This window comes from Micromonospora sp. NPDC049301, assembly GCF_040678715.1.
Classification (GTDB): Bacteria; Actinomycetota; Actinomycetes; order Mycobacteriales; family Micromonosporaceae; genus Micromonospora.
On sequence record NZ_JBFAQO010000002.1, the window covers coordinates 226764 to 283584 of the forward strand.

Sequence of the window (56821 nt, forward strand, 5' to 3'; positions counted from 1 at the left end):
GCAACGCCGGAATAGCCCACTTCGCCGTCCTCAACGACGACAGCCGGGGCTGGCCGGCCACCTCGGTCGGCAGCTCGCTGACCTTCACCTGGACCAACACCGCCCGGCACGCGACCAGCAACTGGGAGTACTGGATCGGCAACACCCGGGTCGCCTCGGTCAACGGCAACGGCCAGCAGCCGGGCGCCACCGTCTCGCACAACGTCAACCTCGGCGGCTTCTCCGGGCGGCAGAAGATCCTCGCGGTGTGGAACATCGCCGACACCGCGAACGCCTTCTACTCCTGCATCGACGTGCAGATCGGCGGCGGAGGCGGCGGGCCGGCACCCACCCCGACGCCCACGCCGACGCCGCGCCCCACCCCGACGGCCACGCCGACCCCACCGCCCGCGCCGGGCGGCACCTGGACGGCCGGCCGGGCGTACCAGGTCGGTGACCAGGTCACCTACGGCGGCAAGACGTACCGCTGCCGGCAGGCGCACACCGCCATCGCCGGGTGGGAGCCGCCGAACGTGCCGGCGCTCTGGAGCCAGGTCTGACCGCACGGGTGCGACCCCGGTCGCACCCGTGTCGCCGTCTTCGCGTGATCGGAGCACCCGGCATGACCCGCCGAACCCTGCTGGCGCCCCTGCTCGCCGTGCTGCTGCTCACCGCCGCCTGTGCCGGACCGCCCGCGACGACCCCGTCGACCGTGCCGCAACCGGCTCCCGCGTCCCCGGCCGGGTCGGCGGCGGCCGAGGACGCGCTGAGCGGCATCGACGTGGTCTTCCTGAGCACGATGGTCGGGCACAGCGAACGCACCCTTCAGATCGTCCGTCTGGCCCGGGACCGGGTGCGCGACGGCTCGCTGCGCACCCTGGCCGCCGCCATCGAGGTGACCGAGGCGGACGAGCTGTCCGCCATGCGGGGCTGGCTGCCCACGGCGGGGCCGGGTGCCAGCGCGGGCGGGCACCACCATGCCGGGCACGGGGACGACGCCGCGCTCGACCGGCTGCGCGCCGCGTCGGACGCCGACGTGGACCGGGTGCTGCGCGACGTGCTCGCCGACCACCAGCGGGCGGCGGCCGACCTGGCCCGGGCCCAGGTCGACGTCGGCGGCAGCGAACGGGTCCGTGATCTGGCCCGCCGGATCGAGCAGTCCCGGACCGCCGAGGTCGAGCTGCTGACCGGGCCGCCGGCCGCGCGACGGTGACCGGGGTACGCCGCCGCCGCGCGGTGCCCGGCCCCTCAGCTCAGCGGGGTTCCAGCCGGATGGACACCGAGTTGACGCAGTGCCGGGTGTCCTTCGGCGTGAAGCCCTCGCCGTGGAAGACGTGCCCGAGGTGGCTGTTGCACCGGGCGCAGCGGATCTCCGTACGGGCCATGCCGAGGCTGCGGTCCTCGATCTCCTTGACCCGGCCCGGGATGGCGTCGTCGAAGCTCGGCCACCCGCAGTGCGAGTCGAACTTCGTGTCGCTGGAGAAGAGTTCCAGCCCGCAGGCGCGACAGTGGTAGACGCCGGCCGTCTTGGTGTCCACGTACTCGCCGGTCCACGGGCGTTCGGTGCCGGCCTCCCGGAGCACGTGGAACTCCTCGGGGGACAGTCGGACCCGCCACTCGTCCTCGGTCTGGGGCAGTTCGTTGTCGTCAAGACTCACGCCCCAACGGTACGTCGAACGTCGCAGGCGTGGCATAGGGTCGCGGGATGGGTGGCACCAGGGCAGCGGTCGCCGAGGTCGAGGTGGCCGGGCACACCGTACGGCTGAGCAGTCCCGACCGCGTGATCTTCCCGCAGCGGGGCTTCACCAAGGCGGACGTCTTCCACTACTACCTGGCGGTCGGCGACGGGATCATGCGCGCCCTGCGGGACCGGCCCACCACGCTGCAACGCTTCCCCGAGGGCGTCGAAGGCGAGATGTTCTTCCAGAAGCGGGTGCCGACCCGGGGCGTCCCGCCCTGGGTGACGACCGCGGAGATCACCTTCCCGAGCGGCCGGAGCGCGGCCGAGCTCTGCCCCGTCGACCTGGCCCATGTCGCGTGGGCGGCGCAGATGGGCACGATCGTGTTCCACCCGTGGCCGGTGCGCGCCGCCGACGTGGACCGCCCCGACGAGCTGCGCATCGACCTGGACCCCCAGCCCGGCACCGACTTCGCCGACGCGGCGCGGGCCGCCGGTGAGGTCCGCGCCGTGCTCGACGAGCTGGGCGCCACCGGCTGGCCGAAGACCTCCGGCGGCCGGGGTGTGCACGTCTACCTGCGCATCGCCCCACGCTGGACGTTCACCGAGGTGCGCCGGGCCACCATCGCGCTCGCCCGGGAGGTGGAGCGCCGCCACCCCGACCTGGTCACCACCGCCTGGTGGAAGGAGGAGCGGGGCAGCCGGGTCTTCGTCGACTACAACCAGATGGCCCGGGACCGCACGATCGCCTGCGCGTACTCGCTGCGGGCCAACGCGCGCGCCACCGTCTCCACCCCGGTCACCTGGGACGAGCTGCCCGGCGTCGACCCGGACGACTTCGACCTGCGTACCGTCCCGGCCCGGCTCAAGGAGCGGGCCGACCCGCACGCCGGCATCGACGACAGCCCGTGGGACATCACCCCGCTGCTGGAGTGGGCCGAGCGGGACGCCGCCGCCGGCCAGGGCGACCTGCCGTACCCGCCGGACCACCCGAAGATGCCCGGCGAGCCCAAGCGCGTCCAGCCCAGCCGGGCCAAGCGCACCCCCGGCGACGACAGCGCCTGACCCGGGCGGTCCGGGCCGACCCGGCGCGCGCCGTGATTTCCGGATCGGGCCTGTCACGATGGGCGCTGGACCGGACATGGGAAAGACGTGAGCTCTGGGACCGAGCACGAGGACCGCTTCCGACGCGTCTACGCGGCCAACTTCGAGCCGCTGCTGGCGTACGCGATGCGGCGCGTCGAGCAGCCCGAGGACGCGGCGGACGTGGTCGCCGAGACGTTCCTCGTCGCCTGGCGGCGCAGCCGTGAGATGCCACCCGAGCCCGAGGTCCGGCTCTGGCTGCACGGCGTGGCCCGCCGGGTGCTGGCGAACCACCACCGCGGCGGGCTGCGCCGGGGCCGGCTGGGTGAACGATTGCGGCAACGCCTGAGGGCCGCGGTCACCGTGGACCCGGGCAGTGAGGTGCCCGAACGGCTCACCATGCAGGCCGCGCTGGCCCGGCTGGGGGAGCTGGACCGGGAGGTGTTGACGCTGACCTTCTGGGAGGGTCTGGAGCCCCGCGAGGTCGCGACGGTCCTGCACGTGAGCCCGGCCGCGGTCCGTACCCGGCTGTCGCGGGCCCGGGCCCGGCTGCGCGATCTCGTCGGTGACGATCTCGGACCACCCGGACATGTACTCGACGTCATGGCCGCACAGGCCCCGGAGGAGGGCAGATGACCGACGAGCACCTCGACCGGATGGTCCGAGACGCCGACCCGTACCGACCCGACGTCATCACGCACCTCGACGGGGCCGCGCAGACCCTCCTGGAGGAGATCATGTCCACGCCGACCCTCGAACCCGCCGCCGAGCCACCGGGCACGCAGTCCCGCAGGCGGGTGGTGAGCCGCCTCGCCAGTGCCAGCGTCGCGGCCGCCGTTCTCGCCGTTGTCCTCGGCGTCTCGGTGGTGAACTCCGATCAGCCCGGTGGCGGCGGAGCGTCGCCGGGGACCGGTGCCACCAGCTCTGGAGCGACGGGGCCGGTCTCCTACTCGGCGATGGTGCTCAAGGCGGCCGAGGAGAGCCCGCGACTGCTCATCGACCAGCCCGGCTGGAAGGCGACCACCGTCTACGGGTTCGCCGAGGAGGAGGGCACCATCGCGTTCCGCAACGAGGAGCGGGAGTTGGCGATGAACTGGTACCCGGCCGGCCAGTACGACGGCTACCGCCAGGATCGGCTCCACGTCAGCAAGCCGGAGCCGGTGAAGGTCGACGGTTGGGCGGGCGAGCTGTTCCGGTACAGCGCGAGCGACTTCGCCGTCATGCTCAGGCCCCGCGACGGTTCCTTCGTCGAACTGCGCACCGGAGGCGACTGGACGCGTGACGAGTTCGATCGGGTTCTCGCCCACGTGGTCCGCGTCGACGCCCGCACGTGGCTGGCCGCGCTTCCCGCCGAGATCGTCACGCCGGGACGGGTGGACGAGCAGGCGGCCAAGGTGCTCGCCGACGTGCCGCTCCCTCCGGGCTTCGACGCGGCCGCGCTGGGCACCCTCGGCACCAACGACGCCTACCAGTTCGGCGCCAGGGTGACCAGCCGGGTCGGCTGTGGCTGGATCGCCGAGTGGCTGCGCGCGAAGCAGGCCGGCGACGACGCCGCCCTCAAGCGGGCCGGCGACGCGTTGCGCAGCAGCCACTCCTGGAAGGTGCTGCACCAGATGAACGACGAGGGCGACTGGCCGGAGGTGTTCTGGGAGACCGCCGACAAGGTGGCCGCCGGTGAGTCGTTCGCCGGGTACCGGGACGCGCTGGGCTGCGAGTAGCCGTCCCGGGTCAGCTGACGGGCGCCGGGGATCCGCGGATTCCCGGCGCCCCGTTCCGGCGGGTCGGCGCGATCGTGAGCACGCCGGGCAGATCGATTGACATTCGATAGGTATCAAGCGAAACTCGATGCATGGTGACAGAGCATCGGGCGGTTGCCGCTCTCAGAGTCTTTCTCGTGTTGCTGTTCGGGATCCTGGTCATGTTCCAGACCGTCTCGCTGCCCGGGCAGTTCGCCCACATGGCGAGGGAGTCGCCGGACTTCGCGTACCTGCGGTGGCCGGCGACCGCCGTGACGGTGTTCTGGCTGCTGTGTGTCCAGGTGGTGATCGTGGCCACGTGGAAGCTGCTCAGTCTGGTCAAGGCCGACCGCATCTTCAGCGAGGTGGCGCTGAAGTGGGTGGATGTGATCGTGTGGGCCATCGGGGCCGCCTGGGCGGTGCTCGTGGGTGTCTTCCTCTACGTCGGCTTCAACGCGGACGACCCGGGGCTGCCGCTCCTGCTGTTCCTGCTGCTGACCGGCGTCACCGTGCTGGGGCTCCTCATGGTCGTGATGCGTGCGCTCCTGCGGCAGGCCACGGTGCTGCGCACCGACATGGAAGCGGTGATCTGATGCCGATCATCGTCCGCATTGATGTCGAGCTGGCGAAACGCAAGATGAGCGTCGGTGAGTTCGCCGAGCGTGTCGGCCTCACGCCGGCGAACGTGGCCGTCCTGAAGAACGGCCGGGCCAAAGCCGTCCGTTTCAGCACCCTGGAGGCCATGTGCCGGGTGCTCGACTGCCAGCCCGGCGACCTGCTCGAGTGGGTCGAGGAGGAGACCTCATGAGATACGTCCTCCTGCTCGTCGCCCTCCTCGGAGTGGCGCTCGGTGTCGCCGGCATCGCGCACGGGGAGGCCGACGACTCGCCGGGCCTCCAGTTCCTGGGCGTGCTGCTCGTCGTCGGCGCGGTCGTGTTCGGCGTGTGGGAGGTCCGACGAGGCAGGTAGATCGCCTCCATCTCAAGGAATTCGGGGTGCCCCGGTCGAGGGGATGCTCCGGTTTCCCTGAACCGGAGTTGATCACCCTTCCCGCAATAACGATCAAGTAACGGGCGCGAACCTTTCCCGGTGGGTGGCCTGTTTGATGGTCGTCGGCCCGACAGGGCCAGGGGAGGCGTCGGATGAAGCTGGTGTGGAGGCGGGCCCGCGAGGCGCGGGGTCTGCTGGTTGCCGCGGTGATCGCCGCCCTGGTCGCCGTCGCGTTGGTCACCGGCCTGTCCGACTACAACCGCCGCGCGGTGGACGCCGGGCAGCGAGCCCTGGTGGCAGCCTCGCCGGCCGAGGAGCGTGGCCTGCTGGTCAGCGGCTCGGCCGGGCGCGACGCCGCCGAGTTCGCCACCCGGGACGGCGCGGTCCGTGCCGAGTTCGCCGACGGGCTCGCCGGCGTGCCGGTCACCGTCACCGCGGCCCGGTACGGCATCGGCCGGGAGCTGACCGGGGATCTCGGATCGGTGGCCCGCACCGGCGACGAGCCCATCTTCGCGAACCTGGCCACCCTCGACGACCTGGCCGGCCACGCCGAGCTGACCAGCGGGGCGTGGCCCCGCCCCGGCGCGAACCCCATCCAGGTGAGCCTGCCGGAACGGGTCGCCACGGCGCTGGGCCTGAGCGCCGGCGAGCGGATCCCGCTGCGCGACCGCTCCACGGAGCGGGCCGGCCAGGTGGAGCTCGCCGGCACCTGGCGGCCCCGCGACGCCGCGGAGGCGTACTGGCTGCTCGCCCCCGGGGTGGGCGCCGGCAGCGTCGGCTCGGCCACCTCGTACGGGCCGTTCGTGCTGGATCCGGCCGACTTCGCGGCCACCTTCCCGGGCTCGGTCTCGGCGTCCTGGCTGGCCGAACCGCACCTCGCCGGCGTCGACGCCGGCGACCTGCCCGCCGTGCGGTCGGCCATGACAGCGGCCGCGGCGGCGGTGCCCGAGGCCGCCCAACTGGGCACGTCGGGGCAGACGGTGACCAAGATGGATCGGCTGCTGGACCGGATCGGCCGCGCCGACCTGGTGGGCCGCTCCGCGCTGGCCACCCCGCTGCTGCTCATCCTGGTGCTCGGCGGGTACGCGCTGGTGCTGGTCGCCGCCCTGCTGCACGAGGACCGCCGTCCGCAGACCGCGCTGCTGCGTGCCCGTGGCGCCGCCCGCCGGCAGCTGGCCGGCCTGGCCGCCCGCGAGGCGACGCTGGTGGTGGCCCCGGCCGCCCTGCTCGGGCCGGTGATCGCCGTGGAGGCGCTGCGGTTCGTCCGGCCCGGCGGGTCGGCGGACCTCTCCACCGCCGGCGGCAACACCACCCTGGTCTGGGCGGCTGCCGCGGCCACCGCGGCCGGCTGCCTGGTGGCCATGGTCGCTCCGACACTGCGCGGCGCCGGGACGTACGTGGCCGACATGGCCGCCCGGTCCCGGCCGAACCGGGCCGCGAGCGTCCAGCGGGCAAGCGTCGACCTCGTGCTGGTGGCGCTCGCCGTGCTCGCCTGGGTGCAGCTGCGCCGGTACGCCTCCCCGCTGGCCGGCTCGGGCGGCCGGCTCGGGCTCGACCCGCTGCTGGTCGCCGCCCCGACGCTCGGCGTGCTGGCCGGTGCCGTGCTGGCGCTGCGGATCCTTCCGCCGCTCACCCGGTTCGCCGAGCGGTTCGTCGACCGGCGCCCCTGGACGGCCACCATGTTCGGCATGTGGCAGGCCGGGCGGCGTCCGCACGCCGGCCCGGTGCTGCTGCTCGCCCTCGCCGTCGGCGGCAGCACCCTCGCCTGGTCCCTGATCAGCACCGGCGAACGGTCCCAGGTCGAGCAGGCCGCCCACACGGTCGGCGCCGACCTGCGGGTGACCGAACGGGCGGGTTCCGCGCCGCCGACCCGGGCCGGTCAGATCGCCGCGCTGCCGGGCGTCGACCGGGCGTTGCCGGCGTGGCGCGACGAGGTGCGGGTCGGGCGCGAGGATCTGCCGATCACGGTGGTCGGCCTCGACTCCGCCGGCGCGGCCGGTGTCGTCCGGCTCGCCGACCGGCTGAGCGACGAACCGGTGTCGGAGCAGTATCGGCGGATGGTGGGAGCCCGGGGCGCTCCCGTGGGACTCGCGCTACCGGCTGGCAGTCGTGCGATCACCGGTACGGTCCGCACCCCGGTTGCCAATGCCGTCCGCCCACACCGGGTCGCGGTGGCGCTGCTGGTCACCAGCGCCGACGGGCTCGCCTTCCGGCTGCCGGCGGTCGACGCTCCCAGCGACGGCCGGGCCACGCCCTTCACCGTGCGGTTGCCGGACGTGGGTGGGGCGCGGCTGCGGCTGGCCGGGTTCGAGGCCGACGGCGGGCCAGCCTCCGGCACCTCGTACCGGCTCCAGGTCGACCACCTGGCGCTGGTCGGGGCGGACGGCACGGCCCGTCCGGCCGAGCTGACCGGCGACTGGGCGATGAGGGCCGGCGGGCGACCAGCCCAGCCGGCGTCGTCGAGCGCTACCGGGGTCACCGCCGAACTTCCGGTGGAGCTGATTCCGGGCGGCCAGTTCGCCTATCAGCCGGAGACCCGGTTCGCCATCGTGCCGGGCGGGGACAGCGCGCCGGTCCCGGTGCTGATGACACCCGGGGTACGCGAGGCGCTGAGTCTGCGCATCGGCGACACCGCCACGCTGGCACTCTCGGGAGCGTCGGTGCCCGTCGCCCTGGTCGGAGAGCTGACGTCCGTGCCGACCACCACCGGTGAGGGCGTGCTTTTGGACCTGCCCGCCGCGGTCGACGCCCTGATCCGGGCCGGCGGCACGATCCGATCGGTCCCGGAGTGGTGGATCGGCGCCGACGACCCGGCGGCCGCCGCCCGGGCGGCCAGCGAGCTGCCCGGGGTCACCGTGCTCGACCGGGAGACGGTGATCGAGGCGGCCGCCGAGGACCCGTACTGGCAGGGGTCGCGCACCGGGATGCTGGCCGCCGCGCTCGGCGCGGTGCTGCTGGCCCTCGTCGGCCTGATGGTGGACGTGTGGGCCACCGCCCGGCACCGCCTGGGCGAGTTCGCGGTGCTGCACACCCTGGGCGCCACGCCCCGGCTGCTGGCCCGCGCGCTGCTGGCCGAACAGACCTTCCTCGCCGGCATCGGCGTCGGGGTGGGGCTGCTGCTCGGCGCCGCGGTGGGAGCCACCATGGCCCCGCTGGTCATCCTCACCCCGGCCGCCGGCCGGCCGGTACCCGCGGCGACGTTCGTGCTGCCGTGGGTGCCGATCGGTCTGACCGCGGTCGGCCTGCTGCTGGCGGCGCTCGCCTTCAGCGCGTTCATCGCCACCGGCATCCGACAGCGGGTGGCGGCGGTGCAGTTGCGGATCGGGGGAGAACGATGAGCGGGCGCGACGTGCGACCCGGTGACCGGGCACCACGGGGGAGTACCCGATGAGCATCGGTGCCGTCCGGCGGGTCCGGGCGTACGGCGGGCAGTTCCTGCTCCTGGCGGTGCTGACGCTGGTGGTCACGCTACTTGTCAGCGGGGTGCCCCGGCTGGTCAACCGGCTCGCCGAGCAGGGCCTGCGGGAGCAGCTGAACAGCGAGCCGGCGCCCCGACGGGACCTGTCGTACACCTCCGGGGTGGTGGGCACCGCCGCCACGACGTCGGCGATGGACACCGCCCGGGAGCGCTTCGACACCCTGGCCGCGGAGATGCCGTCGCAGGTGCGTTCGGCGGTGGCGGAGCGCTGGTACAGCGCGGAGATTCCGCCGACCCGACTGGCCGGACCTGACCTGGCGGCCCGCAACCTGCTGGTCGACCTGGGCCTGCGGGCGGTGCCCGGCGTCCAGGACGCCGGCACCCTCGTCGAGGGCGCGTGGCCGAGCGAGACCTGGGTCCCCGGCCGGCCGATCGAGGTGACGCTCGACGCCGACGTGGCGCGCAAGCTCAACCTGAAGGCCGGCAGCCAACTGCGCATGGGCGACGTCGACATCAAGGGCATTCTCATCGATCCGGAGCCGGTCGTGGTGGCCGGGCTGTTCCGCCCCGTCGACAGCGCGGACGGCATCTGGGATGGCCTGCCACCGCTGCAGCGGGTGACCGAACCCCTCGGCGACGGCGAGCCGTTCATCGTCGTGGGTGTGGTCGCCCAGACCGCGCTCGACAAGCGGGTGGCCGCGGGCTGGCCGGCGCGCTTCACCTGGCGTTACCGGCTGGGCGTCGACCGCGTCGACGCGCGCCACCTGGATCAGCTCATCGACGGCCTGCAACAGGTGCAACGTTCCACCCCGCCGGGCCTCACGCTGACCCAGGGCGTCGACGTCCCGCTGCGCGCGTTCGCCGCCCAGGTCGACGCCGCCCGGACGCTGCTGGCGGTGATCGCGGCCGGTGTGCTCGCCACGCTGGCTGGGCTGATCGTGCTCGCGGCCACCCTCGCCACCCGGCGTCGCCGCAGTGAGTTCGCGTTGCTGCGCGCCCGCGGTGGCGCGGCCACCGCCGGTGCCCGGCGCAGCCTCGCCGAATCGCTGCTGGTGGTACCGGTCGCGGCCGCGCTCGGCTGGTGGCTGGGCACCCTCTTCCCCGGCGCCCCCGACCCGACCGCGCCGTACGCCGCCGCGGCGACCGTGCTGGTCACCCTGGCCCTGCCGCTGGCCACCCTGGCAGTGCCGGCCGGCGGGGCGACCCGCCGCGACCTGATCCGGATGCGCCCGTCGGCGCGCCGGCTCACCGTCGAGGTCTTCCTGCTGCTGCTGGCCGGGCTCGCCGCGGTGCTGCTGCGCCGACGCGGCCTCACCCTCGGCGAGGTGGACCCGTTGCTGGTGTCCGTGCCGGTGCTGCTCGCGGTCGCCGCGGCGGTGCTCGCGCTGCGCGCGTACCCCTGGCCGTTGCGGCTGGTCAGCCGGCTGGCCGCGCGGACCCGGGGCACCGTGACCTTCCTCGGCACCGCGCGGGCCGGACGCGCCGCCGTCGCCGGGCCGCTGGTCGTCGTGGTGCTGGCGATCGGCACCGCGGCGTTCTGCGGGGTCGTCGCCGCCGGTGTCGACGCGAGCCGGGACCGGGCCGCCGAGCGGACGGTCCCGGCCGACGCGCTGATGCGGGGCGAGCGCTTCGCCCCGGACACCCTCGACGCGCTGAGCCGCCTACCCGGCGTCCGGGCCGCGACCCCGGTGCTGAGCGAGCCGGATCAGCGGCTGGCCACGGACGCGCTCGGCACCGACGCGCGGGTCGGGCAGGTGACGGTGCTGCTGGTCGACGCCCCGGGGCTGGCGGCGGTGACCCGGGAGTCCGAGGTGGATCTGCCGATACCGTCCGCGCTGCGCACCGCCCGGGCCGAGTCCGGGGCGCTGCCCGCCATAGTCTCGCCCGCGGTCGCCGCGGACCTGGCGCGGGCCGGGTTGAACGACGCCGCCTTCATCTCCGTGCAGGGCCAGCGGTACGAGTTCAAGACGGCCGGCACGGCGGAGAGCTTCCCGCTCTTGCCGGCGAGCGCCGGCCGGTTCGTCATCCTGCCCTGGCAGGCGCTGCCGGCGCGCAACACCACGCCCGTCCCGACCAGCCTGCTGGTCGCCGGTGACCGGCTGGACCCGGAGGCGCTGCGCCAGGTCGGAGACCAGGGACAGGAGCGTTTCCAGCGCGGCGGGGCGGTGACCGGCGGGGACCGGCCGATCGGGGTGACGGTCGACACCCGCGCGGACGTCCGCCAGAAGCTGGGCGACGGCGGCGCCAACGGGGTGCTGGCGTTCGGGTTCGCGGCCGGCGCCGTCGGTGGCACGGTGCTCGGGCTACTGGCCATCGCCTTCACCGTGCTGGCCGGCGCGCGGGCCCGAGGTCAGGTGCTGTCCCGGCTGCGCACCCTCGGCCTGTCCCGTCGGCAGTGGCGGGGGCTGCTGCTGGTCGAGCTGACCCCGCTCGTCGGGGTGTCGGTGCTGACCGGCGCGCTGGTCGGGGCGGTGTTGCCGCTGCTGCTCAACCCGGTGCTCGGCCTGTCCGCGTTCACCAGCGGCATGCCGGTCCGGGTGGCCTTCGAGCCCGGCCTGGTCGCCGCCGTGCTCGCGCTCGGGGCGGTCGCCCTCGGCTTCGCGGTCGCCGTCGAGGCCCTGAACAACCGCCGGTTGCGCCTCGGTGAGGTGCTCCGGCTCGGAGAGGAGAGCTGAGATGACCGCTACCGCCCAGACTCCACTGGTGCCCGACCTGGCCGCCCTGCAACAGCGGGCCGCGCAACGCGCCGCCGAGCGGGCCGGCGGGCAGGACCGCCTGCGCGGGCACATCGTCTGCGACGGCCTGGTGCGCATCTTCAAGACCGAGGGGGTGGAGGTGGTCGCCCTGCAGGGGCTCGACCTGGTCATCGACCGCGGCGAGCTGGTGGCGATCGTCGGCGCCTCCGGGTCGGGCAAGTCGACGCTGCTCAACATCCTGTCCGGTCTGGACACCCCGACCGCCGGCATCGCCCGGGTGGCCGACTACGACCTGCTCTCGCTCTCCGCCAAGCGGCGGCTGAGCTACCGGCGGCAGCTGGTCGGGTTCGTCTGGCAGCAGACCGGCCGCAACCTGCTGCCGTACCTGACCGCGCTGGAGAACGTCGAGCTGCCGATGCAGCTGGCCGGCACGGGCTCCCGGCGGACCCGCCGGGAGCGGGCCCGCGAGCTGCTCGACCTGGTCGGCGTGGGCTACTGCGCGGACCGGCGGCCGGGGCAGCTCAGCGGTGGCGAGCAGCAGCGGTGCGCGGTGGCGGTGGCGGTGGCCAACGACCCGGAGGTGCTCTTCGCCGACGAGCCGACCGGTGAACTGGACGAGGCGACCGGGGCGGAGGTCTTCGCGGCGCTGCGCACGATCAACGCCGAGCTGGGCGTCACCATCGTGGTGGTCACCCACGATCACGCCGTGGCCTCCCAGGTCCGCCGGACCGTCGCGATCCGCGACGGCCGCACCTCCTCCGAGGTACGCCGGAGCGCGCGGGTCGGCGCGGACGGCAGCACCGAACTGGTCAGCGAGGAGTACGCGGTGCTCGACCGGACCGGCCGGATGCAGCTGCCGGCCGCGTTCGTCGACGCGCTGTCGCTGCGGGACCGGGTCCGGCTCGATCTGGAGCCGGACCATGTGCAGGTACGGCCCGGTGACCGGGCCTCGGATGGACGGGAGGCGCGGGCGTGAGCCGTCGGGACATGGTGGTGACGGACGCGGCCGGCGGTGGCGGGGCCGGCGGGCGGACCGAGGCCGGTGAGGTGGTCCGGGTCAGCGGCGTGAGCCGCACCTTCGGCCGGGGCGAGCACGCCGTGCACGCGGTGCGGGACGTCTCGTTCAGCGCCGACCGCGGCGAGCTGGTCGCCATCCAGGGCCGCTCCGGCGCCGGCAAGACCACGCTGCTGAACCTCGTCGGCGGGCTGGACCGGCCGGACAGCGGCCAGGTGGTGGTGGCCGGGCACGAGGTGACCACGGCGGGCGAGGCGGAGCTGTTGCGGCTGCGCCGGGGCACCGTCGGCTTCGTGTTCCAGACCTTCGGTCTGGTGCCGATCCTCTCCGCCGCCGAGAACGTGGGCGTGCCGCTGCGGCTGGCGCAGGTGCCGGCGGCCGAGCGGGAGCAGCGGGTCGCGGTGCTGTTGGAACTGGTCGGTCTGGGCGGGCACGCGGCGCAGCGCCCGTACGAACTCTCCGGTGGGCAGCAGCAGCGGGTCGCGGTGGCCCGCGCGCTGGCCAACGAGCCGGCGCTGCTCATCGCCGACGAGCCGACCGGCCAGCTCGACTCGGAGACCGGTCGGTCCATCATGGACCTGCTGCGCGCGGTGGTGCACGCCCGAGGCATGACGGCCCTGGTGGCCACGCACGACCCGGCCCTGATCGACCTCGCCGACCGGGTGCTGACCCTGCGCGACGGTCGCCTGGTCGACGTCTGACCGCAGCCCTGTCGGCCGGCGGGGCGCTTCGTCGCGCCGGCCGACGGGTCCGGGCCACCCCCGCGCAACCCCGGTCAGAGCGGGAGCTTCATGCCCTCGTGGCTGGCGACGAAGCCGAGGCTCAGGTAGAAGCGGTGCGCGTCCTGGCGGGCCTTGTCCGTGGTGAGCTGCACCAGCGCGCAGCCGCGCTGGCGGGCCTGGTCGACGGCCCAGGTCATCAGCTCCCGGCCCAGCCCCTGTCCGCGCCGGTCGGAGCGGACCCGGACCGACTCGATCAGGGAGCGCTCGGCACCGTGCCGGCCGAGCCCCGGAATGTAGGTGATCTGGAGGCAGCCGACCAGCTCGCCGCCCTGCTCCGCGACGATCAGCTGGTTGCGCGGGTCGGCGTTGATGTCCGCGAACGCCCGTTCGTACGCCTCGTCGACCGTGGTGAAGTCGCGGGCCTTGCCGAGGACGTCGTCGGCCAGCAGGGCGATGACGGCGGGCAGGTCGGCCCGGACCGCCTCGCGGTAGATCACATCGGTCATGCCGGTGAGCCTGGCACAGCGACGCGGGCGGATGGGCAGGTGCCGGTTGCCCGTGCGGTGCAGCATGGGCGGCATGGAGGTTCTGCTGCTGCCGTTCCGCTGGATCTACCGGGCGTTGGTGTGGTTCGCGAACTCGCCGCGGACCCTGATCACGTCGTACCTGCTGATGATCGTGGTGGCCGGGGTCATCTACGGCGAGGTCGAGCAGCGCAGCCCCGCCGACGCCGTCTGGTGGGCGGTGGTGACCGCGTCCACCGTCGGGTACGGCGACATCTCGCCCACCACCTGGGCGGGGCGCACGCTCGCCGCGCTGCTCATCTCGACCATGGTGCTGCTGGTCATCCCGCTGATCACCGCGCACTTCGCGAGCCGGCTGATCGTCGACGACGACGCGTTCGTGCACGAGGAGCAGGAGCAGCTCAAGGCCGACGTGCGCCGGATGCGGGCGCTGCTGGAGGAACTGGCCACCCGACAGGGCATCGAGCTGCCGCCACTGCCGCCGACCCGGCCGGTCACCGGGCCGGGCAGCGAAGCCCTTCCCTGGGAACGGTCAGGTCGATCAGGTAGGCGTCGACCGCCGCGGTGATGCAGGGGGTCTGCGGGTAGGCGGTGTGCCCCTCACCCTCCCAGGTGAGCACCCGGCCGACGCCGAGCATCGAGGCGAGCCGGCCGGTCTGCTCGTAGGGCGTCGCCGGGTCGCCGGTGGTGCCGACCACCACGACCGGTGGCGCGCCGTTCGCCCGCCCCGTCGGGTACGGGTCCCGCTTGGCCGGCCACTCGACGCAGCTCAGCATGCCGACCGCGAGCGCCGGCCCGAACAGCGGGTACTTCGTGCGCCACTGCGACTGCAACTGGCGGATCTGCTCGCGGCTCGGCTTCTCCGTCTCGTCGGCGCAGTTGATGGCGAGGTTGGCGTCGAACAGGTTCGAGTAGTGCCCGTCGTCCTCCCGGCCGGCGTACGCGTCGGCGAGCCGGAACACGTCCTTCGGGTCGCCCTCGGCCAGCCGGTCGATCGCCCGGGCCAGTTCCTGCCAGCCGGACTCCGTGTAGAGCGAGGAGATGACCGCGTAGAAGACCCAGCCGGCGGTGGCCTCCCGCCCGTCGTCGCCGCGTACCGGGGAGACCCGGGCCTTGTCGATCGCCGACGTGACCGCGGCCCGCGCGTCCGGGGCGATCGGGCAGCGGGCGGCGTTCGCCGCGCACCAGCGGGTGAAGTTGCCGAAGGCCCGCTCGAAGCCGCGGGCCTGACTCTCCGACCCGGCCACCAGCCGCTGCCGCGGGTCGACCGCGCCGTCGAGCACCAGCGCCCGCACCCGCTGCGGGTAGAGCTGCGCGTAGATCGCGCCGAGCAGCGTGCCGTAGGAGTAGCCCAGGTAGGTGAGCTTGTCGTCGCCGACGGCGGCGCGGACCGCGTCCATGTCCCGGGCGGCCTGCTCGCTGCCGTAGAGCGGCAACTGGTCGCCGTACCGTTCGCCGCAGCCGCGCCCGATCCGCTGGCTCAACCCCACGAAGCCGTCGAACGCGGCCTGGCTGGTCGGATCCGGGTCGTAGCCGAAGCTGGCGTCCAGGTTGGCGTCGGAGATGCACTTGACGGGGCTGGACCGGGACACCCCGCGCGGGTCGAACCCGACGATGTCGAACCGCTCGGTGATCGAGGCGGGCAACCCGCCGAACTGGGGGCCGAAGGAGAGGTAGACGGCGGTGTCGACGCCGGAGCCTCCGGGGCCGCCCGGGTTGATCACCAACGACCCGACCCGGTCCCTTTGCTTGGTGGAGCGGGCCCGCAGCAGGGCGATCTCGAAGGTCTGCCCGGCGCCCGGTCCGGCGGTCGCCCCGCCGCCGGTGCCCCAGTCGCGTGGCACCGCGATCCGGGTGCACTCGTAGCGCATGTCCGGTGCGCCGCGCCCGACCAGCTCGTCGGCGACCTCCGGGCAGGCCCGCCAGGTCGGCGCGCTGCCGGTCGGCGCCGCCTCGCCCTGCACCTCGGTACGCGGCGCGAAGGCCGGCAGGGTGCAGCCGGCGGTGAGCAGCGCGGCAACCGCGAAGACGGCGAGACGACGACGGACCCGGCGACTGGTCGCCATCCGAGGCTGGTCGGCGGTGCGGGTCACGTGGTCCTCCGGGGTCGGGTCGACGGCCAGGCTACGCCGGGCCGGTGGCGGCCCGGTCCACGGTGGCCGCCGGGTCGCCGCGCAGCACCTGGTCCACATCGAAGCGGATCGGCCGGTCGAGCTGGTCGTAGCGGCAGGAGCGGGGATCGCGGTCCGGCCGCCACCGCACGAACTGGGCGGTGTGCCGGAACCGGTCACCCTCCATCGCGTCGTAGCCCACCTCGACCACCAGCTCCGGGCGCAGCGGCTCCCACTCCAGGTTCTTCGTGCCGGTCCACCGGCTCACCCCGCCCGGGATGCGCTGGCCGCGCTCGTGGTCGCCGTGCACCCACGGGTGCTCGCCGCCGGTGTCCCGATAGGGCGCCAGCTCGTCGAGCAATTCGGCCCTGCGGGCCATGCTGAACGACGCGCTCACCCCCACGTGGTGCAGCACTCCCGCGTCGTCGTAGAGGCCGAGCAGCAGCGAGCCGACCACCGGACCGGACTTGTGCCAGCGGAAGCCGGCCACCACCGCGTCCGCGGTGCGAGCGTGCTTGACCTTGACCATCAGTCGCTTGCCCGGCTCGTACGGCAGGTCGGCCGGCTTGACGATCAACCCGTCCAGCCCGGCGCCCTCGAAGACGTCGAACCAGCGGCGCGCGGTCTCCGGGTCGGTGGTGACCTGGGTGACGTGCACCGGCGGGCGGACCCCGCCCAGCGCCTCGACCAGCCGCTCCCGGCGGTGCGGGTAGGGCTGGTCCAGCAGCGCCTCGTCGCCGATGGCCAGCAGGTCGAACGCGACGAAGTCGGCCGGAGTGGTCTCGGCCAGCAGCTTCACCCGGGACGCGGCCGGGTGGATGCGCTGGGCCAGCAGCTCGAAATCCAGCCGGGGCTGACCGCCCGGGCCGTCCCGCCGGATGACGATCAGCTCCCCGTCGACCGCGCACCGCTCGGGCAGCTGCCGGCGGGCCTGCTCGACCACCTCGGGGAAGTAGCGGGTCATCGACTTGCCGCCCCGGCTGGCCAGCTCCACCTCGTCACCGTCGCGGAACACGATGCACCGGAACCCGTCCCACTTGGGCTCGTAGGTCATCCCGGGTGCGGTGGGCAGCTTGGGGACGCTCTTGGCCAGCATCGGCTCGACCGGGGGGTTGATCGGCAGGTCCACGGCGACCAGTCAATCAGACGGTGCCGACAGTCGTGAGGCAGATCACCGTGGGCGGCCGGGGCAGCGTGTCCACCCACGCGCCGCTCGTCCTGTCCGGGCGAATTAGATAACCGCAGGTCAGAGCTAGTTTCGCGGGGTGTCCGAGTGGGTCTGTGACTGCTGTGGGCGGTGGCGGGTGAGCGTCGAGCTGATCCGGGGCCGCTACCGGTACCGGCTGACCCAGCGCTACCCGGAGCGGTTCGGTGGCGGCCGGAACGTGCTCGGCGAGGTCGGATCGGTGCCCGAGCTGGAGGAGCTGCTGCGTCGGCGTACCCCGCTCAGCCTGGCCGATCTGCGCGAGGCCGCCTGATTCGCGGCTGCGGCCCCCGTGGTGCGGGCCGGCCGGTCGATGCCGGTGTCACGATCCATCGGGCAGGCTCGTCCTCGTGCGCGGCGGCGGCGCCGCCGGGGGAGGAGACGAGATGCGGTTCGAAGCCGGCACGGACATCGCCGCCGACGCCCAGCGGGTGTGGGCGGTGCTGGTCGACGTGCAGCGGTGGCCCGAGTGGACGGCCTCGGTACGCGGGGTCCGGCGGGGGGAGCCGGGGCCGCTCACCGTCGGCGCGACCGCCCGGTTGGACCAGCCGAGGCTGCGGCCGGCGGTCTGGCGGGTCACCGAGCTGACCGAGAACCATGCCTTCACCTGGGTCTCCGACGCACCCGGGGTGCGCACCAGCGCGGAGCACCGGGTGCTGCCGCTGGCCGACGGGCGCACCCGGGTCGAGCTGGCCCTCACCCAGTCCGGGCCGCTGGCCGGGCCGGTGGGCTGGCTGTACGGCGGTCTGCTGCGCCGCTACCTGCGACTGGAGGCCGACGGGCTCAGGCGTCGGTGCGAACGGGGCTGACGGCCGGCTTCTCCAGCACCGACGCTCATCCGGGCAGCGCATCACAGCCGCCGCCGTCCTCGACCGGCGGCCCGGACGGGCCGGCCGTACCCTGGCCGTGTCCGAACGGGGACGAGGAGGAGTGGTGGGCGAGCTGACGTACCCGGAGGTGGGACGGACGCGGCACGGGCCGCTGCCCGGCGGATACCACCACCTGCGCCACCGCCACCCACTCCCGCCCGGCTGCTTCGACGCCGCCGCGGAGGCGGTGCTGAGTTGGCGGCTGCACCGCGTCGCCGGGGTCCGGATGCGCACCGACGCCCCACGCGCCACCGAGGGCGTGCTGGTGAGCGCCGGTCTGGGCGTCGGCTCGGTCCGCATCTGGGGGTCCTGCCAGGTCGTCTGGAGCGAGGAGTCGCCCCGACTCGCCGGCTTCGGCTACGGCACCCGGCCCGGGCACCCGGAGCGGGGCGAGGAGGCGTTCGTCGTCGGCCGCGACGACACCGGCGCGGTCTGGTTCGAGGTGCGGGCGTTCAGCCGCCCGGACCGCTGGTTCACCCGCGCCGCCGGCCCGGCCGCCCGGGCGGTGCAGCACGCGTACGCCTGGTGGCTCGGCCGCACCCTGCGCCGGCTCTGCGCCGGCCGCTGACGGCCGCCGGTCAGAACCGGGCGAAGGAGCGGATCGGCGCGCGGGGACCGTACTTCGGCGCCTGGATGCCGGCGGCCTCCAGCAGCAGACAGACCCGGCCGCGGTGACCCCGGAACGGCTCCAGCAGGGCCAGCATCCGGGCGTCGTCGCCCCGAGCCTCACCGGCGAGCGCCCAGGCCACCGTGTTCGGTATGTGGTAGTCGCCGACGCTGACCGCGTCGGCGTCGCCGTAGGCGATCCGGACCACCTCGGCGGCGGTCCACGGCCCGATGCCGGCGATGGCGGTCAGCCGGCGGGTGGCTTCGGTGGCGTCGGCGCAGCGCTCCAACCGGTCGGCGAGCGCGGCGGCGCGGCGCAACGTGTCGGCGCGGCGCTGCTCCACCCCGAACGGGTGGAAGACCCAGTACGGAGTTGCGGCCACCGCGGCGGCCTCGGGGGGCAGCAGCAGCGGTTGCAGCGGACCGGGTGCCGGCTCACGGAAGTGCCGCACGGTCGCCGCGTACGCCCGGTACGCCTCCTTGCCGGTGACCTTCTGCTCGAAGACCGCGCGCAGCAGGCGCGGGAAGACCTGCCCGGTGGTGGGCATCCGCAGCCCGCGGTGCTCCCGGGCCAGTCGGGCGACCAGCGGGTGCGTCGAGGCCAGCTCGGCGAAGCCGGTCAGGTCGTCGCGGAGGCCGGCGATGCCGTCGGCCCGGGCCAGCACGTGCGCGGCGCCCGGCCCGTAGCCCTCGGCGACCAGGTCGCCGCCGGCCGGCCGCAGGGCCAGGGTGGCCGGACCGTCCGGGGTGCGGGTGGCCCACCAGAAGGTGCCGGCGGCGATGCGCGCGCACGGGTCGTACGGGCTGAAGGTGAGCGGGCGGACCGATGCGGCCAGCCGGTAGCCGACCGGCGGGTGCAGCACCCGGGTCGCGGCGGGCTCGGTCTCGGTCACCCCCGCCACTCTGCCAGGTGCCGGTACGCCGCCGCGGACCGCTATACCGGTTACCTGCCCGGGCGGGGAGAAGCGTGAAGCCATGTTCAGCCGGCCGTCCCGGTGCCGGCGTACCCGCTGAACGGTCAGGATTAGTCGGGCTTTCTACCGCAAATCATCTTTATGCGACGATCGCTGGTAGGCCAGGTATCGATCGTGTGGTTTTTTGATGGCCCGCAGGTGAATATGCTGCCGGGGGTCACCTGCGACGGCCCCCCACTCCCGACATGGAAGCGGGGTGGCTGGCCCCGAGGCGGGTGCGGTTACGGGTCCTCTGCTGCTGGTCGCGGCACTCGCCGTACCACACCGACTCGTCGCGCAGCGTAACGGGGAGCTGTGGAAAGGCATGCGGTGATGGCTGCGTACGTACTGGTCCGGTCCGAGCAGGTGGCGTCCGGCGCCACGGCCCCGCAGCAGCGCTGACGGTGGCCGCGAACGACGTGGCCACCCCGGCGGAACGGCCCGAAGCATGATCGCCCTGCGCATCTACCGCCTGATGCCCCCGCCGGTACGCCGGGCACTGCTGGGCATGCTGCCCGCGCACCGGCGGATCGGCCTCGTACGCACGTTCTCCCGGCGGCGCGGTGGCGACACCGTGCATCCGCTGGGCGCCCGCGTGCGGGTCTCCGACGGCGGCATCCGTACCCAGGCGGAGGTGGTCGCCACCACCAGCCCGCTCGAGCGGTGGCACCGCAACCTGACCGCCGTCACCACCGCCCTCGAGTCGGCCGGCATCGAGTACCACTGCATCCGCAACGACGACCACCTGCGCAGCACGGTGGCCGTCCTCGACGACCGGCGGCCGGCGGTGCGGCGCCTGATCCGCTCCGCGCCGGAGCTGTCCGGCGCCCAGGTCCGGCAGGTGCAGGTCCAGCCCGGACGGGACCAGCCGGACGCGTCCCCGACCGAGGTGTTCCAGGTCTGGTTCCCGGTGACCGACGCCCGGGCCGGTGTGGTCCTCGGCGCGCAGTTCGCCTGTGAGATCGAGTTCTGGAGCCGGCACGGGGACGTGGTCCGCGCGCCCCGCCGCAACGGGGTGGTCGACGAGGCGCCCGCCGAGGCGCAGCCCGTGCGGGTCGCCGCGGCACTGCTGAGCCACTTCGTGCCCGAGGCCGACGACCACGCCTACGGCACCCGCCGTGACCTGGCCGTCCGGGCGCCGGACCGGGTGGGCTTCCCGATCGACGCCGTCTACACCTGGGTGGACGGGTCCGACCCGCAGTGGCTGAAGCGGAAGTCGATCGCGCTCGGCACCCCCGACGGCCCGCTGCACGCCGTCGCGGCGAACTCGTCGCGCTACCACAACCGCGACGAGCTGCGGTACTCGATGCGCTCGCTGCACAGCTTCGCGCCCTGGCTGCGGCGGATCTTCCTGATCACCGACAGCCAGTTGCCGAGCTGGCTCGACCCGAGCCACCCGATGATCACGCTGGTCTCGCACGCCGAACTCTTCGCCGACCTCGGCGGTCGGTCGTCGTACAACTCGCACGCCATCGAGTCCCGGCTGCACCGCATCGACGGCCTCTCCGAACACTTCCTCTACCTCAACGACGACGTGTTCCTCGGCCGGCCGCTGCTGCCGACCCACTTCTTCCACGCCAACGGGATCGCGAAGTTCTTCCCCTCACCGGCACAGTTCGGCCTGGGCGAGGCGAAGCCGGAGGACCCGCCGGTGAAGGCCGCCGGCAAGAACAACCGCCGGCACATCCAGCGGCAGTTCGGTGTGACCATCACGCAGAAGATGAAGCACACCCCGTTCGCGCTGCGACGCAGCATCATGCAGCAGATCGAGGGCAGGTTGCCGGCGGAGGTGACGGCCACCGCGCGACACCGCTTCCGCCACCAGGGCGACCTCGCCATCCCGTCGTCGCTGCACCAGTACTGGGCGTTCCTGACCGCGCAGGCCGTTCCCGGCGACATCGAGTACGAGTACGCCGACCTGGGTCACCCCTCCACGCCCGCACGCCTGGCCGAGTTGCTGGCCCGCCGGCACCGCGACGTGTTCTGCCTCAACGACACCGACTCCGACCCCCGGTCGTTTGAGGAGCAGGAGGCGATGCTGGCCGATTTCCTGCCGCGCTACCTGCCCTTCCCCTCCCCGTTCGAGCTGCCGGACGACGTGGTGGCCGAGCGGCGGTCGGTCGGTGCCGGCGAGCTGTGGCGACGGTCGTACCGTCCGATGGTCAGCGGCCGGCGTGCCGCCCCCATCGACGCGCCGACCATGCCCAACAGCCTGCTGAACACGGTCAACGACTTCCCGGTCGCCCTGCTCCGGCGCGACGAGTGAGCCTGCGCCCGCCGATGTCCCCCCGCGTTTTCCGTAACCCGTCCCAGTGGAGTCCAGCGTGGTAGACCCCGCCCCCCAGGTCACGATCATCGTCCCGGTGTACAACGTCGAGGACTACCTGCCCGAGACACTGGAGTCCATCGCGGCGCAGACCGTCTTCGCCCAGTGCCGGGTCATCCTGGTCGACGACGGCAGCACCGACGGCTCCGACCTCCTGGCCAAGCAGTTCGCCGCGGAGCACCCGAACGTGACCGCCCTGCAACAGAGCAACAGCGGGCCGGGGGCGGCCCGCAACCTGGCCCTCGACATGGCCGACACCCCGTACGTGGCGTTCGTCGACTCCGACGACCTGCTGCCGCCGCGCGCCATCGAGGTGCTGCTCAAGGCGATCGTGACGCACAAGGCGAGCATCGCCATCGGGGACATGGACACCTTCCCGAAGCCGACCTCGTTCCTGTGGAAGAAGCCGTTCGGCAAGGGTGACCGCCTGCTGGAGACGGTGGTCGACGCACCGGAGCTGATCTTCGACGCCGGCCCGTGCCACAAGCTGTACGACCTGGCACAGCTGCGTCAGCACGGCCTGCGGTTCCGTGAGGGAGTCCACTTCGAGGACGCCTTCCTGGCCATCCCGATGCTGCTCAAGGCGGAGGGCATCGCCCTGGTCGACACGGTCGTCTACCAGTACCGCAAGCGCGCCGTCAGCACCTCCATCATGGACAACCTGTTCGTCCGGGAGCAGAACTTCTGGGACCATCTGGAGCTCTGCGAGACCCTGGCCGACCTGCGGCCCGAGCTGGACGTGTTCCGGCGCGAGGTGCTGGAGCGGTTCCTGGTGCGCAGCTACCAGGGCTTCGCCATGCGGGCGCACGCCGTCTTCGAGGACGCGGACCTGTGGAAGATCTTCGAGAAGTGCACGCGCATCTACCACGACATCGACCCGTCCTTCATCGCCCGCTGGACGATCGACACCCGGCACCGGGTGGCCTACCTGGCCATCAAGTCCTACGACTTCGAGCTGTTCGCGCGCCCCTGGGAACGCCTGCGGGGTGTGGTCGCCTGCGGCGGTGACCTGCACCTGGACTATCCCGTAACGCCGTCGATGCTGCCGCTGACCAAGGTGACCGCGGTCAGCGCCCGGCTGGAGCAGGCCCGGCTCTCCGACTCCGGTGACACGATCACGCTCTCCGGGCACATGGTCGTCAACGGGCTGCCGATGCGCAGCCCGATGCAGACCCCGATCGCGATGCGGGTGCGGGGCAGCAGGCTCACCGCGCCGGCCACCCCGCAGCGGCGGGCCGATCTGAAGGCGGGCGACGACAACCGGGAGTACGGCGGCTTCACCGCCGAACTGCCCGTGGAGAAGCTGCGCGGCGGGCAGCACAGCCTGCGGCTGGTGTTCCTCACCGAGACCGGTCAGGCGTCCCGGCAGTGCCTCATCTCCGCCGCCTACCTGCGCGACGCCACCATGAAGCTGGCCGGTGACACCCGGATCCTGCCCACCTACAGCGGTCGGGAGGACGCCGCGCTGCTGGTGCAGCGCAAGGGCGGCGTCGCCGGGCGGCGGCGCTGGGAGCGGACCATGCGCCGCAAGGACCTGCGGCACGTGGCCGGCCGGGCGCCGTTCTGGAAGGAGCGACTGCTCCGCCTGGTCACCGCCCCGCTGATGGCCCGGCGGGACGTGTGGTTGATCGGGGAGCGCACCGACACCGCGCAGGACAACTCGGCGCACCTGTTCCGCCACCTGCGTCAGGTGAAGCGGCGGCGCGACGTCTACTACGTCCTGACCAAGGACAGCCCGGACCGGGGCCGGCTGCGCGGGCTGGGCAACGTCGTCACCTACGACTCGTTCCGGCACAAGTTCCTGATGCTGCACGCCACCAAGCTGATCAACTCGTACGACATCGACGCGTACATGCTCCCCTCGAGCTGGGAGCGGTCGCCGTTCCTCAAGCACCTCAACTGGCGGATCGCCTCCTCTCGCGTCTTCCTCCAGCACGGGGTGACCGAGAAGGACGTCAGCGCCGGCCTGCACCGCGGCCGGGGCGCCTTCGACCTCTTCGTGGCCTCGTCGCACCGGGAGGCGGAGTACATCGCGGAGGACCTCGACTACGGCGACATGGTGGCCGCCACCGGCATGCCACGCTTCGACGCGCTGGTCCCCGACCGGGGTAAGCGCCGGATCCTGTTCATGCCCACCTGGCGCACGTACCTGGTCACCCCGTCCTACAACGCCGCCGCCCGCCCACAGGTCGCCTTCGACGGCTCGGCCTACCAGGTCTTCCTGACCGAGCTGTTCAGCAGCGAACGACTGCGGCAGGCCCTGCGCCAGCACGGCTACGTACTGGAGTTCCTGCCCCACTACGAGATGCGCTCGCTGCTGACCGACGTGGTACCGGCCGAGGACTGCTTCGCCATGGCCGACCAGAGCACGCGCACCGTCCAGGACGCGCTGCGCCAGTGCGACCTGTTCATCACCGACTACTCGTCCACCGCGTTCGACGTCGCGTACCTCGGCACGCCGCTGATCTACGCGCAGTTCGACGCGGACGAGTTCTGGACCATCGGCGGCTACAAGAAGGGTTACTTCGAGCACGGGAAGGACGGGTTCGGCCCGGTCTGCGAGACCGCGACCGAGACGGTGGACGCGATCATCCGGTACCTGGAGAACGGGTGCGCCCGCGAGGAGGAGTACTCGCGCCGGGCCGCGGACTTCTTCGTCGCACAGGACCGCAACAACTCCGAGCGGGTGGCCGCCGCCATCGCGGCACTGCCGGGTCCGCAGCGGTGAGCGGGGCGACGCCCAGCCCGGGAGAGCCGCCCCGGGCCCTCGCCGAACCCTCCGGGCTGGTGGAGGTCTACCGCCGGGTGCTGAGCCCGCAGACCCGCCGCGCCATCGCCACGAAGGTGAGCCCCCGGGCCCGGCACCAGCTGAAGCAGTGGGTCGCCCGTGCCGCGCGGGACGGCCAGCTCTCCGAGCGCCGGGGCGAGCGGCTGGCCCGCCGCCAGCCGGAGCTGGTTGCCGGCGCCGACCGGGTGGTCGTCACGGCCGACCGGGGGCCGCGGGTGGCCCGGACGAGCGCGTCGGTGACCCCGCTGCGCGCCCGGCTGGAGAATCTCAACGCGGTGACCGCGGCGCTCGACGAGGCCGGCGTGCCCCACTTCCGGGTTCGCGGTGAGTCCCACCGCTCGTCGGCGGTCGCCGTCGACGCCGTGCACCGCGCCCGGGCGTACGCCGCTCTCGCCGCCGCCTGCGCCCGGGTTCCCGGTTACGTCTGCGTGCCGGAGGGCACCGGGCAGCCGGCCGCCGGGTTCGAGCCGAAGACGTGGGACCGTCTGGCGGACGCCCCGGTGCTCCGGCTGACCTGGTACTGGACGGATCCCCGGCGCAGGTTGGTGCTCGGCCAGGCGTACGGGTGCGACGTCGAGTTCTGGACCCGGTCGGGCAGCTCACTCGTCGCGCCGCGGCCCAATCCCGTCGCCGAGCAGGTGACCGCCTCGGCGCCGGCGGTCCTCGTGCCGGAGTCGCGGTTCACCGGCCTGGCGCCGGCCACCGCCCCGGCGACCACGTGGACCCGTCCGGAATTCGCGGCACCTCGCCCGGACGACGTGCCGTTCCCGATCGACGTGGTCTACACCTGGGTCGACGGCGCCGACCCGGCCTGGCTGCGCCGCCGGGCGGAGGTCGCCGGGGTGCCGTACCACGCCGAGGCGGCGAACGCGGCCCGGTTCCTCAGCCGCGACGAGCTGCGCTACTCACTGCGGTCGCTGCACCTGTTCGCGCCCTGGGTGCGCCACGTGTACCTGGTCACCGACGACCAGGTGCCGGCCTGGCTCGACGAGTCCGCGCCGGGGCTGCGGGTGGTCAGCCACCGGGAGATCTTCACCGACCCCACGGTGCTGCCCACCTACAACTCCCACGCCATCGAGAGCCAGTTGCACCACATCGACGGGCTCGCCGAGCACTTCCTGTACTTCAACGACGACGTCTTCCTCGGCACCGAGGTGCTACCCCAGGACTTCTTCCTGGCCAACGGCATCTCGCGGTTCTTCCCCTCGCCGGCGCTGGTGCCGCCGGGCCCGCCCAGCGCCGAGGACATCCCGTCGTCGGCGGCCGGGAAGAACAACCGGGCGTTGATAGCCGAGCGGTTCGGCACGGTGCTGACCCAGAAGATGAAGCACATGCCGCACGCGCTGCGCCGCAGCGTGCTCCAGGAGATCGAGCAGACGTTCCCGGACCGGTTCCGCCGGACCGCGGCCAGCCAGTTCCGCAGCATGGACGACCTGTCGGTCGCATCGTCGCTGCACCACTACTACGCGTTCCACACCGGGCGCGCCGTGCCGGGCAACCTGCGCTACACGATCGCCGAGCTGTCCCATCCGGACACGCCCGCCCGGTTGGCCCACCTGCTCGCCCGCCGGGACCGGCAGGTGTTCTGCCTCAACGACGCGTTCTCCGTCGAACAGGACCTCGCCGCCCAGCTGGCGCTGCTCACCCCGTTCCTGGACACGTACTTCCCGGTGCCGAGCCCGTGGGAGCGGGCCTGAAGGGTTCGCAAAGGGCGGGACGCCGGCACCACCGGTGCACCGACGTCCCGCGTACGACGGTGGCCGGCCGCGCCCTCCCCGGCTGCGACCGACCACCGCGCTCTCGTGGTGCCTGGACTCAGTACGAGTAGCCCGAGCCGCCGGCGTCGTTCGACCCGCTGTCCGCCGGCGGGGCGACCGCCTTCGGCGTCGAGGTGGGCAGGCAGCTCAGGTTCTTCTTGCCGTCCGGCTGGACCACGAACCAGGTTCCGCCGACGGCCTGGCCCTTCCACTGGCCGGGCTTCTTGTCGCCGATGTAGCGGTACACCGGCCAGCCTCCGACGGTGAGCTGACGGGTGCCGTCCTGCCGGGTCACGCTGCCGACCTTGTCGTCGGAGACGCCGGTGAGCTGCGGGTTGCCGTCGGTCAGCGCCGGCGGCCACACCTGCGCGCACTTGTCCACGCAGTTCGATGCGGGCGGGTCGGCGGTGTCCTTGTCGAAGCGGTACAGGATCCAGCCGTCCTGGTCGGTGACCACGCTGCCCATCCGGGCGACCTTCTTGCCGATCAACTGCTCGGTCAGGTCGACGTCCGCGGGCGGCGGCGCGTCGGCGGCGGGTGCCTCCGCGGACGCCGAGGCCTCGGGTTCAGCCGCCGCGGTGGGCTCGGCCGCGGCGACGGCGACCGGCTCGGCCGCGCTCGAGTTCGCCCCGTCGTAACCCGCGGGAGCGCAGGCCGTTAGTGCGACCATCGCGCTCGCGACGATGACGGTCCGCTTCATCTGTGCCACGTGCCCTCCTCATTCTTGGCAGTTCACCCATAGGTACGGGAGGAGGGCTGTCAAGGTTGAAGGAGTAACAGTGGTCAATTTCACGGGAATTGATTGAACCGATCCGGGCGGCCTTACGTGTGCCCGTACGCGGACCGGTCCCGAGAAACGACACATCGACGCCGGCCATTGTCATAATGGCCGGCGTCGATGCGGTACGCGAACCTACATGGGCACCGTGACCAGCGGGCTGGCCACCCCGTTGCCGTCCACCGACTGCACCTGGAGCTGCTTGATGTCGGCCACCGGAGCCGACGTCGAGGCGCTCAACTCCAGACCCTGCGGTCGGGTGTTGGTGCCATAGCCGCCATCCGGCACCGACCAGGTCGAGATGACCTCGGTGGTCGCGTTCTTACGGACCACCACCAGTCGGCACGTCCGCGGGCCGGGCAGTCGCTGCAGGCTGAAGTTGATGCGGGTGCCGTAGTCCTTGGTGACCAGGAACATCGTCGTCTGCACGCCCGTGGTCGGGTCGGTGGCGTCGACCTGGTCACCCTCCTCCTCGTTGCCGCCGACACCCGGCCCGGTCGCCGCCCCGGTCGGCGCGCTCGTCGGCGGGTCGTTCCCCGGCGCGCTCAGCGTCGGCTCGGCGAGCACCGCCGGCGGCTCGTCGTCGGTGACGCTGACGAAGCCGATTCCGGTGAGGCCACCGAAGACCACCACCGCCGCGGCGGTGGCGAGCAACTGGCGGAACCGGGTGCGTCGGCGGTCGGCGCGGACCGCGACCAGCGTCCGGTCCAGCAGAGCCGGGTCGGTGGCGGTCTGCTCCAGCGCCATCATCGTCTCGCCGTCGATGCCGGAGAGGAGCCCGACCACCGGCACCATCGTCTCCAACTCGGCGGCGCAGGCCCAGCAGGTGGCGAGATGCTCCTCGAACCGTTCCGTGTCCTGCTCGTCAAGGACGCCCAGCGCGTACGCGGCGACGTCCATGTGATCTGGCCGGCTCATTCTGTCACCCCCCGCTCCTGCAGAGCCGTGCGCAGCGCGCGCAACGCGTAGTAGACCCGCGACTTGGCGGTGCCGAGTGGAAGCCCCAACTCCTCGGCGGCCTCCGGCACCGTCCGCCCCCGGAAGTACGTCGAGATCAGGATCTCGCGGTGCGACTGACTCAGCGTACGCAGGGCGTCCGCCACGGTCATCGTGCGCAGCACCCGGTCGGTGCTGTCCGCCTCGGCGAACGCGGTCAGGTCCCGGTCGTACGTCTCCGGCGGCCGGGCCTGCTCGCTGCGGTGCTCGTCGATCGCGATCCGGCGGGCCACGGTGACCAGCCACGGCCGCAACGACCCCTGCCCCTGCGCACCGAGGCGGTGCGCGTTGCGCCAGGCACGCAGCAGCGTCTCCTGGACGATGTCCTCCGCGCGCTGCCGGTCCCCCCCGGTGAGCCGCATGACGAACATCAGCAACGGGCCGGCGTGCTCGGCGTAGAGCAGCCTGATCAACTGGTCGGAGTGGCTCGCCTCGGTTGACGTCGCCTGATGGCGTCCGGGCGCCGGTCGCGGCGTCACCGGACCATTCTGGCGAGAGGTCGGTCGCGCGTCGACCCCCCGGGCAGACGAGGTCGGCCGCGACGAGCGTGCGGACATCCAGTCCGCGCGAATCGCGTCGCCGTGCCAACCGGCCGCCACCGCATGCATGCAGACCTCCGGGATGTCTGTTGACCAACGCCGCCCACCAGGCGGGCCGCCCGGTGGTACGCAGCCGCGCCCCGAGCGGATCAACAAACCGCGAAAAAAGTTCTGCGACGCCGTCGACAGGCCGGTCAGCGGCGGACGGAGAACAGGCCCGGCGGGGGAGGATCGGAGCCGGTGGCGTCGTCGTCCCGCACCACCGGCGCGCCGCCGGCGAAGCGGTCCAGCTCGTCACCGGCCACCACCCGGCCGGGGAACCAGTCGCCGGCCGCCCGTCGGGTCAGCTCGGCCACCGGGGGCTCGGTGCGCCCGGCGACCAGGACCAGGTTGCCGTACCGACGCCCGCGCAGCACGGCCGCGTCCCCCACCAGACAGGCCCGGGGCAGCACCGAGCGGACCGTGGCGACCTGTCCCCGGGCGTGCCGCAGCGGCGGACCGTCGGCGAGATTCGCCAGGTACCAGCCCGCCGGGCGGAGCACCCGGGCCACCTCGGCCACGTACTCCACCGAGGTCAGGTGGGCAGGCGTGCGAGCGCCGGCGAAGACATCGGCGACCACCACGTCGTAGCTGGCGTCCCGGGTGGCGGCCAGCACGGCCCGGGCGTCCTCGACCCGGACCCGCAGCCGTGCGTCCGCCGGCCAGGGCAGCGCACGGCGGACCAGCTCCACGAGGGCGCCGTCCACCTCGGACACCCGCTGCGTCGAGCCGGGCCGGGTGGCGGAGACGTACCTGGGCAGGGTCAGCGCGCCACCACCCAGGTGCAGCACCCGCAGCGGCTCACCGGCGGGCGCGATCAGGTCGATCGCGGCGGCCAGCCGCCGGACGTACTCGAACTCCAGATGGGTGGGGTCGGTCAGGTCGACGTGCGACTGCGGGGCGCCGTCCAGCAGCAGCGTCCACGAGCCGGGCCGGTCCGGATCCGGCATCAGCTCGGCCTGCCCGGTGTCGACCTGCTCGACCACCCGGTCACCCGCCCGTTTGCGTCCCATCCCGATCAGTATCCGTGGTCAGCGAGCCGCTCGGGCCGCGGCGGTCAGCGCGCGGTGCAGCAGCCGGGAGTCGCCGAGCAGGGCCCGCAGCCGGCGTTCCAGGCCGGCGATCGGGATCAGGTTCTGTGGGGCCCGGGGGTCCTTGTACGGGGTGGAGGCGAACCGGGGCAGGGTGACCAGCGACAGGTCGGCCAGCTCGATCGCCGCCTCGACGGGCAGGTCGGCGGAGCACTCCACCCGCACGATGCCCGCCCACGGCGCGCCGACGGCGACCGGCAGCCGCAGATACCACGACCAGCCGCCCCAGGCCGTGCCGAGCCGGAACACGGGGGAGCGCTCACCGGGCCTCAGGGCGGTCACCACGGCGGTCAGCCGGCCGTCCAGGTACTGGCTGTGCTGGGTCTTGATGTAACCGAGCGTGCGCGGCAACTGCCGCCGGCTGCGCAACGGGCCGTCCACCACCAGCAGGTCGCCGTCGACCCGGGCGGCGTCGGAGACGGCCACCTCCAGCGCGGTCAGCGGGCCCTGCACGGCGGCCGGCAGCTTGGCCAGCTCACCGGTGCCGCCCACCCGGTGCACCGGGTAGCGGATCGCGCCCGCCACCACGTCCTGCGCCGACGGGCTCGCGGTGAACAGGCCCCGGCCGACCCGGGTGCCGGCCAGCTGCGCCGCGCCCCGGCCCAGGTCACAGCGGACCACCCCGGCCGCGTACGAGGCGGCCAGCCCGGGGAACGACCCGCCGTCGGTCTCCGCCGTCCAGATACTCGCGTCGATCCGGCGGACCCCGTCGACCAGCAGCACCACGTCCGGTGCCCGTACGCCCGGCCGCACCCCGATCGCCCGCCAGTCCACGGCCGGCAACTCCACGTCCGCGTCGACCTGCGCACTGCTCGGCGCGGCCGGCCCCGAGGCGGACGCCTCGAACGACGCCCCGTACGCCGGATCCCACGAGTCGACGAAGAACGCGGCGTCAGTCACCGGCCGGTCCGTTCGACCCGCGCCGAGCGGGCATCCTTGCGCACCTCGAAACGGACCGGGATCCGTTCGGCCAGCGCCTGCACGTGGGTCACCACGCCGACCATGCGGTCGCCCCGGGCGGCCAGGTTTTCCAGGGTGGCCGCCACCGTGTCGAGGGTGGCCGCGTCCAGCGTGCCGAAGCCCTCGTCCAGGACGATCGACTCGAGGCTCGCCGCCGTGGTCGACATCCCCGCCAGCTGCTCGGAGAGCGCCAGCGCCAGCGCCAGCGACGCCTGGAACGTCTCGCCGCCGGAGAGGGTGCGCACGCCCCGGCGCAGCCCGGCATCGTGGTGGTCGACCACGAAGAACTCGCCCTTGTCGTGCACCAGCTCGTACTGCCCGGAGGAGAGCTCCCGCAGGATCCCCGACGCGCCGTCCACCAGCAGGTCCAACGCTTCGGCCAGCAGCCACCGTTCGAAGTTGTTGGCGCGCAGATGCCCGGCGAGCGCCCGAGCGACCTGCGCCTCCCGCTCGTGACCGGCACGCTGTTCGCGCAGCGTCCCGGCCTGCTCGCGGCGTTCCCGGAGCCGACGCCGGTCGGCCTCGGCCCGCTCCACCGCCACGGTCGCGGCGTGCACCGGGTCGTCCCCGACCGGCACGTCGGCGGCGGCGAAAATGGCGGCGATGCCCCGCTGCACTCCGTCGGCCGCCGCCTCGGCCTCGGCGACCACGGCCGCCCGGCCGGTCCGGTCGGCGCGCCGGCGATCCGCCTCGGTCGCCGCCCAGCCGGTCAGCGCCGCCCACGCGGCGGCGACGTCGTCCCGGTCGGTCGCGGGCGGGCCGAACCGGGCCAGCCCGTCCCGCGTGGTGTCGAAGCCCCGCCAGGCCGCCCGCAGCCGCTCCTCGGCGGCGTCCACGCCGGCGCGAGCCTGGCGGGCGGTCTCCCGACCGGACCGGACGGCGGTCGCCGCCTCCTCCAGCGCGCGCCGCAGGCGGGCGTGCTCGGCAAGCTCGCGGCGCAACGCGGCCGGCTCGGCGGCACCGGCGAGCTGGCCGGCCAGCTCGGCCAGCCGCGCGTCCAACTGCTCCTGCCGGGCCCGGGCCTGCACCAGCAGCCGTTCCAGGTCACGCGCCGCCGCGTCCCGCTGCTGCACGACCGCCTGGGCCGCCTTGGTGGCGGCCCGCGCCGCCTTGCCGGCCGCCGTGGCGGCGGCCACCGCCGAGTCGGCCGGCACCGCCGGCACCTCGGCCACCGGCTGCTCGCAGACCGGGCAGGCCGCGCCGGGATGCAGGTGCACCCGCAGGCTGACCGCCAGGTCGGTGGCCTTCGCCTCCTCGTGCGCCCGGAAGGCCGCCTCAAGCTCGGCCTCGGCCCGCTCCGCGTCGGCCCGGGCGGCTGCCAGCGCGGCCACCGCCGCCGCGTGTTCGTCGTGCGCCGCGGCCACGGTCGCGCGGACCGTCTCGGCCTCGCCGGTCAGCCGGTCGCGGTCGTCGTACGCCCGCAGCAGCAGCCGCAGCGCGCTCTCGTCCCCGGCACCGGCCAGCTCGCCGCGCAGCTTCTCCTCCCGCTCCTCGGCCAGCGACACGCCGGCGGTCGCCGCCTCGGCCTCGGCCCGCGCCGCGGTCACGGCGAGAGCCACCTCGGCCACCCCGCCCGGCGCACGCACCCCGGACAGCACGGTGAGCTCGTCGTCGAGGGCGGTCAGCGCGGACGCCGCCTCCCGCGCGGCGGCCCGGGCCGCCGCCAGCTCCGGCACGGCCGCGGTCACCGCGGCGGCCAGCTCGGCCATCCGGTCCACCCGGGCGTCGGCCTCGGCCAGCGCCTCGTCGTCCACGCCGGTCAGCCCGGCGAGCAACTGGTCGACCGCGTCCAGTCGGGCCTCCGCCTGCGCGGCGCGCGCCGTCGCCCGCTTCTGCACGTCCTCGTAGACGCCGAGGCCGAGCAGGTTGACCAGGATCTGCTGCCGGGTCGCCGGCTTGGCGTGCAAAAAGTCGGCGAACTGCCCCTGCGGCAGCACCACGCAGCTGGTGAACTGCTCGTACGGCAGCCCCACCGCCTCCAGCACCGCCTGCTCCATCTCGGCGGGGGTGCCGGCCACCACCTCGCCGAGGTCGTCCGGGCTGAGGCCGGTGTCCAGTTTGGTCACGTCGAAGCCGGCCGGCATCAGCTGCAACCCGGCGTTCGCGGTCTTGACGTTGCCCCGGCCGTCCCGGCGCACCACCCGGGTGGCCACGTACCGGGCGCCGCCGGACTCGAAGACCAGCCGCACCCGGGCCTCGGTCGCCGACGGCGCGAGCGCGTTGGCCAGCCCCCGGGCGCCACCCCAGCGGGGCACCGTGCCGTAGAGGGCGAAGCAGATGGCGTCCAGCACGGTGGACTTGCCCGAACCGGTCGGGCCGATCAGGGCGAAGAAGTCGGCGTCGGTGAAGTCGACGGTGGTGTCGTCCCGGAAGACCGTGAAGCCGGCCATGTCCAACCGCATCGGACGCATCAGTGGTCGACCTCCTCGAAGAGCTCGTCGAAGAGTTCCCGGACGCCCTCGTCGGCGTGCCCCCGGCTGTCCAGGTAGTCGGCGAACAACTCGCGTGGCGAGCGCCCCGAGCGTTGCGCGATGCGGGCCCCGCTGCCCGGCGCGGTGAGCAGCTCCGGGTCGATCCGGATCTCCAGCGCGCGGGGGAGCAGCTCCTGGACCTCCTCGCGCAGGCCGGCGCGCGGTTGCTCCCGCACGTACACCCGCAGCCACGCGTCCGGCGCCTCGATCTCGGCGAGCTGTGCCAGGGTGCCCCGGACGGTGCGCAGCGCGCTCGCCGCGGTCACCGGCACCTCCCGCACCCGGGCGGCGGTGCTGGCGGTCACCTCGACCACCGTCACCGAGGGAACGTTCTCCTCCTCGCCGAAGTCGACCGCGAGTGGGCTGCCGCTGTAGCGCACCGGGCAGGGGCCGGCCACCCGCTGCGCCCGGTGCAGGTGGCCCAGCGCCACATAGTGCGCGGTGGCCGGGAAGACGGTGGCCGGCACGGCGTAGCCGAGCACGGTGTGCGCGTCCCGCTCGCCGCCGCCGGTGGCCGCCCCGGTCACCGTCAGATGCGCGGTGACCAGGTGCACCCGGTCCGGTTCGGTGAAGCCCTCGGTGAGTCGACCCAGCACCCGACCCAGGTGGTCGGCGTACGTCTGGTTGGCCTCCGCGGCGGTCAGCTCGTACATCTCCAGCGCGCGGACCGCGTACCGCTGCGACAGGAACGGCAGCGCGGCCAGCTGCCACCGTTCGCCGTCGGCCGTGGTGCCGTCGATCACGTGCTCGTCGGGGTTTTCCCGGACCCCGCCGCGCAGCGTGATGCCGGCGGCCTCCGCCCACGGCCGCAGCGCGTCCAGCGCCGGGCCGTTGTCGTGGTTGCCGCCGATCGCGACCACGTCCGCGCCGGTGCGGCGCAGCGCCGTCAGCGCCCGGGTGACCAGCCGGGTCGCCTCCGAGGTGGGCGCGGCGGTGTCGTAGAGGTCGCCGGCGACGATGACCAGATCCGGCTGCTCGGCGCGGGCGATGTCGATCACGCCGGCCAGCACGGCCTTGTGCTCCTCGGCGCGGGACTGACCCTTGAGCACCTTGCCGACGTGCCAGTCCGAGGTGTGCAGGATCTTCATGGCTGTGGCCGGCCCCCTAGAACGGGATGTCGTCGTCGGTGCCGCCGCCCGAGCCCACCACGGCGAACGGGTCGGCGGACTGGGTGATCGAGCGCAGCGTCTCCGATGGTGCCCGGCCCGCCTCGGAGACCCGGGTCGCCCAGGCCGGGAACGGGAACTCCAGGCAGAGCGGCACCGGGATGTCGGGCTGGTTGACGAACATGGTGCCCGGCTTCGCCAGCAGCGCCCGTTGCCGCTGCGCCGGCGGCAGGAAACCGTACTCCGGGCGGGAGGCCTCGGCCGGGTCGAGCCGGCCGACCACCCGGATCGCCGAGTTGGTGACGATGCGCCGCTCCACCTCGCTCGCCGTCTGCTGGGCGCCGATCAGGATCACGCCGAGCGAGCGGCCCCGCTCGGCGATGTCCAGCAGGACCTCCTTGATCGGCGAGGAGCCCTCCCGGGGGGCGTACTTGTTGAGCTCGTCGAGGACGACGAAGAGCAGCGGCTTGGCCGTGCCGGACTTCTCCTTGCGCTCGAACTCGCTCTTGAGCGTCACGCCGACCACGAACCGCTGGGCGCGGTCGGGAAGGTTGTGCAGGTCGACCACGGTGACCTGCGCGGACTCGCTGGTGTTGATCGAGTGGGGGCGGCGGGTGGCCAGGTCGCCCCGGATCAGCCGGCCCAGATCCTTCTTGCTGCCGATGAGGCGGCGGGCGAACGCGTTGACGGTGCCCAGGCCGACCGCGCTGCCCGCCCAGTCGGAGCGGGTCTCGTCGTCGTTGAGCTGCTCGACGATGTGGTCGACCAGGTCGGCGTAGGAGCCGAGCCGGACGCCGTCGATGCTCACCCCGCCGTCGGCGGGCTGCGCGTAGCGGGCCAGGTGCGCGGCGACCGAGTGGACCACCATCGTGTACTGCTGGCGCTCGTCGTCGGCGTCGGCGAAGACGTACGGCAGCAGCCGGTCGGCACAGAACTCGCTCAGCGTCCAGTAGAAGGCGTCCACGCCGGTGAGCCGGCTGCTCACGTCGGGTGTGCCGGCCGCGTCGCCGACCCGCGGCGGGGCGTACACCCGCACGTCGGGGAAGGCGCCGGCGCTCAGCCCGAGCTTCGCGTACGCCGCACGGGTGGGTTCGTCGAGCCGGGTGTTGGGATGGTCGAGGAAGAGCAGGTCCTCGCCCTTGACGTTGAAGATCAGCGCTTTGGCGTTGACCGCGTCGCCGCCCAGCACCCCGGAACGGAAGACCGAGTAGAGCAGGAAGGTGGCGAAGCTGGTCTTGGTGGCCACCCCGGAGATGCCGGAGATGGAGACGTGCGCGCCCCGGCTGCCGTCGAGGAAATCGGCGTTGAGGTAGACCGGCACCCCGTCGCGACCCATGCCCATCGGGATGCGCCGCTCCATGCGGTCGAAGTGCAGGGCACGGGCGCGGGCGTCGCCCTCGGCCCGGTGCACCACCGCCCCCGGGGTCGGCGGCACGTAGAACTCCGGGTCGACCCGGGTGGTGGTCACCTCGGCCGCCTCCTGCACCTGCGCCGGCAGCGTGCCGTCGGCGATGGCGAAGACGTCGGAGTCGAACTGGGCGCCCTCGTGCCGGGCCCGGACCTGGGTGACCACCCCGGCGATCGTCACCGGCTCGCGGTCGGGCAGCTCACGCCGGGTGACCACGACGTCGTCGAGCTGGAGGTAGCTGCCGGGCGCCACGGCCGTCCAGAACTGCAACGGGGTGGCGTCGGCGGTGCCCAGCACCCGGCCGACCGGCTGGCCCGGGCCGTCGAGGCCGTCGTCGGTCATCGGGCGACTCGGGTCGGTCGGGCATCACGGTCGGGGCGCATGAGGTGCATCCTGCCCGAGGAGTACGACAGGTTGCCACGCGACGCGGCGGACGACACCATTGCCACCCACAGCCGCGCGCCGTGCGTGACCGTCGACGCACCCAGCGTCAGGTCGGTGTCGCGGTCGGGCGGCCGCCCCCGTGCCGGCCGCCCCACCCCCGTCCCCTCCGTCTGCCGGTCCGGGTCAGCCGGTCAGGCAGCTGTAGTACCGGCCGCGCCAGCCGGACTGGTAGAGGAGGTTGGAAGGGCCGTGCCGGACGCGGTGCGTACGCCCGACGACGGCCGTTCCGAGAAGCACGATCCGCGACCGGGATGCAGGAAACCTTGGACGATCCTTGAATCCGGCGGTCAGTCCCGGGCGTGGCGGAGCATGAGGACGCCGTCGTCGGCGGCGAGCACGTGCCGCAGCGGCAGCTGCCGGGGCGGCGTGGCGTCGCCAGCGGTGATCCGGCCCGGGCCCGGCCCGGCGAGCAACGGCGCGACGGTGAGGCACAGCTCGTCCACCAGGTCGGCGGCGGTGAGCGCACCGAGCAGCTGCGGGCCGCCCTCGCACAGCAGTTGGGACAGCCCGCGCCGGCGCAGCTCGTCGAGGCCGGCGGTCAGGTCGACCCGGTCGGTGCCGCAGCGCAGCACATCGGCGACGTCGGTCAGGCCCGGTGGCGGGTGGGCGTCGGCGTGGGTCAGCACCACCGGGCGGACCGGGGCGTCGGCGAACGCGGCCTGGGCCGGGTCCAGGTCGAGCGAGCCGGAGACCACCACCAGCGTCGGGTACTCGGCCAGCCCGTGTTCGCGGCGCCACGCGCGGCGGCGTTCGTCGAGTCGGACCGCCCGGTAGCCCTCGTGGCGCAGCGTGCCGGCGGCCACCACCAGCGCGTCGCAGAGCATCCGCAGCAGGCCGAAGATCCGCTTGTCCGGCTCGCCGGAGAGCCCGGCGGAGTAGCCGTCCACGCTGACCGCGCCGTCCAGGCTGGCGACGAAGTTGACCCGCAGGTGGGGCCGGTCGGCGCGGCCGTAGAGGGTGGTCAGCGCGGCGTCGTCGAGCGGTAGCGTCGACGGCTCGGGCCAGAGCCGCCGGATCGGGATTCCAACGGTCATTCGCTGGCCGGACCGGTGACCGGAGGGGTCGGTCGGGCGGTACGGTGCTGGCAGTCGCACCAGTTCCGGCCCGGGCAGTCGTCGTGTCGCCGGGCCCGGCACGCTCGGCAGATCATGCTGGCAGCCTAAGCCGCGGGAGGACAGGGACACATGCCGCGTCAGATCTTCCAGCTGAAGATGTCCCTGACCGGCGTTCGTCCGCCGGTCTGGCGCCGGGTGCTCGTTCCGGCCGGCTACACGCTGGACCGGCTGCACCGGGTGGTGCAGCACGCGATGGGCTGGCGGGACTGCCACCTGCACTCGTTCGAGATCGACGCGGTGCAGTACGGCGAACCCGACCCGGACGGCGAGCTGGCGCTGCACGACGAGCTGGACGTCCGGCTCGACGCGGTGCTCGGCAAGGGCAGCGGGTTCTCCTACACGTACGACTTCGGCGACTGGTGGGAGCACGACCTGGTGGTCGAGGACGCGCTCACCGCCGACCCGGAGGAGCGGTACCCGCTCTGCCTGGACGGTGAGCGGGCCTGCCCGCCGGAGGGCATCGGCGGCCCGTCGGGTTACCGGGCGCTGTTGGTCGCGTTCGCCGGTCAGGGTGATCCGGCCGATGTCGGCGACCCGGCGCACGCCCTGCTGCTCGACTGGGCGGGCTCCACGTTCGACCCGTTCCGCTTCGACACCGACCGCGCCAGCACCCTGCTGCGCCGCTTCTGCTGACCCCTGGGTGCCCGCCGCGGCGGGCACCGCGGTGAGCCGCCGGCCGCAGTGCCGGGATTCTCGCCTTTTCGGATGACCCGCCACTGTGGTCGATGGCGGTAACGATCTGGGAACGCTCCCATCGCCCTATTGACACCCCCGTTACCCGCCGGCAATCTCATGGGAGCGCTCCCGGAGGGTGGCGCGGGTCACCCACGTTCCCTCCGGTCCGGCCGCCGGCACCGCCGGCGCCGCGGCGCGGCAGCACCCCCCACCACAACCACCAAGCCTCACCACCGGAAAGAGGGGTCAGCGAATGAGTGTCACCACGCGGCGTACCCGCCTGGCGGCCGCTGCCCTGGCCGCGATCACCGCAATCGGCGGTCTCGCAGCCTGCGGCAACGACGATGACGAGCCGGCGGCCGGCGAGAAGCCCGCCAAGCTGGTCGTCGACACCTTCGGCGAGTTCGGCTACGACGAGATCGTCAAGCAGTACGAAAAGGACACCGGGATCAAGGTCGAGCTGCGCAAGACCGCGCAGCTCGGTGAGTACCGGCCGAAGCTGGTCCGCTACCTGGCCACCGGCAAGGGCGCGGCGGACGTCGTCGCACTGGAAGAGGGCATCCTCAACGAGTTCAAGGCCAACCCGCGCAACTGGGCCGACCTCGCGCCGCTGGTCGCCGACCACTCCAAGGAGTACCTGCCCTGGAAGTGGGAGCTGGGCAAGGCGCCGGACGGGCGGCTGATCGGCCTGCCGACCGACGTCGGCAGCCTCGCCGTCTGCTACCGCAAGGACCTGTTCCAGGCAGCCGGCCTGCCCACCGAGCGCGACCAGGTGTCGGCGCTCTGGGCGGACTGGAAGGGCTTCCACGAGGCCGGCCTCAAGTACAAGCAGGGCAGCGGCGGCAAGGCGTTCATCGACTCGATCACCGCCGTCTCCAACGGCGTGCTCTTCCAGCAGGGCAGCGATCTGTTCTACGACAAGGAGAACAACATCATCGCGGACACCAGCCCCGCGGTGAAGAACGCCTGGGAGACCGCCACCTCGATGGTGGACATCTCCGCCAAGGCGCAGACCTGGTCGCCGGAGTGGTCGGGTGGTTTCAAGCAGGGCACCTTCGCGGCCACCTTCTGCCCGTCCTGGATGCTCGGCATCGTCTCGGACAACTCGGGTGCGGCCAACAAGGGCAAGTGGGACGTCGCGGCCGTGCCGGGCGGCGGCGGTAACTGGGGCGGCTCCTGGCTCGGGGTTCCGGAGCAGAGCAAGTACCCGAAGGAGGCGGCGAAGCTCGCCGAGTACCTGACCAGCGCCGCCAGCCAGGTGGAGGCCTTCAAGGCCAAGGGCCCGCTGCCCACCAACCTGGAGGCGCTGAAGAACGACGCGTTCCTCAGCTACACCAACGAGTACTTCAGCAACGCGCCGACCGGCAAGATCTTCGGGGAGAGCGTCGCCAAGATCCAGCCGATCCACCTGGGCCCGAAGCACCAGGCGGTGAAGGAGAACGCGCTCGAGCCGGCCCTGCGGGCGTTCGAGAACGGGCAGGCCGACAAGGCGAAGGCCTGGGAGCAGTTCACGAAGGACGCAAAGACTCAGGGTGCCTTCTGAGTGATTCCCCGTCGGTGGCGTCCGGGTGTACCCGGACGCCACCGGCCGGTCCCTTCCGCGTAGCGCCCTGCGCGAGGGCGCCCGGGCCTCGCCGGAAAAGGAAATTCGCATGAGCCTGTCGGCCACGACGGCACCGCCGTCACCAGCAGCACCGCCTTCTCCCGATGTCTCTTCCCGACGTAGCCGGGGAAGGTTACTCAACCACCTTGATGTCAAGTACTCGCCGTACCTCTACATCGCCCCGTTCTTCCTGATCTTCGGCGCCTTCGGGTTGTACCCGATGGTGCGTACCGCCTGGATGTCGCTGCACGACTGGGACATGATCGGCGACCGCTCGTTCATCGGCTTCGACAACTACACCCGGCTGTTGTCCGACGAGTACTTCTGGAACGCGCTCGTCAACACGTTCGGCATCTTCGCCCTGTCGACCATCCCGCAGCTGTTGCTCGCCCTCTTCCTGGCGAACCTGCTCAACCGGACCTTCCTGCGTGCCAAGACCTTCTTCCGGATGGCCATCTTCATGCCGAACGTGGTGTCGGTGGCCGCGGTCGCGATCGTCTTCGGGATGCTGTTCCAGCGGGAGTTTGGCCTGTTCAACTGGCTGCTCGGCTTCGTCGGTGTCGACCCGGTCGACTGGGACGGGCAGCGGTGGAGTTCCTGGCTCGCCATCTCCTCCATGGTCAACTGGCGGTGGACCGGGTACAACACCCTGATCCTGCTCGCCGGCATGCAGGCGATCCCGAAGGACCTCTACGAGGCCGCGGCGATCGACGGCGCCAGCCAGTGGCGGCAGTTCTGGCAGATCACCCTGCCCATGCTCAAGCCCACCTTCATCTTCGTGGTCATCCTGTCCACGATCGGCGGCATGCAGCTCTTCACCGAGCCCCTGCTCTTCGGCAACGGCAACATCATCGGCGGCAACCAGCGGGAGTTCCAGACGCTGGCCATGTACATGTACGAGATGGGCATCGTGAACCTGAACACCGCAGGCTACGGAGCCGCGGTCGCCTGGGCGATCTTCATGATCATCGCTGTGGTGTCGCTGTTCAACTTCCTACTCGTCCGCCGCTCGGCGAAGTGAGGAGAGATCGATGATCTCGGCTTCCCAGCGCCTGTGGCGCACCAGCCCGCTGACCTACGTGGCGCTCGTCCTGGCGGCGCTACTGTCGATCTACCCGTTCTACTACATGATGGTGATCGGCAGTCGCAGCCTGGACTCCATCAACGACGTGCCGCCGCCGCTGACCCCCGGCGGAGCGTTCGGTGACAACTTCGGACGGGTGCTCGACAACGACGCGGCCAACTTCCTCACCGGCATGCTGAACTCGATCATCGTCTCCTCGGTGGTCACCCTGTCGGTGGTGCTCACCGGTTCGCTGGCCGGGTTCGCCTTCGCCAAGCTGCGGTTCCGGGGCAGTAACGCTCTCCTGCTGGCGATCATCGTCACCATGATGATCCCGACCCAGCTGGGCCTCATCCCGCTCTGGGGCATGATGCAGGACCTGGGGTGGTACGACACCCTCTACGCGGTCACCGTGCCGTTCCTGGTCAGCGCCTTCGGCGTGTTCATGATGCGGCAGTACGCCAGCCAGGCGATCTCCGACGAGCTGATCGAGGCCGGCCGCGTCGACGGGGCGAGCACGTTCCGGATCTACTGGAGCATCGTGCTGCCCGCGCTGCGTCCCGCCGCCGGCGTCCTCGGTCTGCTGACCTTCATGGAGACCTGGAACTCGTTCCTCTGGCCGTACGCCATCCTCACCCCGGAGAACCCGACCCTGCAGGTCTCGCTCTCCTTCCTCTCGTACGCCTACTACACCGACTACTCCCAGGTGTTCGCCGCCACGGCCATCGGTACCGTTCCGCTGGTCATCGTGTTCATCGTGTTCGGCCGCCAGATCATCGGCGGGATCATGGAAGGTGCCGTCAAGTCGTGAGCAACCCCGCCAGCCCGCCCGCCGTGGGCGTCCTCGACGAGCGCCCCGGGCTGACCTTCCCGCCCGGCTTCCTGTGGGGGGCCGCGACCGCGGCGTACCAGATCGAGGGCGCGGCGGCCGAGGACGGCCGTACCCCGTCGATCTGGGACACCTTCAGCCACACCGACGGCCGCGTGGTCGCCGGGCACACCGGCGACGTGGCCTGCGACCACTACCACCGGCTCGGCGACGACGTCGCGCTGATGGCCGAGCTGGGGCTGAAGTCGTACCGTTTCTCGGTCTCCTGGCCCCGGGTGCAGCCCGGCGGCACCGGCGCGGCCAACCCGCAGGGGTTGGACTTCTACCGCCGGCTGGTCGACGAGCTGCTCGCGCACGGCATCGAGCCGTGGCTCACCCTCTACCACTGGGACCTGCCGCAGCCGCTCGAGGACGCCGGCGGCTGGCCGGCCCGGGACACCGCCGCCCGCTTCGCCGACTACACCACGCTGGTCGCCGACGCGCTCGGCGACCGGGTCCGCTACTGGACCACGCTGAACGAGCCGTGGTGCTCGGCGTTCCTCGGCTACGGCTCCGGGGCGCACGCCCCCGGCCGGTCGAACGGGGCGCACGCCGTCCGCGCCGGGCACCACCTGATGCTCGGGCACGGCCTGGCCGTGCAGGCGCTGCGTGCCGCCCGGCCCAGCGCCGAGGTGGGCGTGACCGTCAACCTCTACCCGGTCGACCCGGCCAGCGACGCCCCCGGCGACGTGGACGCCGCCCGACGGATCGACGGGTTGGCCAACCGGTTCTTCCTCGACCCGCTGCTGCGCGGGTCGTACCCCGAAGACCTGGTGGCCGACCTGAGCACGGTGACCGACTTCGACCACGTACGCGACGGTGACCTCGCCACCATCGCCACGCCGCTGGACCTGGTCGGGATCAACTACTACAGCCGGCACGTGGTCGCCGCCCCGGTCGAGGGCGCCGAGCCGGAGCCGTACTGGCGGGCGCCCTCCTGCTGGCCCGGCAGCGAGGACGTCCGGTTCGTCACCCGGGGCGTCCCGGTCACCGACATGAACTGGGAGATCGACGCCCCGGGCCTGGTCGAGACGCTGCGCCGGGTGCACGACGAGTACACGGACCTGCCGCTCTACGTCACCGAGAACGGCTCCGCGTTCGTCGACACGGTGGTCGACGGGGAGGTCGACGACGTCGACCGGCTGGCCTACTTCGACGCCCACCTGCGCGCCGCGCACGAGGCGATCAACGCCGGGGTGCCCCTGCGGGGATACTTCGCCTGGTCACTGATGGATAATTTCGAATGGGCCTGGGGTTACACCAAGCGGTTCGGCATGATCCACGTCGACTATGACACCCAGGTCCGCATCCCCAAGTCCAGTGCCAGGTGGTACGCCTCGGTGATCCGACGCAACGGTCTGGCCGCACAATAGGCTCGGGCCAGCCATCAGGGCGGTCCTGGTGTCCACCTCCCGCAGGTGGCACCGGGCCCGCCCGCCGTCGGAGGAGCAGACGATGACAACGCAGCGCACCCGGTCGCTCGGGCGCCCGACCCTCGATGCGGTCGCGGCGCGCGCCGGCGTCGGGCGGGGCACGGTCTCCCGCGTGGTCAACGGCTCGCCCCAGGTCAGCCCGGAGGCCCGGGCCGCGGTCCAGCAGGCCATCGCCGAGCTCGGGTACGTGCCGAACCGGGCGGCCCGCGCGCTCGTCACACAGCGGACCGACTCCGTCGCGCTGGTCGTGTCCGAATCCGGCGAACGGGTCTTCACCGAGCCGTTCTTCGCCGGCATCGTGCGGGGGATCAGCTCCGGCCTGCTGGAGACGCCGATGCAGCTCTGGCTGGCCATGGCCCAGTCACCGGTGGAGCGGGAGCGGGTCGAGCACCACCTGACCAACCAGCACGTCGACGGCGTACTCCTGCTGTCGTTGCACGACTCCGACCCGCTGCCGACCCTGCTGGAGGAGCGCGGCCTGCCCGCCGTGCTCGGCGGCCGGCCGGCCCGCATGCTGCAACCCGGCGCCCAGCCGGCCTGGTTCGTCGACGTGGACAACGTCGGCGGCGCCCGCCAGGCCGTGGAGTACCTGGCCGGCCGGGGGCGACGACGCATCGCCACCATCGCCGGCCCGCAGGACATGGGCGCCGGCCTGGCCCGGCTCGCCGGCTACACCGAGGCCGTCAAGGCCACCGGGGCCGGCGTCAACCCCGACCTGATCGCGTACGGCGACTTCAGCGAGGGCAGCGGCGCGGCCGGCATGCGCCGGCTCCTGGACGCCTGCCCGGACCTGGACGCCGTCTTCGTCGCGTCCGACCTGATGGCGTTCGGCGCGCTACGGACGCTGCGCGAGGCCGGCCGGCGGGTGCCCGAGGACGTCGCGGTGATCGGGTTCGACGACGCGCCGATCGCCCGGCAGGCCGACCCGCCGCTGACCACCGTCTTCCAGCCGGTGGAGGAGATGGGCCGGCAGATGGCCCGGCTGCTGGTCGCCCGGATCCGCGGCGACGACCTCCCCGCCCCGCACATCCTCCTGGACACCCAACTCATCCACCGCGCCTCCGCCTAAACCGCACGCTCCGCCGGGCCGGCCCGCCCTCCCGGCCCGCCCTCCCGGCCCGCCCTCCCGGCCCGCCCTCCCGGCCCGCCCTCCCGGCCCAGCCCCCGGCCCGCTCGGCCGGGGCCCGCCCCTCGCGGGTGATCATGAGGTTGACGGGAGACATTTCGGGCAGATCCGCCCGCCAACCTCATGATCGACAGGGTTGGGCGGGCATGATCACGCTCGATCCTGGATGTAGTGGTGTCGGGGGCGTGGGAGGCCACTACATCCAGGATCGAGCACGATCTTCCGGTGCGCGGTGCGCGGTGCGCGGTGCGCGGTGCGCGGTGCGCGGTGCGCGGGTCAGGCGGGGGTGGGGGTCCAGCGGCGGAGTTCCCGCTTGGCGAGGGAGGAGCGGTGGACCTCGTCGGGGCCGTCGGCGAGGCGCAGGGTGCGGGTCTGCGCCCACAGGGCGGCCAGCGGAGTGTCCTGGCTGACGCCGGCGCCGCCGTACCCCTGGATGGCCTTGTCGATCACCCACTCCGCCATCGCCGGGGTGCCGATCTTGATGGCCTGGATCTCGGTGTGCGCGCCCTTGTTGCCGACGGTGTCCATCAGCCAGGCCGTCTTGAGCACCAGCAGCCGGGACTGCTCGATGCGCACCCGCGACTCGGCGATCCACTCCCGGACGACGCCCTGCTCGGCCAGCGGCCGGCCGAACGCGATCCGCTCGTTGGCCCGGCGGCAGAGCAGTTCCAAGGCCCGCTCGGCCATCCCGATCAGCCGCATGCAGTGGTGGATCCGGCCGGGGCCCAGCCGCGCCTGGGCGATGGCGAAGCCGGTGCCCTCGGCGCCGATCAGGTTCTCCGCCGGCACCCGGACGTCGGTGAAGTCGATCTCGGCGTGCCCGCCGTGCGTGCCGTCGGTGTAGCCGAAGACGGTCATGCCCCGGCGCACGGTGACGCCGGGGGTGTCCCGGGGGACCAGCACCATGCTCTGCTGGCGGTGCCGGTCGGCGCCCGGGTCGGTCTTGCCCATCACGATGAAGATCTCGCAGCGCGGGTCCATCGCCCCGGACGACCACCACTTGCGTCCGTTGATGACGTACTCGTCGCCGTCGCGGGTGATCCGGGTGGCGATGTTGGTGGCGTCGGAGGACGCGACGTCCGGCTCGGTCATGCAGAACGCGGAGCGGATCTCACCCTCCAGCAGCGGCATGAGCCAGCGTTCCCGCTGCGCCTCCGAGCCGAACTCGGCCAGCAGCTCCATGTTGCCGGTGTCCGGTGCCGCGCAGTTGACCGCCTCCGGCGCCAGGTGCGGGCTGCGCCCGGTCAGCTCGGCGAGCGGAGCGTACTGGAGGTTGGTCAGGCCGGCGCCGTAGCGCGGGTCGGGCAGGAAGAGGTTCCACAGGCCGCGCTTGCGGGCCTCCGCCTTCAGCTCGGCCAGCACCGGGGTACGCGACCACGGGTCGCCGGTGGCCGCCTGCTCGGCGTGCACGGCCTCGGCCGGATAGACGTGCTCGGTCAGGAACCGGGTCAGCTCGTCGCGCAGCTCCTCGGTCCGGGCGTCGTACGAGAAGTCCATCACCGCTCCCTGGCGGCGGTCAGCCCGTGCGCGACCAGCGGTGCCACCATCTCGCCGATCCGGTCGAAGCCCTCGCCGAGCGTCTGCCCGAGCGTGTGGCGGTAGTGGATGCCCTCACAGATGACCGCGAGCTTGAAGCAGCCCAGTGCCACGTGCCAGTGCAGCGGCCCGACGTCGACGTCGCTGCGCCCGGCGTACCGGTCGATCAGCTCGGCGCCGGTGGGGAAGCCGGCGCGCGGGCCGAGCCCGTCGGCGACCGGGTTGCCGGCGGCCGTCTCGCTGTCACCCAGCACGTCCCAGTACGTCAGCAGCAGCCCCAGGTCGGCGAGGGGGTCGCCGAGGGTGGCCATCTCCCAGTCGAGGACCGCGTGCACGGCGACCGGGTCGGCTGAGGCGAGGAGATTGTCCAGCCGGTAGTCGCCGTGCACGATCCGGCCGGCGTTCGCGCCCTCCGGCGCGGTCGCCGCGAGGAGGTCACGCAGCTCGTCGATGCCGGGCAGCGGGCGGCTGCGTGACCGGTCGAGCTGCCCGGCCCACCGGCGGACCTGCCGGGCCAGGTAGCCCTCGGGGCGGCCGAAGTCGCTCAACCCGACCGCCGCCGGTTCGACGGTGTGCAGCGCGGCGAGGGTGTCCATCATCGCCATGGCCAGGGCATGCCGTCGCTCGTCGCCCAGCGGATCGGTCTGCCGGCGGGTGCGGAACACCTCGCCGGGCATCCGCTCCATCAGGTAGAACGGTGCGCCGATCACCTCCGGCTCGGTGCAGAGCAGCAGGGCACCCGGCACCGGCACCTCGGTCGGCGCGAGCGCCGAGATGACCCGGAACTCGCGGGCCATGTCGTGCGCGGTCGCCAGCACGTGCCCCAGCGGCGGCCGGCGCAGCACGACCTCGCGGTCGCCGAGGTGCAGCAGGTAGGTGAGGTTGGACTTGCCGCCCGCGATCAGCTGTGCACGCAGCGGCGCGACGGCCAGCTCGGGGCGGTGGTCCGCCAGGTAGCCGGCGAGCCGGTCCAGGTCCAGGCCGGCGGGGGACGCCGGAAGGGCCCCCGGCCGGAGCGCGTCGACGGCCGGATCGGTCATCCGACTAGTTGATGGCAGCCCGCTCACGTTGTCAAGGTCAGATTTTCCCCTCGGGACATGCCTCTGCAACAGGGACGAAATGGTCAACACCCAGGCTGGGACCAGCCTGCCGGCCGCCACCGCCGGCCCGCCGAGCGGAGGGACAGACATGTTGCTGCGAGTTCGGGTCACCCTGCCGGACCGTCCGGGCACCCTCGGCCAGGTCGCCCGCACGTTGGGCGTGTCCGGCGCGGACATCGTCCAGGTGGTCGTCCTGGAGCGGCTCGGGGGGCGCGCGGTGGACGACTTCACGGTGGTCTGGCCGGGCGCGGCGCGGGTGGAGCGGCTGCTGGCCGGTCTCGCGGCGATCCCGGGCGTGCGGGTCGACGGCGTGTGGCGGGCGATCGGCGCGCCCACCACCACCGGTCAGGACGCGGAGCTGCTGGCGCAGGTCGCGGCGAACCCGGCCGACGGGCTGGCCACGCTGGTCGACGCGGTACCCGGGCTGCTGGCGGCCGACTGGGCGGTCGCCGCCGTGGTGCCGGTGGACTGGGCGTCGCGGACCGGGGGCACCGGTGGGGCGACGGTCGGGCACGCGAGCTGGCGGACTCCCGTACCGCTGCGGCTGCCGGAGGTGACCCCGCTGCGCGGCCGGTCGATGACCACCCCCGACGGCACCCACCACGCGATCGCGCCGTTCGGGCGGGCCGGCCTGGTCCTGGTGGTGGCCCGCGAGCACAGCGAGACCCTCTCGGCGGCCGCGTTCCACAGCACCGAGGTGGACCGGCTCACGCAGCTCGTCCGGGCCAGCGCGGTGATCCTCGGCGACCGGCTGGACCTGGTCGGCGCGCCCCCGGTGGTCGCCGGCCCTTGAGCGGGGGCCCGAGGAGTTCCCGGGCCGTCACGGACCAGCAACCGGGCGGCAACAGCCGGGGGCGAGGCTCGTACCGGGGAAGGGAGCCAACCATGACGTTGTGGCGGATCCGAGCGACCGTGGACGACCGGCCGGGTTACCTGTCGGTGCTCACGGCGAGCCTCGCGCTGCGTGGGGTCAACATCCTCACCGTGCACGTGCAACCCACCGAGCGGGGCGCGGTGGACGACTTCCTCGTCGACGCGCCGGACGCGCTCGGCGAGGCGGAGCTGATCGCCGCCGTCGAGCGGGGGCGGGGGCGGGACTGCTGGGTGGCGCGCAGCGAGGCGCGCGGCCTGGCCGACCAGCCCACCCGCGTGCTGGCGTTGGCCAACCGGCTGGTGCGGGACCCGGACGCGACGGGCGAGGCGTTGTCCACACTGCTCGGCGCCGACTCGGTCAGCTGGCGGCCGGCCCCGACCCCGGCCGACCGGGGGATCGCGGGCACCAGCATGGTGCTGGCCGACCCGGCGGGCGGCTCGTTCGCGCTGCGCCGGGCTGCACCCGCCTTCACCCCGGCGGAGTACGCCCGGGCGCAGGCACTGGTCGAGCTGGCCGCCACCGTGGCGCGTCGGGCCTCCGAACAGGTCACCCTGGTGCTGCCCGACGGCGCCGAGCTCGCCGTCCGGCCGGCCTGCGCCGACGACCTGTCCGGCGTGCTGGACCTGCACGAGGGGTGCTCGCCGCGCAGCCGGCAGCGGCGCTACCTCGGCGGGGCGGCGGTGCCGCAGCCGAACCGGTTGCGTCGGCTGCTGGAGCCCAGCAGGGGGCTGACCCTGATCGCCACGGCCACCGACGACGACGGTGCGGAGTCGGTGGTCGCGATGGCGAACCTGCTCGGTGAGGGCGACGAGGCCGAGGTGGCGCTGCTGGTGCGCGACGACTGGCAGCGGCGGGGGCTCGGCTCGGCGCTGCTGCGCCGGCTGACCCGGCACGCCGACCGGGCCGGGTACGCGGCGCTGGTGCTGCACGTCCAGGCCGAGAACACCCCGATGCTGCGTACCCTGCGCCGGCTGGACCTACCCGGCTCGGCTGAGCGTGACGGCACCCTGCTCAGCCTCACCGTCCCGCTCACCGCGGAACGGACGGGCACCTTCTCGACGCCTGGCGGATAGGACGGGTCCGGCCGGGGTGTGTCAGGGCGTCGGGGGTTCGCGGCGGCCGGACACGCAGAACCGGTTGCCCTCCGGGTCGGCGAGCACCACGTACGGCGGCTCCGTCGGGTGTGGGTCGGTGGGGTAGTGCCGCCAGTGCACCCGCTGGGCGCCGAGGGCGAGCAACCGGTCGAGTTCCTCGTCGAGGCTGCGCTCGCCGGCGTCCAGGTCCATGTGGAGCCGGGGGAACTCCTGCACCGGGCTCTCGCTGAGGTCCATCGCGATGGCCATGCCCGGCACCCCAGGTGGCGGCTCCAGCACGATCCAGTCGTCGCCGTCGAATCGGGGCGCTCGGCGGCGGTAGCCGAGGGCGGCCGCCCAGAACGTCGCCGCCCGCCCGGCGTCGGACACGCCCAGGGAGAGCTGCTCAATGATGGCCATCTCTCGACCGTACGTCGGCGGGTCCGGTGTGGAGAGGGGCCCCTCGCGTTGGCAAGGGGCCCCTCTCCGTACACCACGTCAGGTGGCGGGGTAGCTGCTGTAGTCGGGGAAGTTGCCGTAGAGCCGGCTGTCGCCGCCGACGGTGACCGCCTGCACCAGCAGGTCGCCACCGACGAACGCGCCCTTCCAGGAGGCGCCCCGCCCGCCGAACGGCTCGTCCCGGTCGCCCCGCGAGCGCGGCTTGTTGATGCCCACCTTGAACGCCTGGAGGTCCACGGCGAGCTTGCCGGCCTCGTCGGTGTCGTCGCAGGCCAGCGACGCGACCAGTGCGCCGTTGGAGGCGTTCATGGCGGCCAGCAACTCGTCGGTGGTGTCCACCACGACGATCGTGTCGACCGGCCCGAACGGCTCGGCGTGCATCAACCGGGAGCGGCCCGGCGGAGCGAGCAGCACCGCCGGTGCCACGTACGCCGAGGTGTCCTGCCCGGGCAGGAACGGCGCGCCGGTCAGCTTGCCCCGGTGCAGGGGCACCGCGCCGCCGCGGACCGCCTCGTCGACCTTGCGGTGCAACTCGTCGGCCTTGGCGGCGCTGATCAGCGGCCCGAAGTCCAGCTCGGGCAGCGGGTCGCCAGCGGTCCAGGTCTCGTCCACCGCGAGCGGGTGCCCGAATCGGATCGAGGAAACCACGGGCAGGTACATGTCGAGGAACTCGTCGACGAGGTCGCGCTGCACGACGAACCGGGGGTACGCGGTGCAGCGCTGCTTGCCGTACTCGAAGCCCTTCCTGAGGTGCGCGGCGAGAAGGTCCCACTGGGAGAAGTTCCAGATGCCCCAGGCGTTGAGGCCCTCCTGCTCGATGAAGTGCCGTTTGTCGCTGTCGAGCAGCGCGGCGGCCACCTTGCCGCCGTTGGAGCGTCCGCCGACGAACGCCACCGCACCGATCTCCGGTGCCCGGACCAGCACTTCGGACAGTTCCTCGCCGCCGCCGGAGACGAGTGTGGCGGGCAGGCCGGCCCGGCGCATCAGCGCGTGCGCGACGGTGAGGCAGACCGCGCCGCCCTGGGACGGGGTCTTGGCGATGACCGCGTTGCCGGCCAGCAGTTGGACCAGTTCGGCGTGCACCAGGACGCTCATCGGGTAGTTCCACGAGGCGATGTTGCTGACCGGGCCGGGCAGCGGCTCGCGGCCGTCGGCGAGCATCCGGTCGATCTCGCCCGCGTACCAGCGGACGCCGTCCAGCGCCCGGTCCACGTCGGCGCAGGCCAGCCGCCAGGGCTTGCCGATCTCCCACACCAGCAGCAGCGCGAGCAGGTCGCGGTGGGCGGTGAGCGCGTCCAACGCGTCGACGACCCGGGCCTTGCGGTCGGCGAGCGGGGTCTGCGCCCAGGCCCGGTGCGCGGCGGCAGCGTGCGCGACCGCGGCGCGGGCGGTGTCGGCGTCGAGCCGGGGAAGGTTGATCACGACGGTGTTGTCCACCGGGGTACGCACCGGCGCGGGGCGGCCGACGGCCCGCCAGTCGCCTTCGACCAGGTTGTGCAGCGTGGTGACGCCGTCGACCTCGGCGCCGAACGCCTCGGGGGTGGCGGCCACCGCGCGGGCGAGGACCTCGGACCATGCGGTGCCCTCGGCGAGTCGTAGTGCCATCGCGTTCTCCTCAGGGTTGACCGGGGAGCGGCGGCGTCGATGGCACCGCTGGTGATCGGTACTGTCCCGCGCCGGGTAGCGGGTCAGCAACAGTACGTTTGTCTGGCTGGACGCCGTCGCGCTCGTACGACGCGGAATCCCACGCCGACGTACACCGTCCCAGCAGGGGACATGTCGACAGACTCATCAACAGATATCGATGATGTGACCTAGCTCCGGGCGTCGTCGGCCGGGTTACCCGTCAGTACGTACCGGCCGCCGAAGCGGATCAGGTGCGCGCGGCGGTCTTCCCAACCGGCGGTGGGCACATTACATTGGCGACTATCCATGGGAGCGCTTCCATGGTCACATGCCGCCACCTCCCCGTCGCCAGTGGCCGTGCCGTCCGACGCCGTCCCGCGTCGATGCGACCGCTGGCGGCGCCTCCGACAGGAGACGCCATGCGCCACCCCACCCGGCCGGTCCCCGGCCACCCCGGCCGCTACCGGCCACCGGCAACCGACCAGCCCTGGCCGCGCCGGCTGCTGGCCGCCGGCGTCGCGCTGATCGCCGGGGTCGCCCTGGCGGTCGCCGTACCGCCGTCCGGGCCCGCGTCCGCCGCGCCGGCCTTCAACTACGCGGAGGCGTTGCAGAAGTCGCTGCTCTTCTACGAGGCGCAGCAGTCCGGCCGGCTGCCCGACTGGAACAGGGTCTCCTGGCGCGGCGACAGCGCGCTCACCGACGGCGCCGACGTGGGCCTGGACCTCACCGGCGGCTGGTACGACGCCGGCGACCACGTCAAGTTCGGCTTCCCGATGGCGTTCAGCGCGACGATGCTCGCGTGGGGCGCGGTCGAGTACCGCAGCGGCTACACCGCGTCCGGGCAGTTGCCGCACCTGCTGAACAACCTGCGCTACGTCAACGACTACTTCATCAAGGCGCACCCCGCGCCGAACGTCCTCTACGGACAGGTCGGCAAGGGCGACGACGACCACAAGTGGTGGGGCCCGGCCGAGGTGCTGCCGATGGCGCGGCCCGCGTACAAGATCGATGCGAGCTGCGGCGGCGCGGACCTGGCGGGGGAGACGGCGGCCGCCATGGCCGCCTCCTCGATGGTGTTCCGGCCCACCGACGCGGCCTACGCCGCCCGGCTGCTCGGGCACGCCCGCCAGCTCTACACCTTCGCCGACACGGTGCGGAAGTCCTACCACGAGTGCATCACCGACGCGACCAGCTTCTACCGCTCCTGGAGCGGCTGGCAGGACGAGCTGGTCTGGGCCGCGATCTGGCTGCACCGGGCCACCGGCGAGGCCAGCTACCTGGCCAAGGCGGAGAGTGAGTACGACAAGCTCGGCACCGAGAACCAGTCCAGCACCCGCTCCTACAAGTGGACCATCGCCTGGGACAACAAGCAGTTCGGCGCGTACGTGCTGCTGGCCAACCTGACCGGCAAGCAGAAGTACGTCGACGACGCCAACCGCTGGCTCGACTACTGGACCGTCGGCGTGGACGGGCAGCGGGTGCCCTACTCGCCGGGCGGGATGGCGGTGCTCGACTCCTGGGGCGCGCTGCGCTACGCGGCCAACACCTCCTTCGCCGCGCTGGTCTACAGCGACCGGACCACCGACGCGACCCGCAAGGCGCGCTACCACGACTTCGCCGTCCGGCAGATCAACTACGCGCTCGGCGACAACCCGCGCAACTCCAGCTACGTCATCGGCTTCGGCGCCAACGCCCCGCGCAACCCGCACCACCGCACCGCGCACGGCTCCTGGTGGGACAGTCAGACGGTGCCCGTCGAGACCCGGCACACCCTCTACGGAGCGCTGGTCGGCGGGCCGTCGGCGGCCAACGACGCGTACACCGACAGCCGGTCGGACTACGTGATGAACGAGGTGGCCACCGACTACAACGCCGGCTTCACCTCCGCGTTGGTCCGGCTGGTCTCCGAGTACGGTGGCAGACCGCTCGCCGGCTTCCCGGTGGCCGAGACGCCGGACATCGACGAGCTGACCGTGGAGACCACGGTCATGCAGGCCGAGCCCCGGGCCACCGGGCTCGAGGTGATGATCTACAACAGGTCCGCGTTCCCGGCCCGGGCCCTGACCGACGGCCGGTTCCGGTACTACTTCCGCCCGGACGGCGCCGGGCCGGTGCAGGTCACCCCCGGCTACACCCAGGGCTGCCCGTCCCCGACCACCGCCCGCCAGTTCAGCGGCGACATCTGGTACGTCGAGGTCGACTGCACCGGGCACACCATCGCCCCCGCCGGGCAGTCCCAGCACCGGATGGAGGTCCAGTTCAAGATCGGGGTGCCGGAGGGCGGCACCTGGGACCCGACCAACGACCCGTCGTACCAGGCCACCGCCGGGCCGAACCGGAAGGTGCCGCTCTACTCCGGCACCACCCGGGTCTGGGGAGACGAGCCGGGGCCGTCCGTGCCGGACACCACCGCGCCGACCGTACCGGGCACCCCGGTGGCATCCGCGCTGACACCGAGGTCGGTCACCCTGACCTGGGCGGCGTCCACCGACAGCGGCGGCAGTGGACTGGCCGGCTACGAGGTCCGCGAGTTCCTGGTCGGCAAGGACGTGGTGGTCATCCGACCCGTCACCGGCACGACGCTCACCATCTCGACGCTGCTGCCGGAGCGGACGTACCAGTTCACGGTGGTGGCCCGCGACGGCGCCGGCAACACCTCCGCCGCCTCGCCGGTGCTCAGCGTGACCACACCGCCGGCCGGCAGCGCCGACACCACCGCGCCCAGCGCGCCCGGCACCCCGACCGCCTCGGCGGTCACCGCCACCGGAGTGACCCTGAGCTGGGCGGCGTCCACCGACAACGTCGGCGTCACCGGGTACCGCGTCTACCGCGAGGCCGGTGCCACCGACGCGCTCGTCGGCTCGCCGACCACCACCACGCTGGCCGTGACCGGGCTGACCGCCTCGACCGCGTACCAGTTCCACGTGGTGTCCGTCGACGCGGCCGGAAACACCTCCGCGGCGTCCGCGCCGGTCACGGTGACCACCGCGCCCCCGCCGGTCGGCGGCGCCTGCGCGGTGGGGTACGCCACCAGCGACTGGAGCACCGGCTTCACCGCCACCGTGACGATCACCAACACCGGCGCCACCGCGATCAGCGGCTGGACGCTGCGGTTCAGCTTCCCCGGCGGGCAGACCGTCAGCCAGGGCTGGTCGGCGACGGTCAGCCAGGCCGGCACGGCGGTCACCGCCACGAACCTCTCCTACAACGGCACCGTGGCCCCGCGAGCGTCGGTGAGCTTCGGCTTCAACGGCACGCACACCGGCAGCAACCCGAAACCCACCGCCTTCACCCTCAACGGCACCGCCTGCACGCTCGCCTGATTTGAGATCTTGGACAGTTGCCGTCAGCGGGGAACGGTAACTGTCCAAGATTCATGCCCGGGTACGCCCCGGCGTCAGCTCGGGGGTCCAGCCAGCGGCGATGAGGGCGCGCCGGACGGCGTCGGCGACCTCCTCGGGGCGGGCGCGGACCAGCCAGGCGGGGAAGCGCAGAATACGGTCGCCGCTGGTCCAGATGTCGTTCTGCCGGCGCATGTCGGCCGCCCACTGCCGGGCGTCCATGTGGTGCGCGCCGTCGATCTCCGCCTGCACCCGCCACTCCCGCCAGTACGCGTCCAACCAGCGGTTACGGCCCGCCGCGTCGACCCGGTGTTCCTGCAGGTCCGGAGCGGGCAACCGATGCCGCCGGCAGAGCCGTAAAAAGTTGATCTCGGACAGCGCCTGTGCGCCGCCCGTGATGTCATCGACGGTCTGCCGGATCAGCCGCCGGCGGGGTGCCCGGGGGAGGACGTCGAGCATGGCGCCCAATTCCTCCGGCAGCACCCGGCGCTGCTGGCAGCCGGCGGCCAGCAGCGCCTGTGCCTCGTCCACACCGGCCGCCCAGCCAGCCGCATCCACCAGCGCCCGTGCCGTCGTGGTGCGCGGCGGCCGGGCGCGCTGGACATGCGCCCGCGGCAGGATCGATGTGCGATGTACCAGGACCGCGGGCATGTCGATCGGCAGCCGCCGCAGGGTGGTCCGGGCGGCCCTGCGGGCGGCCGGTACCAGCACGTGCAGCGGCTCGCGTCGCAGTCCCCGTACCCCGGCCTCGGCGGCGGCGGTGACGCCGGCCAGTACCGCGCCCGGGCCGGTGGCCAGTACCGCCACCCAGAGGTGCTGGTCGCGGGTGAGTCGGCCGTTGCCGGTGAGCACGATCCCCCGGCAGATCGACCGCCACCGACCGGAGCGGATCCGGCCACGCACCGCCCCCTCGCTCAACAAGCGGGTGGCCTGCCCGGTGGTGAGGATCCCGGCCTGCTCGAAGGCGAGCCAGTCGAGCGCGTCGGCATCGTCGGTGGGCAGCATTCGTGGGAGTCTCGCTGCCGCCCGGCCCCCGCACCACCAGATCTTGGACAGTTGCCGTCAATGGGGAACCGTAACTGTCCAACATCTCACGTCGCGGACCGGGGATAAGCCGTCGGGATTCGGGGCAAGCCAGCGTCGTGGGGGAGTTGCTGACCGTCGGGCACGGCACAGCCGACCGGGTGCGGCTGGGCGAGCTGCTGACCGAGGCCGGGGTGGACCTGGTGGTGGACGTGCGGCGGTACCCGGCCAGCCGCACCAACCCGGACGTCCGGCGGGAGGAACTCGAGCGGTGGCTGCCCGGGATCGGGGTCGACTACCGCTGGGAGCCGCGCCTGGGCGGACGCCGGCACATCCCGTCCGGGGAGCCGGAGCCGGACACCTGGTGGACGGTCGCGGCGTTCCGGGCGTACGCCGCGTACACCCGCACGTCGGAGTTCGACGCGGCGCTGGCCGAGGTGCTCGCCGACGCGGCCGGGCGGACCACCGCGGTGATGTGCAGCGAGAGCCTCTGGTGGCGCTGCCACCGCCGGCTGATCGCCGACGTCGCGGTGCTCGGTCGCGGGACGCCGGTGGCGCACCTGATGCCGGACGGTCGGCTCAGCCCGCACCAGCCCGTCGAGGGCGCCCGCCGGCTCCCGGACGGGCACCTGTACTGGGACGGCTGAGCCGGCCCGCTCACTCCACGAGGTCGTCGGCGAGCAGGTCCATCAGCAGGCCGTCGTGCCAGCGGCCGTCCTCGCCGCGCTCGTAGCGGCGCAGCACCCCCACCGGCCGGAAACCGACCTTGGCGTACGCGCGGATGGCGGCGCTGTTCGCCGCCGCCGGGTCGATGGTGAACCGGTGGTGGCCGTGCTCCTCGATGAGGTGCCGGGCCAGGGTGCGGATGGCGTCCACGCCGAGCCCGGCGCCGCGTACCGCCGGGTCGAGGAAGATGTCCAGGCTGGCGTGCCGGTAGTCCGGGTCGGGCTCGGCGTACCACTGGATCGCGCCGATCACCCGGCCGTCGTGCTCGATGGCGTACAGCGCCAGGTCGTCGTCGGCCAGGTCGGCGCGAATGGACTCGGCCAGGTCGTCGCCACCGCGCCACCACCGGCGTACCTCGGGATCGGCCCGGATCGCCGCGAGAGCCGGCACGTCCGCGACCGTCGCCGGTCGCAGGGTCACCGCCCGCCCTCGCAGCATTGGCTCAGCCCCGGATCTCGCCGTGCTCGACACAGACCGCCGACCAGCCGACCGGCAGCACCTGCACCTTCATGCGACGGCGGCAACGGTGGCAGTATCGGGGCGGCTCCAGCTCGCGGGCCGACGCGCAGCCCGGGTGGGCGGTGCCGACCGGCACGGGCTCACCGCACCGGTCGCACCACAGCTCCGTCGTCGTCATGGCCGTCACAGCGTGGCGGAGAGGGCCTTGACCGGCATCTTCAGCTCGTCCAGCAGGTCCAGGTCGGCGGTCGCCGGCCGACCCAGCGTGGTCAGGTAGTTGCCGACGATCACCGCGTTGATGCCGCCGAGCAGACCATCGCGGGTGCCCAGGTCACCGAGGGTGATCTCCCGGCCGCCCGCGTACCGCAGGATGGTGCGCGGCATGGCCAGCCGGAACGCGGCGATGGCCCGCAGCGCGTCCTTGCCCTCCACCA

Annotated in this window: 51 protein-coding genes (2 of these 51 only partly in view); 29 read left to right on the top strand and 22 right to left on the bottom strand. The window is 73.1% G+C overall.

Going from position 1 to position 56821, the window contains the following annotated elements:
- Positions 1-539, top strand: the 3' portion of a protein-coding gene (locus tag AB0K07_RS07215; RefSeq protein ID WP_363751694.1) for a lytic polysaccharide monooxygenase. The gene continues 202 nt to the left of window position 1, outside the view; the window shows 539 of its 741 coding nt (coding positions 203-741); its start codon lies off the left edge, out of view; its stop codon occupies positions 537-539.
- A 62-nt stretch (positions 540-601) separates the two neighbouring features.
- On the top strand, positions 602-1192 hold the full coding sequence (locus tag AB0K07_RS07220) for a DUF305 domain-containing protein (protein WP_363751695.1): 591 nt from the start codon (positions 602-604) through the stop codon (positions 1190-1192).
- Positions 1193-1232: 40 nt separating this feature from the next.
- Here the strand turns inward: AB0K07_RS07220 and msrB are convergent, their stop codons facing one another.
- A complete protein-coding gene (gene msrB / locus AB0K07_RS07225) occupies positions 1233-1637 on the bottom strand; it encodes a peptide-methionine (R)-S-oxide reductase MsrB (protein WP_363751696.1) in 405 nt (134 codons plus the stop codon).
- 47 nt (positions 1638-1684) lie between these two features.
- Between msrB and ligD the strand changes: the two genes are divergently transcribed.
- The 10 genes from ligD (at position 1685) to AB0K07_RS07275 (ending at position 13296) form a co-directional block, all read left to right on the top strand.
- On the top strand, positions 1685-2722 hold the full coding sequence (ligD, locus tag AB0K07_RS07230) for a non-homologous end-joining DNA ligase (protein ID WP_363751697.1): 1038 nt from the start codon (positions 1685-1687) through the stop codon (positions 2720-2722).
- An 87-nt stretch (positions 2723-2809) separates the two neighbouring features.
- Positions 2810-3376, top strand: coding sequence for a sigma-70 family RNA polymerase sigma factor (locus AB0K07_RS07235; protein WP_363751698.1), 567 nt, complete (start codon positions 2810-2812; stop codon positions 3374-3376).
- Complete coding sequence (locus tag AB0K07_RS07240; RefSeq protein ID WP_363751699.1) at positions 3373-4458, top strand: hypothetical protein; 1086 nt, start codon at positions 3373-3375, stop codon at positions 4456-4458. Before AB0K07_RS07235 ends, AB0K07_RS07240 begins: the two co-directional genes overlap by 4 nt.
- A gap of 176 nt (positions 4459-4634) precedes the next feature.
- A complete protein-coding gene (locus tag AB0K07_RS07245) occupies positions 4635-5069 on the top strand; it encodes a DUF2975 domain-containing protein (RefSeq protein ID WP_363751701.1) in 435 nt (144 codons plus the stop codon).
- A complete protein-coding gene (locus AB0K07_RS07250) occupies positions 5069-5284 on the top strand; it encodes a helix-turn-helix transcriptional regulator (protein ID WP_363751703.1) in 216 nt (71 codons plus the stop codon). The genes AB0K07_RS07245 and AB0K07_RS07250 overlap by 1 nt, the downstream gene beginning before the upstream one ends.
- Entirely contained in the window at positions 5281-5445 is a 165-nt protein-coding gene (locus AB0K07_RS07255; RefSeq protein WP_363751705.1) for a hypothetical protein, read from the top strand. Before AB0K07_RS07250 ends, AB0K07_RS07255 begins: the two co-directional genes overlap by 4 nt.
- Positions 5446-5618: 173 nt before the next feature.
- Positions 5619-8804, top strand: coding sequence for an ABC transporter permease (locus AB0K07_RS07260; RefSeq protein WP_363751707.1), 3186 nt, complete (start codon positions 5619-5621; stop codon positions 8802-8804).
- A gap of 49 nt (positions 8805-8853) precedes the next feature.
- A complete protein-coding gene (locus tag AB0K07_RS07265) occupies positions 8854-11559 on the top strand; it encodes an FtsX-like permease family protein (RefSeq protein ID WP_363751709.1) in 2706 nt (901 codons plus the stop codon).
- 1 nt (position 11560) lies between these two features.
- Complete coding sequence (locus tag AB0K07_RS07270; RefSeq protein WP_363751711.1) at positions 11561-12556, top strand: ABC transporter ATP-binding protein; 996 nt, start codon at positions 11561-11563, stop codon at positions 12554-12556.
- Between the two features lie 11 nt (positions 12557-12567).
- Positions 12568-13296, top strand: a complete 729-nt coding sequence (locus tag AB0K07_RS07275) for an ABC transporter ATP-binding protein (protein ID WP_363752758.1) — start codon at positions 12568-12570, stop codon at positions 13294-13296.
- A 74-nt stretch (positions 13297-13370) separates the two neighbouring features.
- Here the strand turns inward: AB0K07_RS07275 and AB0K07_RS07280 are convergent, their stop codons facing one another.
- Positions 13371-13823, bottom strand: a complete 453-nt coding sequence (locus AB0K07_RS07280; RefSeq protein ID WP_363751713.1) for a GNAT family N-acetyltransferase — start codon at positions 13821-13823, stop codon at positions 13371-13373.
- Between the two features lie 73 nt (positions 13824-13896).
- Here AB0K07_RS07280 and AB0K07_RS07285 point away from each other — a divergent pair, with 73 nt between their 5' ends.
- Entirely contained in the window at positions 13897-14409 is a 513-nt protein-coding gene (locus tag AB0K07_RS07285; protein WP_363751715.1) for a potassium channel family protein, read from the top strand.
- Here AB0K07_RS07285 and AB0K07_RS07290 read toward each other — a convergent pair.
- Together AB0K07_RS07290 and AB0K07_RS07295 are read right to left on the bottom strand one after the other, a co-directional pair.
- The gene (locus tag AB0K07_RS07290) at positions 14336-15907 is read right to left on the bottom strand and encodes an alpha/beta hydrolase (RefSeq protein ID WP_363752760.1); all 1572 of its coding nucleotides are present in this window, start codon (positions 15905-15907) and stop codon (positions 14336-14338) included. The genes AB0K07_RS07285 and AB0K07_RS07290 overlap by 74 nt on opposite strands.
- A gap of 58 nt (positions 15908-15965) precedes the next feature.
- Complete coding sequence (locus AB0K07_RS07295) at positions 15966-17081, bottom strand: ATP-dependent DNA ligase (RefSeq protein ID WP_363751717.1); 1116 nt, start codon at positions 17079-17081, stop codon at positions 15966-15968.
- A 136-nt stretch (positions 17082-17217) separates the two neighbouring features.
- On the opposite strand from AB0K07_RS07295, the gene AB0K07_RS07300 reads away from it, so the two are divergent.
- The 3 genes from AB0K07_RS07300 (at position 17218) to AB0K07_RS07310 (ending at position 18593) form a co-directional block, all read left to right on the top strand.
- A complete protein-coding gene (locus AB0K07_RS07300) occupies positions 17218-17430 on the top strand; it encodes a hypothetical protein (RefSeq protein WP_363751719.1) in 213 nt (70 codons plus the stop codon).
- Positions 17431-17542: 112 nt separating this feature from the next.
- On the top strand, positions 17543-17965 hold the full coding sequence (locus AB0K07_RS07305; protein ID WP_363751721.1) for an SRPBCC family protein: 423 nt from the start codon (positions 17543-17545) through the stop codon (positions 17963-17965).
- 124 nt (positions 17966-18089) lie between these two features.
- A complete protein-coding gene (locus AB0K07_RS07310) occupies positions 18090-18593 on the top strand; it encodes a DUF1990 domain-containing protein (protein ID WP_363751722.1) in 504 nt (167 codons plus the stop codon).
- A gap of 10 nt (positions 18594-18603) precedes the next feature.
- Here the strand turns inward: AB0K07_RS07310 and AB0K07_RS07315 are convergent, their stop codons facing one another.
- Positions 18604-19524, bottom strand: a complete 921-nt coding sequence (locus tag AB0K07_RS07315) for a DNA-3-methyladenine glycosylase 2 family protein (protein WP_363751724.1) — start codon at positions 19522-19524, stop codon at positions 18604-18606.
- A gap of 508 nt (positions 19525-20032) precedes the next feature.
- Between AB0K07_RS07315 and AB0K07_RS07320 the strand changes: the two genes are divergently transcribed.
- From AB0K07_RS07320 to AB0K07_RS07330, 3 genes are read left to right on the top strand one after another with little or no spacing between them, the layout of a single operon-like run.
- A complete protein-coding gene (locus tag AB0K07_RS07320; protein WP_363751726.1) occupies positions 20033-21850 on the top strand; it encodes a stealth family protein in 1818 nt (605 codons plus the stop codon).
- 58 nt (positions 21851-21908) lie between these two features.
- Entirely contained in the window at positions 21909-24638 is a 2730-nt protein-coding gene (locus tag AB0K07_RS07325) for a CDP-glycerol glycerophosphotransferase family protein (RefSeq protein WP_363751727.1), read from the top strand.
- Positions 24635-26395 carry a stealth family protein gene (locus AB0K07_RS07330; protein ID WP_363751729.1) on the top strand — a complete coding sequence of 587 codons (1761 nt, stop codon included), beginning with the start codon at positions 24635-24637 and terminating at the stop codon, positions 26393-26395. Before AB0K07_RS07325 ends, AB0K07_RS07330 begins: the two co-directional genes overlap by 4 nt.
- 118 nt (positions 26396-26513) lie before the next feature.
- On the opposite strand, the gene AB0K07_RS07335 is transcribed toward AB0K07_RS07330, so the two are convergent.
- The 9 genes from AB0K07_RS07335 to AB0K07_RS07375 all read right to left on the bottom strand — a co-directional run bounded on the left by AB0K07_RS07335 (position 26514) and on the right by AB0K07_RS07375 (position 37321).
- A complete protein-coding gene (locus AB0K07_RS07335; protein WP_363751730.1) occupies positions 26514-27164 on the bottom strand; it encodes a hypothetical protein in 651 nt (216 codons plus the stop codon).
- A 204-nt stretch (positions 27165-27368) separates the two neighbouring features.
- Entirely contained in the window at positions 27369-28151 is a 783-nt protein-coding gene (locus AB0K07_RS07340) for a zf-HC2 domain-containing protein (RefSeq protein ID WP_363751731.1), read from the bottom strand.
- Positions 28148-28837, bottom strand: a complete 690-nt coding sequence (locus AB0K07_RS07345; RefSeq protein ID WP_363751732.1) for a sigma-70 family RNA polymerase sigma factor — start codon at positions 28835-28837, stop codon at positions 28148-28150. Before AB0K07_RS07345 ends, AB0K07_RS07340 begins: the two co-directional genes overlap by 4 nt.
- Positions 28838-28962: 125 nt before the next feature.
- Positions 28963-29820 carry a fused MFS/spermidine synthase gene (locus AB0K07_RS07350; RefSeq protein WP_363751733.1) on the bottom strand — a complete coding sequence of 286 codons (858 nt, stop codon included), beginning with the start codon at positions 29818-29820 and terminating at the stop codon, positions 28963-28965.
- Between the two features lie 18 nt (positions 29821-29838).
- Positions 29839-30798, bottom strand: coding sequence for a hypothetical protein (locus tag AB0K07_RS07355; protein ID WP_363751734.1), 960 nt, complete (start codon positions 30796-30798; stop codon positions 29839-29841).
- Positions 30795-33269 (bottom strand): SMC family ATPase, encoded by a 2475-nt coding sequence (locus AB0K07_RS07360; RefSeq protein ID WP_363751736.1) that lies wholly within the window; start codon positions 33267-33269, stop codon positions 30795-30797. The genes AB0K07_RS07355 and AB0K07_RS07360 overlap by 4 nt, the downstream gene beginning before the upstream one ends.
- Positions 33269-34417 carry an exonuclease SbcCD subunit D gene (locus tag AB0K07_RS07365; protein ID WP_363751738.1) on the bottom strand — a complete coding sequence of 383 codons (1149 nt, stop codon included), beginning with the start codon at positions 34415-34417 and terminating at the stop codon, positions 33269-33271. The genes AB0K07_RS07360 and AB0K07_RS07365 overlap by 1 nt, the downstream gene beginning before the upstream one ends.
- A 16-nt stretch (positions 34418-34433) precedes the next feature.
- Positions 34434-36185 (bottom strand): ATP-binding protein, encoded by a 1752-nt coding sequence (locus AB0K07_RS07370; RefSeq protein ID WP_363751739.1) that lies wholly within the window; start codon positions 36183-36185, stop codon positions 34434-34436.
- A gap of 389 nt (positions 36186-36574) precedes the next feature.
- Positions 36575-37321, bottom strand: coding sequence for a pyrimidine reductase family protein (locus AB0K07_RS07375; protein ID WP_363751740.1), 747 nt, complete (start codon positions 37319-37321; stop codon positions 36575-36577).
- 150 nt (positions 37322-37471) lie between these two features.
- Between AB0K07_RS07375 and AB0K07_RS07380 the strand changes: the two genes are divergently transcribed.
- The 6 genes from AB0K07_RS07380 to AB0K07_RS07405 all read left to right on the top strand — a co-directional run bounded on the left by AB0K07_RS07380 (position 37472) and on the right by AB0K07_RS07405 (position 44113).
- Positions 37472-38035, top strand: a complete 564-nt coding sequence (locus tag AB0K07_RS07380) for a plasmid pRiA4b ORF-3 family protein (protein ID WP_363751741.1) — start codon at positions 37472-37474, stop codon at positions 38033-38035.
- A 295-nt stretch (positions 38036-38330) separates the two neighbouring features.
- Positions 38331-39620, top strand: coding sequence for an ABC transporter substrate-binding protein (locus AB0K07_RS07385; protein ID WP_363751743.1), 1290 nt, complete (start codon positions 38331-38333; stop codon positions 39618-39620).
- A 109-nt stretch (positions 39621-39729) separates the two neighbouring features.
- On the top strand, positions 39730-40701 hold the full coding sequence (locus AB0K07_RS07390; protein WP_363751744.1) for a sugar ABC transporter permease: 972 nt from the start codon (positions 39730-39732) through the stop codon (positions 40699-40701).
- A gap of 10 nt (positions 40702-40711) precedes the next feature.
- On the top strand, positions 40712-41554 hold the full coding sequence (locus AB0K07_RS07395) for a carbohydrate ABC transporter permease (RefSeq protein ID WP_363751745.1): 843 nt from the start codon (positions 40712-40714) through the stop codon (positions 41552-41554).
- Positions 41551-42984 carry a GH1 family beta-glucosidase gene (locus tag AB0K07_RS07400; protein WP_363751747.1) on the top strand — a complete coding sequence of 478 codons (1434 nt, stop codon included), beginning with the start codon at positions 41551-41553 and terminating at the stop codon, positions 42982-42984. The genes AB0K07_RS07395 and AB0K07_RS07400 overlap by 4 nt, the downstream gene beginning before the upstream one ends.
- An 82-nt stretch (positions 42985-43066) precedes the next feature.
- Positions 43067-44113, top strand: a complete 1047-nt coding sequence (locus AB0K07_RS07405) for a LacI family DNA-binding transcriptional regulator (RefSeq protein WP_363751748.1) — start codon at positions 43067-43069, stop codon at positions 44111-44113.
- Positions 44114-44446: 333 nt separating this feature from the next.
- Here the strand turns inward: AB0K07_RS07405 and AB0K07_RS07410 are convergent, their stop codons facing one another.
- Entirely contained in the window at positions 44447-45667 is a 1221-nt protein-coding gene (locus AB0K07_RS07410; protein WP_363751749.1) for an acyl-CoA dehydrogenase family protein, read from the bottom strand.
- Positions 45667-46746 (bottom strand): phosphotransferase family protein, encoded by a 1080-nt coding sequence (locus tag AB0K07_RS07415; protein WP_363751750.1) that lies wholly within the window; start codon positions 46744-46746, stop codon positions 45667-45669. Before AB0K07_RS07415 ends, AB0K07_RS07410 begins: the two co-directional genes overlap by 1 nt.
- 148 nt (positions 46747-46894) lie before the next feature.
- Between AB0K07_RS07415 and AB0K07_RS07420 the strand changes: the two genes are divergently transcribed.
- A complete protein-coding gene (locus tag AB0K07_RS07420; protein ID WP_363751751.1) occupies positions 46895-47599 on the top strand; it encodes an amino acid-binding protein in 705 nt (234 codons plus the stop codon).
- A 92-nt stretch (positions 47600-47691) separates the two neighbouring features.
- Positions 47692-48753, top strand: coding sequence for a GNAT family N-acetyltransferase (locus tag AB0K07_RS07425; protein WP_363751752.1), 1062 nt, complete (start codon positions 47692-47694; stop codon positions 48751-48753).
- Positions 48754-48774: 21 nt separating this feature from the next.
- On the opposite strand, the gene AB0K07_RS07430 is transcribed toward AB0K07_RS07425, so the two are convergent.
- On the bottom strand, positions 48775-49173 hold the full coding sequence (locus AB0K07_RS07430) for a VOC family protein (protein ID WP_363751753.1): 399 nt from the start codon (positions 49171-49173) through the stop codon (positions 48775-48777).
- A 78-nt stretch (positions 49174-49251) separates the two neighbouring features.
- On the bottom strand, positions 49252-50817 hold the full coding sequence (locus AB0K07_RS07435; protein WP_363751754.1) for an aldehyde dehydrogenase family protein: 1566 nt from the start codon (positions 50815-50817) through the stop codon (positions 49252-49254).
- 440 nt (positions 50818-51257) lie between these two features.
- On the opposite strand from AB0K07_RS07435, the gene AB0K07_RS07440 reads away from it, so the two are divergent.
- On the top strand, positions 51258-54161 hold the full coding sequence (locus AB0K07_RS07440) for a glycoside hydrolase family 9 protein (protein ID WP_363751755.1): 2904 nt from the start codon (positions 51258-51260) through the stop codon (positions 54159-54161).
- A 51-nt stretch (positions 54162-54212) separates the two neighbouring features.
- On the opposite strand, the gene AB0K07_RS07445 is transcribed toward AB0K07_RS07440, so the two are convergent.
- Positions 54213-55184: a hypothetical protein gene (locus tag AB0K07_RS07445; protein ID WP_363751756.1), complete on the bottom strand. Its 972-nt coding sequence runs from the start codon at positions 55182-55184 to the stop codon at positions 54213-54215.
- Positions 55185-55321: 137 nt separating this feature from the next.
- Between AB0K07_RS07445 and AB0K07_RS07450 the strand changes: the two genes are divergently transcribed.
- A complete protein-coding gene (locus AB0K07_RS07450; protein WP_363751758.1) occupies positions 55322-55849 on the top strand; it encodes a DUF488 domain-containing protein in 528 nt (175 codons plus the stop codon).
- A gap of 10 nt (positions 55850-55859) precedes the next feature.
- Here AB0K07_RS07450 and AB0K07_RS07455 read toward each other — a convergent pair whose 3' ends face one another.
- The 3 genes in view from AB0K07_RS07455 to bioB are tightly spaced (at most 5 nt apart) and all read right to left on the bottom strand, a layout consistent with a single transcriptional unit that may run on beyond the window.
- Positions 55860-56366 carry a GNAT family protein gene (locus AB0K07_RS07455; RefSeq protein WP_363751759.1) on the bottom strand — a complete coding sequence of 169 codons (507 nt, stop codon included), beginning with the start codon at positions 56364-56366 and terminating at the stop codon, positions 55860-55862.
- 4 nt (positions 56367-56370) lie between these two features.
- Complete coding sequence (locus AB0K07_RS07460; protein WP_363751760.1) at positions 56371-56565, bottom strand: hypothetical protein; 195 nt, start codon at positions 56563-56565, stop codon at positions 56371-56373.
- Between the two features lie 5 nt (positions 56566-56570).
- Positions 56571-56821, bottom strand: the 3' end of a protein-coding gene (bioB, locus tag AB0K07_RS07465; RefSeq protein WP_109816669.1) for a biotin synthase BioB. Its footprint extends 745 nt past the window's final position; 251 of the gene's 996 nt are visible here — the last part of the coding sequence; its start codon lies beyond the right edge, outside the window — the gene reads right to left on this strand; its stop codon occupies positions 56571-56573.

Bases quoted from the DNA above. Each gene is read 5' to 3' on its own strand.
- AB0K07_RS07220 (WP_363751695.1), top strand. From the start codon at position 602: ATGACCCGCCGAACCCTGCTGGCGCCCCTGCTCGCCGTGCTGCTGCTC.
- ligD (WP_363751697.1), top strand. From the start codon at position 1,685: ATGGGTGGCACCAGGGCAGCGGTCGCCGAGGTCGAGGTGGCCGGGCAC.
- AB0K07_RS07240 (WP_363751699.1), top strand. From the start codon at position 3,373: ATGACCGACGAGCACCTCGACCGGATGGTCCGAGACGCCGACCCGTAC.
- AB0K07_RS07250 (WP_363751703.1), top strand. From the start codon at position 5,069: ATGCCGATCATCGTCCGCATTGATGTCGAGCTGGCGAAACGCAAGATG.
- AB0K07_RS07255 (WP_363751705.1), top strand. From the start codon at position 5,281: ATGAGATACGTCCTCCTGCTCGTCGCCCTCCTCGGAGTGGCGCTCGGT.
- AB0K07_RS07260 (WP_363751707.1), top strand. From the start codon at position 5,619: ATGAAGCTGGTGTGGAGGCGGGCCCGCGAGGCGCGGGGTCTGCTGGTT.
- AB0K07_RS07265 (WP_363751709.1), top strand. From the start codon at position 8,854: ATGAGCATCGGTGCCGTCCGGCGGGTCCGGGCGTACGGCGGGCAGTTC.
- AB0K07_RS07270 (WP_363751711.1), top strand. From the start codon at position 11,561: ATGACCGCTACCGCCCAGACTCCACTGGTGCCCGACCTGGCCGCCCTG.
- AB0K07_RS07275 (WP_363752758.1), top strand. From the start codon at position 12,568: ATGGTGGTGACGGACGCGGCCGGCGGTGGCGGGGCCGGCGGGCGGACC.
- AB0K07_RS07280 (WP_363751713.1), bottom strand. From the start codon at position 13,823: ATGACCGATGTGATCTACCGCGAGGCGGTCCGGGCCGACCTGCCCGCC.
- AB0K07_RS07285 (WP_363751715.1), top strand. From the start codon at position 13,897: ATGGAGGTTCTGCTGCTGCCGTTCCGCTGGATCTACCGGGCGTTGGTG.
- AB0K07_RS07290 (WP_363752760.1), bottom strand. From the start codon at position 15,907: ATGGCGACCAGTCGCCGGGTCCGTCGTCGTCTCGCCGTCTTCGCGGTT.
- AB0K07_RS07305 (WP_363751721.1), top strand. From the start codon at position 17,543: ATGCGGTTCGAAGCCGGCACGGACATCGCCGCCGACGCCCAGCGGGTG.
- AB0K07_RS07320 (WP_363751726.1), top strand. From the start codon at position 20,033: ATGATCGCCCTGCGCATCTACCGCCTGATGCCCCCGCCGGTACGCCGG.
- AB0K07_RS07340 (WP_363751731.1), bottom strand. From the start codon at position 28,151: ATGAGCCGGCCAGATCACATGGACGTCGCCGCGTACGCGCTGGGCGTC.
- AB0K07_RS07345 (WP_363751732.1), bottom strand. From the start codon at position 28,837: ATGCATGCGGTGGCGGCCGGTTGGCACGGCGACGCGATTCGCGCGGAC.
- AB0K07_RS07350 (WP_363751733.1), bottom strand. From the start codon at position 29,820: ATGGGACGCAAACGGGCGGGTGACCGGGTGGTCGAGCAGGTCGACACC.
- AB0K07_RS07360 (WP_363751736.1), bottom strand. From the start codon at position 33,269: ATGCGTCCGATGCGGTTGGACATGGCCGGCTTCACGGTCTTCCGGGAC.
- AB0K07_RS07365 (WP_363751738.1), bottom strand. From the start codon at position 34,417: ATGAAGATCCTGCACACCTCGGACTGGCACGTCGGCAAGGTGCTCAAG.
- AB0K07_RS07370 (WP_363751739.1), bottom strand. From the start codon at position 36,185: ATGACCGACGACGGCCTCGACGGCCCGGGCCAGCCGGTCGGCCGGGTG.
- AB0K07_RS07375 (WP_363751740.1), bottom strand. From the start codon at position 37,321: ATGACCGTTGGAATCCCGATCCGGCGGCTCTGGCCCGAGCCGTCGACG.
- AB0K07_RS07380 (WP_363751741.1), top strand. From the start codon at position 37,472: ATGCCGCGTCAGATCTTCCAGCTGAAGATGTCCCTGACCGGCGTTCGT.
- AB0K07_RS07385 (WP_363751743.1), top strand. From the start codon at position 38,331: ATGAGTGTCACCACGCGGCGTACCCGCCTGGCGGCCGCTGCCCTGGCC.
- AB0K07_RS07390 (WP_363751744.1), top strand. From the start codon at position 39,730: ATGAGCCTGTCGGCCACGACGGCACCGCCGTCACCAGCAGCACCGCCT.
- AB0K07_RS07395 (WP_363751745.1), top strand. From the start codon at position 40,712: ATGATCTCGGCTTCCCAGCGCCTGTGGCGCACCAGCCCGCTGACCTAC.
- AB0K07_RS07405 (WP_363751748.1), top strand. From the start codon at position 43,067: ATGACAACGCAGCGCACCCGGTCGCTCGGGCGCCCGACCCTCGATGCG.
- AB0K07_RS07410 (WP_363751749.1), bottom strand. From the start codon at position 45,667: ATGGACTTCTCGTACGACGCCCGGACCGAGGAGCTGCGCGACGAGCTG.
- AB0K07_RS07415 (WP_363751750.1), bottom strand. From the start codon at position 46,746: ATGACCGATCCGGCCGTCGACGCGCTCCGGCCGGGGGCCCTTCCGGCG.
- AB0K07_RS07420 (WP_363751751.1), top strand. From the start codon at position 46,895: ATGTTGCTGCGAGTTCGGGTCACCCTGCCGGACCGTCCGGGCACCCTC.
- AB0K07_RS07425 (WP_363751752.1), top strand. From the start codon at position 47,692: ATGACGTTGTGGCGGATCCGAGCGACCGTGGACGACCGGCCGGGTTAC.
- AB0K07_RS07430 (WP_363751753.1), bottom strand. From the start codon at position 49,173: ATGGCCATCATTGAGCAGCTCTCCCTGGGCGTGTCCGACGCCGGGCGG.
- AB0K07_RS07435 (WP_363751754.1), bottom strand. From the start codon at position 50,817: ATGGCACTACGACTCGCCGAGGGCACCGCATGGTCCGAGGTCCTCGCC.
- AB0K07_RS07440 (WP_363751755.1), top strand. From the start codon at position 51,258: ATGCGCCACCCCACCCGGCCGGTCCCCGGCCACCCCGGCCGCTACCGG.
- AB0K07_RS07445 (WP_363751756.1), bottom strand. From the start codon at position 55,184: ATGCTGCCCACCGACGATGCCGACGCGCTCGACTGGCTCGCCTTCGAG.
- AB0K07_RS07455 (WP_363751759.1), bottom strand. From the start codon at position 56,366: ATGCTGCGAGGGCGGGCGGTGACCCTGCGACCGGCGACGGTCGCGGAC.
- AB0K07_RS07460 (WP_363751760.1), bottom strand. From the start codon at position 56,565: ATGACGACGACGGAGCTGTGGTGCGACCGGTGCGGTGAGCCCGTGCCG.